This window comes from Shewanella sp. SM23, assembly GCF_025654295.1.
Classification (GTDB): Bacteria; Pseudomonadota; Gammaproteobacteria; order Enterobacterales; family Shewanellaceae; genus Shewanella; species Shewanella oncorhynchi.
This window is the reverse complement of the sequence record NZ_JAKKRM010000016.1, coordinates 57,672-115,005: the sequence shown is the minus strand read 5'-3', so window position 1 is coordinate 115,005 and position 57,334 is coordinate 57,672. Positions and strand designations below refer to the sequence as shown.

The following is a 57,334-nucleotide window of genomic DNA, read 5'->3' as shown; positions in this document are numbered from 1 at the left end:
TCATTGAGATGTAACCAAGCCAGCTGAATAAGCTGGCTTTTTTGCGTCTGTAATCTGAACATTCTTTGCACTAATAATAATGCTGCCGACTGTAAATATTGCTATTAGCTTTGTTGGCGAGTCTTTTCTTCCCCTCAATACACAAGCTTTGCTTCCAGATTATTCACTATTAATCGATAAAAAAAGCAGCCAGAAGGCTGCTTTGAGGTGGTTCCTTAGCATTAGGTTGCTTAAGCTTCCTTAAGCCACTGGGCAGCACGTTTAGCGAAGTAAGTTAAAATACCGTCTGCGCCTGCACGTTTAAAGCAAAGGAGGGATTCCATGACGATGGCTTTTTCGGCTAACCATCCATTCTGGATTGCAGCCATATGCATGGCGTATTCACCACTGACTTGATAGGCGAATGTTGGTACTGCAAGTTCAGTTTTAACGCGATGCACTATATCTAAATACGGCATACCTGGCTTAACCATCACCATATCAGCTCCTTCTTGGATATCGAGTGCGACTTCATGCAAAGCTTCGTCACTGTTCGCTGGATCCATTTGATAGCTATGCTTATTGCCACCTTTGAGGTTACCCGCTGAGCCTACGGCATCACGGAATGGACCGTAGTAGTTTGAAGAGTATTTTGCCGAGTAAGCCATGATTTGGGTGTTGACGTGCCCTGCCGCTTCTAATGCTTGGCGAATCGCGCCAATACGGCCATCCATCATGTCCGATGGTGCAATGATGTCAGCTCCAGCATCGGCGTGTGACAGTGCTTGCTTCACTAAAATCTCGGTGGTGATATCGTTAAGGATATAACCCGTTTCGTCTATGATGCCGTCTTGACCGTGAGTGGTGAAAGGATCTAGTGCCACGTCAGTCATGATGCCGAGCTGTGGAAAGGCTTTTTTTAGCTCACGCACTGCACGTTGCACTAGGGCATCTGCGTTATAGGCTTCTTCTGCCATTAATGTTTTTTTCTCTGCAGGTGTCACAGGGAAAAGTGCGATCAATGGGATACCTAACTCAACCAGTTCTTCAGCTTCTTTCAGTAGCAAGTCTATCGAGTAGCGTTCAACACCGGGCATAGAGGCTATTTTTTCACTGCGATTAGTGCCTTCTAGAATAAACATTGGGTAAATCAAGTCATTGACCGTTAGATGATTTTCGGCCATGAGGCGACGGCTAAAATCATGTTTACGCATGCGGCGCATTCTACGCTGAGGGAAGGCACTGGTAATGATATTCACATTTGACTCCTAATTAGGTACTGGTCTTGCTTGATCCGACAAATACAAGCTGACTTGATTACGTCCACCGTTTTTTGCTTGGTAGAGTGCTTTATCTGCTTGTTCTAGTAATTTAGTACTGTGTTGATCGTGGGTCACTATATCGGCACTGACTCCGATACTGATAGTCAAAGGTATCGCTTCACCTTCCCATTCAAAATGAATAGAGGCAACAGCGTCTCTTATTGTTTCAGCAACTTGGAGAGCACCTTCTGCAGTTGTATTAGGAAGGATGATAGCAAATTCCTCCCCCCCAAAACGTGACACTAGATCCGTTGGCCGTTTTAAATGCTGTTGTAATGTTTGAGCTATTGTACGTAATGCTTGATCGCCTGCAAGATGACCGAATCTGTCGTTGATCAGCTTGAAACGATCAATATCAAGCATTAACAGTGCTATGGGTGTTTCTTGCCTGCGACTGATCCGGCTTTCAGCGATCAAACGTTTATCAAAGGCACTGCGGTTTTTGACCCCAGTTAAACTGTCGATAGTGCTTTGTTCTGTGAGTTTTTGGTTTACTTCATGTAATTCTCTGAGGGTGATCTCCAGTTCTAAAGTACGCTCTTGCACCATTTGTTCGAGTTTCTCATTGCTCTCGGCTTCCGCTTTTAGGGCTTCTTCCCGCGCACTACGAATTTTCTGTGCTTGCTTTAAGGCTTCTTGCTGGATACGAAGTTTAGCTTTGCGCTCATCGTTATAGCGGATGGCGAGCACCAGAGACATAAAGATAATTTCAAAAGTCAGCCCAAGCATCACAGGCGTTTGCGGTTTTAAATTGAGGTCAATCACGCTGAGATATAGCAAGCTACTGATGCAAGCTCCAGTCAGCATACTCACCCAGCCAATAGTGTACATACGTGCCAGTTTATGGCCATTGATGGCCTGAGTAATGGCAAAGACCATGAGGACCAAGCTGAGTACAGCAACTGAAATGATCTCAATATATAACGCTGTACCATATTGGATGAAAGGTGTGGCAAGTCCCACACAGAGGATATACACAGCACTATAGCGACAAGTGAGTAACATACGGCGGTTTAAATATTTGAGCTGTAATATTTTTTCAGTAAACATTAACGCAAATGCCATAACGATTGGCAGTAAAAACGGCACCATAACTTGCTGTAATAGCGGCCAGTCTGGCCAGAGGAATCGGAAGGCAAAACCGTTAATCGTGGCGACGAGTAAGGTCATGCTAAGGACATAGCCAGAGTAATAGCTGTAGCTGAATGAGCCCGATGCTATGGCGATAAAAAGACTAAAAATGCCAATTGCGGCAAGTACACCGAGTTGGAATCCATGCTCAACGGCGGTAGATTCGGCAATTTGAGCTAAGTCATTAGAAGACCATAGGTTTAATGGTACTGCAGCACTACCTTCAGTTTGAATATGCAGATAGAAAGTATGGGAGTCATCTGTGTTGATCTTGAAAGGATATAGGAAAATATTACTCAAGAATGGTCGATCCTCATAGGGGAATATATCACCCATCAGCACAGTATTCATGAGTTTATTATTGACTAAATGGTAGATAGTTACCTTGTCTAACAAAGGGTTATCTAGCGCTAAAATGCGCGAAAGTGTTTCGTCAGGGCTGGTTAAGCTGAAACTGAGCCAAAAATCATGGCCGCTGAGTTTTTGAATGTCTTTATTGGTAAAGTTATGCCAATCAGTTTTTGGCAAAGCTTGTATTTCGGCCAGTTCTTTTGCTGGTGTAGGGTGGCTGACCATTAACCAAGGCGTAAGGTTTAAAGGCGTCGTGGTTGACTCGTCAATGCTCAATAGGGTTGCCAAGGCCTGTGTTGGGCATATCCATAGCCACATCAAGAATATGAGTGGCATGTTTTTGTTAAGCATGGATTCGATCCAAATTAAAAAACGCTAAGCTATTTTGGTAGCAACGTTTTGCAAACTCATCCGCATCCTCTCCGCGTAGGTTTGCAATATAATTTGCGATATAAGGAAGGTATTCGGGCTTGTTTTTGCTCGATTTAGGCTTAGGTCGCATACTACGGGGGAGTAGGTAAGGGCTATCTGTCTCGATTAAAATGCGATTCTGCGGAATAAAGGGGACGAGTTGCGCTAGTTCTTGGCCGCGTCTTTCATCACAGACCCAACCTGTTATGCCTAAGTGTAAATCGAGGTCAATATAGGCTTCCATCTGTGCGTGAGTGCCTGTGAAACAATGTAAAAGCGCACCATTAAGCTGAGGTCGATATTCACGCAGGATTGCGATAAAGTCTTCGTGGGCATCGCGCTCGTGCATCAGTACGGGCATTTGAAGTTCAACGGCTAAGGCGAGTTGGGCAATAAAAGCTTGGCGCTGGATAGGTCTCGGGGAGAAATCACGATTGTAGTCTAAACCACATTCGCCAACGGCAACCACTTGCGGTGCGTGACAGAGTTCAGCTTGTCGAGCGTTTGAGCCATCATGCCAACCACTGGCATGGTGGGGATGCACACCAGCAGTGCAATAAAGTTGGTTAGGATATTGCTCGCATACAGCAATAGCTGCCGCACTTTCAGTTAAATCGCTGCCAATAACAATTAACGGCGAAACCCCTTGGTCCGCCGCCGCTTGTATTATCGATACAGTATCTTGTTCGAGTGCGCTGCCAAGTAAATTGACAGCGATATCTATGTATGAGGGCATTATTTTAGGCGTTTTACCCGAACCTTGGCATTGCGATCATCGGTACCCATTAAAAAAGAACCTAAAGCGGCTTTTTCAATATAGACAGTTTCACCTTGCTTAACATTGTACTTACGGCCATCAGTTTGTTTCCATACCTGACCGTTAGTGAAAGTCACTTTAATGTCTCCGTAGGCATCTTCGGCTATAGATTGAATCTCTAAATAAATCTTATCGACAGTATTTTCTTGAACACGCTTGGCTTCCATCCCAAAGTCATCGGCAATTTTTGCCGCTGGTGCTTGGGGGGCGGTTGCCACTATCGCTGCTGCAGTAGTAGGGACTGCAACTGTTGCTACTGTAGCCGGTATCGCTTGAGTGCTAATGGTGTCAGCTTTTACGCTTTCAGCTAGCTTGTCATAGCAAATCAAGCGGTCGAGTTTATCGGCGGTTGTTGCACATTGGGTTAACTGTTGTTCAATGCTGGCATTTGCTTGGACAGATACAAGCATGATCGCTGCCGTGATAAGAGTTAAGCGCATGAGAATGTTCCTTATTATATTATTCCCCTAACGCCTTCGAGGACGTTAGTCGTTTGTTTGTTCAGTATCTTCGTCTGACTCGTCATCTGGTTTGCTGTAGAAACGAGCCGCTAATAAACCGCCTTCGAACAATAACAGCATTGGTACAGCAAGCATAGTCTGGGAAATCACATCCGGTGGGGTTAATAGCATGCCGACGACAAAGGCGCCCACTATGATATAAGGACGTTTTTGCTTGAGATCTTCAGGTGTAGTGACACCTGACCAGCAGAGTAAAACAACGGCAATGGGGATTTCAAAGGATAGACCGAAGGCAAAGAATAGCTTCAGAATGAAGTTAAGGTAACTGGTAATATCTGTCGCAACTTGAACTCCCTCTGGCGCATTGTTAGCAAAAAAACCAAAAACAACAGGGAATACAAGATAATAAGCAAATGCAATACCGAGATAAAACAATAAGGTACTGCTGAATAGCAGTGGCATCACTAAGCGTTTTTCATGTTTATATAAACCCGGTGCCACAAAGGACCAAATTTGAAATAACACGTAGGGCACTGCCACAAAAAATGATAAAACGAGGGTTAGTTTGAAAGGTGCAAAAAATGGTGCAGCGACATCCGTCGCAATCATGCTGCCACCAAGAGGCAAAGATTGCATTAAAGGTATTGCCATGTAGTGGTAGATATCATTTGCCCAGTACACACTACAAATGAACACTAATAACACACTGGCAATGGATTTTAGCAGCTTGGACCTAAGTTCAAGCAAATGGCTGATAAGTGGCTGCTGTTGCGACATGAATTATCCGTTGGCTTTCGGGTTAGAACGGGTATCCACGCCCTGAGATGGCTCACTTGAAGTAGCGGGAGAAGCCGATGTTTGACTCGCCTCTACAGTGGCTGTTGGATTAGTTTGGCTAGCTTGAACTGGATTCACTTGAGCAGGAGTGTGAATTTGATTCTCAGGCTCAGGGGTGTCTTTTGACGGATCCTGAACTTGATAAGGGCGGTTCACTGACTGTGCCGCTTGCTTTAGTTGCTCAATAGACTCTTTGAGTTCAGGTGAGAGGTTAGATAAACCTTTGCTCTCGGCTTTTTTAAGATCGGCATGCAACTGCTCGATCTTCAGCTCCTGCTCAAGTTCTTCTTTTACCGAGTTCGCCATGCGTTTCATCGCACGGATCCAACTCGTTACCGAACGCACCGCAACCGGTAGACGTTCGGGGCCAAGAACCACTAGCCCCAAAACACCGATCAGCAGCAGCTCCATAAAGCCGATACCGTCAAACATAAAGAGTTACGCCTGTTCTTTGTTAGACTCAGGTTTCTTTTCAGTCGCCTGTTGAGTTGTTTGCGCTGTTTTAGCCGCTTCGGTGTCTTCTAATGCCTTCTTGTCTTCTTCTGAAGACATGGCGTTTTTGAAGCCTTTAACCGCACCACCTAAATCACCACCCAAAGAGCGTAATTTCTTAGTTCCAAACAACAAGACAACGATTAACGCAACGATAAGCAGTTGCCAAATACTAATACCACCCATGAAGGTATCCTCTTAATTGATATCGGTTCTATTATGAACCTCTGATTAATTAGTGCTAGCTAAAATTTGCGATTCTTTGGCCTAGATCGCCATCCTACAAACCACAATATCATGCCTGAAATTAGACAAACATAAGGGGTCCATAGTGTAGCGTCTCTATTAATCAATAACGTGCCACAGATCAATAAAACGGCAGAAGTGATAAGCAAGTAGTTACTCTTGTGTGCCTGCTGCTGATATTTCAAATACTTATCTAGCATTTGTTGCTGAGAACTCAGCAATTTCCTGCCTAACTTAAGGTTATCGTAAATTAGTTCAGGGAATTCAGGTAGTTTATCAGCCCAATATGGCAGTTTTGTGGATACCTTTTTAAACATAGCTTTAGGACCGACTTGGTCGGCCATCCACTGCTCTAAAAAGGGTTTGGCGGTTTGCCATAAATCCAACTGCGGATACAGCTGACGACCTAAGCCTTCGATGTAGAGTAAGGTTTTTTCCAACAATACCAATTGCGGTTGCACCACGATATCGAAGTGGCGCGCAGTGCGGAATAATTCCAGCAACACATGACCAAAGGAGATCTCGTCGAGCGGCTTGTTGAACATAGGTTCACACACCACTTTGATGGCCTGTTCGAAAGCTTGTAGATCGGTTTTTTCCGATACCCAGCCAGACTCAATATAGAGCTGGGCAATTCTGTGATAATCGCGATTAAAGAAGGCGAGGAAATTCTCGGCGAGATAGCGCTTATCGACTTCGCTGAGTGTGCCCATGATGCCGCAGTCGAGCCCAATGTAGTATGGGTTCTCAGGATGATCGCGGGAAATAAAGATATTGCCCGGATGCATGTCGGCGTGGAAAAAGTTATCGCGGAATACTTGGGTAAAAAATAGTTCAACACCTCGCTCGGCCAATAACTTAAAGTTGGTACCTTGCGCTTTAAGGGCGGCAATATCCGAGACAGAAATACCGTAAATACGTTCCATCACCATCAGGCGTGGATAGCAAAACTCTTCATACACATAAGGCACATAGAGCGCATCTGAGTTGAGGAAGTTGTTGCGTAGCTTGACTGCGTTTAAGGCTTCGAGCTTAAGGTTTAACTCGCCTAAAATGGTCACGCGGTAATCTTCGATCACTTCAGCAGGGCGCAGGCGGTTACCTTCACCGAGGAGGTATTCAATCAGTTTGGCAGTTTGCGACATCAACTGCAGATCGGCTTGAATCTTGGCTTCTACATTCGGGCGTAGCACCTTAAGTACGACGTCTTTACCGTTAGATTTGAGAGTCGCGGTATGCACCTGAGAAATAGAGGCTGAGGCCAGTGGCGTTTCATTAAAGTCATCAAATAGGGATTCAATCGGCGCTTTTAGCTCAGCTTCAATCGCTTGGCGGGCAAGTAAACCATCAAAGGGCGGCACTTTGTCCTGTAGCATGGCCAATTCACTGGCCCATTCATCGCTGAGTAAATCGCGGCGGGTTGAGAGCATTTGCCCAAGCTTGATATAAACGGGGCCGAGTTCCTGCATCGCCAGTTTTAAGCGTTCGCCACCGGGCTTATTTTTATGCTTATTGCGGATCCAGAATAGGCTGTTACGGGCGAGCTTAAAGTACCAAGGTGTCATCTTTGGCGGCAATACGTCATCTAACCCGTACTGAAGTAAGGTCTTAATGACGTGGTAACCGCGGCGGATACTGGCAAAGGTCATGGCTTAATTTGGTCTCTTAATTGGGCAATCCGTTGTTCAATCGCGCGAGTGTCGGCAACTAAATCATCCATCTGATCGCGAAAGTGCATTAACTCAATTGGGTGCGGTGCGAGGCGATACTCTTCAACTGCGAGTTGCCCTAAGTGGGAGCGGGTTTTACGCAACACTTCGAGTGCAAAGTCTTTTGCCAGATGGCTAGAACAGATGAGTTTGTGAGTGGGACCATCACCTAAATAACGGGATATTGGCTCGGCAAAGTCAAATTCGATACCGCGTAGATATTGGCTAAAGCTTTGTAATAAATTGAGATCGCCCTCAAGCTTGAGTTTATCTTGCTTGATTAGTTCAGTTAGGTTGGCGCCTTCGGACACGCGGTAAAGCGTCGTCGCATCGGCATGTAGACTGACATCGACATCGCCTTCATAGCGGCTCAGTACTTGGATCTCTTTGGCAAACACTAAATAGAATGGCCAGCTGAGCTGCGATAATTGGATACGAAACACTTTGCCATGCAACTGGCGCTGGCGCGAATAATCGTCGCCCGCTTGGGCCTGAAGTTTTTTCAGACCCGTTTCAATTGCGGCGCAGGCAAGCAGCACAACTTCTTGCGGCATCATTAGAATTTATAACCACGGTGCAATGCGACAATGCCGTCGGTCATGTTGGTGTAGTCGACTTGTTCAAAGCCTGCATCAACCATCATTTGTTTTAATGTGTCTTGATCTGGGTGCATGCGGATCGATTCAGCCAGATACTCGTAGCTGTCGGCATCTTTAGTGATGAGTTCCCCCATCTTAGGTAAGACTTTGAAGCTATATAAATCATACACTTTGCGCATGATTTCATGCTGAGGCTTAGAAAACTCTAGCACTAATAACTTGCCACCAGGCTTAAGCACGCGGTTCATCGAACGCAGCGCCGCATCTTTATCGGTCACGTTACGCAGACCAAAGGCGATGGTAATAATGTCGAAGTGGTTATCGGGAAACGGCAGTGCTTCGGCGTTGGCTTGCACATAACTGACATTGTTGACTATGCCCTTGTCGCGCAACTTAGTGCGCCCGACTTTTAACATGGAATCGTTAATGTCAGCTAAAACCACTTCACCTTTATCGCCCACTAAGTGAGAGAATTTTGCGGTTAAGTCACCTGTACCGCCGGCCAAATCGAGCACTTTCATGCCAGGGCGGGCGCCAGAGACTTCAATGGTGTAACGTTTCCAAAAACGGTGAATGCCGAAGGACATCACATCGTTCATTATGTCGTACTTAGCGGCAACAGAATGAAACACGCCGGCAACGAGTTCAGCCTTTTTATCGGCCTCTACGGTTTTGTAACCAAAGTGGGTACTTTTAGATTCGCCCTCAGACATCAATGTGTTCCTATTGTTTTGCAATGTATTAGTTGCGAGTGTAAGCCATCGCCTGCATTTGCTGAATCTTTGATCTATCACTCTGTGATCGAGCTAGTAAACTAACTGCAATGCCTTAGCTTGAGGCACTCCTGAACAGTCGTAGGATTAAGTGCTTAGCGACCACGTAAAATGAACAGGCATTAGACCACAATATCAGGATTTGGTGAATAGCTTAGCGCCCAGTTGGGTGCAACTGGTTATATTCATTGTGCCAAAAATTGCATGCGAGCCTGCACATAAGCGTAGATAAGCTCGCTTAGGCTTTGGCCTACATCCCTGAATCCGGCTTCAATTCCCGCTTCGTGGCAACTTGGTGCAGCCTCGGCTAAATGCAAATAAGCGCATGGGCAGTGGCGGGCGATATAGCTGACATAATGCGCCGCATCGAGCAATGGCACACCTGCAGCGGTTGAAGCGCTACTGGGCATTTTAGCGATAGCATCTACGTCAAGTTCTAATCCTACGGGTAAACCTGTGTCATTTAGTTTGGCGGCGATTTCAAGTAAAGCTTGGCTAAGGCTGATTTCACGGCGAATCCAAATTTGTTGCAAGCTATGCCAAGTTCCCCCAAATTCGCTGAGTTGGCTTAGGTTTGCTTCGCTGTTTTTTAACTCGTGTAAACCCAGTACATGGTAGCAACCTAAGGCGCCGCGATCGGCTGCATAGCTAAAACCATTGCCGCTGTGACGACCTTCGAGCAGACGAAAATCCGAATGAGGATCGAGATTCACCGCCGCGACTTGGCGTTGGTAGTGGCCGTAGGTTGCCATCAACAAGCCATAGGCATTGTTGTGGCCGCCGCCGATGAGTATGGGTTCTAAACCCGCTTTTAAAATAGCACTGACGATACGGATCACACGCTCATCGAGTTGTTCCACTGCATCGCGTAATTCATCTAAGGTGACGTCACTGTTAGCTGTTGTATTGCTCGTAGTTTGTTGCTGCAGATCGGCGGTGTTCACTTGGCCTAACACTAGGCATTCGGCGCCAGAAAGAAAACGATTCGATTGTAAATTGAGCCATTGGCGCATACTGGTTGTGAACGCATCGGTTGCACCGCCGCGGCCTAAATTGGCACGTGGGCCTATATCTTCGCCAACGCCGATAATGGCAAAGCTTGCCCCGTGGGCTTTTGCAGTGGCGAGTATGGTCTCTAACGTGTGTTCGTGATTGGCCAGATGGACGCATTGGCCTAGCTTAGTTTCGCCCGTTCTTGTGCTGACTAGTGAGGCGATATCGGTATGGGTAAAAGGAATAAATTCAGGCATAGATTGATATTCTTATTCGGCCAGAGTCGAGCTATTGTGGCCAGAGTAGGGCGAGGATTCAATGGGGAAACGCTGAAAATAGTGAATAAAAAAGCCAGCTTAGCTGGCTTTCTTGACTGAACAGTGAGATTACTCAATGTCGAGTGGTTCAGGTGATAAAATTACACCTGTGTTATCAGCATAAATGTGATCGCCGGGTAAGAAAGTCACACCGCCAAAATTGACTGGAATTTCCACTTCACCCACTGAATTGCCATCAGCACCCACTGGAATTGAGGCAAGGGCCTGAATACCAATGTCTAACTCTTCCAATGCATCCACATCGCGTACAGAACCGTAAACGATAATGCCTTCCCAGTTGTTGCTAACCGCAAGTTCTGCGATAGCGCCATCGATCAGCGCACGGCGTAATGAGCCACCGCCATCAATGAGTAAGACTTTACCTTGGCCATCCTCTTGTAGGACTTCGGTAATTAGGCCGTTGTCTTCAAAGCACTTGATGGTGCTAATAGAACCGCCAAAAGAGCTACAACCACCGTAGTTACTGAACATGGGCTCGACTACATCTACGACATCTAAGTACATGTCACATAGTTCTGAGGTGTTGTATTCCATATTTACACTCCTATTGATCCGCGTTGCGTACAGTTTAGCGAGTTTACGCCAGTATAAAAGGGATTATTGAAAAGAAAAGTGTTATCAATCACGGTATTGTTGCCACTTGGCTGTTAACACATCTGTAGTAAATTTTCGTCACACTATAGAATTTATTCGGTAAAACTTGATATTGGTCATTAAATAACGGTTTTTTATTACAACTCTGTTGCGCACTTTGGTATTATATCCCAAGTTTAAATTAACTTACTTAACTTAACTTACTTAACTTAATTTGCTTTAGGGGCATGGACCCCCCGTTACGCTTATGGACGGTAGAGGGCCTTCGAGAGGTGCCTATGGAAGCTGTAAATACGATTGAAATTATTGGTTATTTTGCCTCTATAATGGTGGCGATCTCTCTAATGATGAAGAATATCATTTGGTTGCGATGGTTGAATTTTGTAGGATGCACTCTGTTTGTGGTTTATGGGGTGTTTATTTCTGCTTGGCCTGTGGCCGGCATGAATGCGTTTGTTGCTTGTATTAATATTTACCATTTGACAAAAATTTACCGTGCTAAGGCAAATACTCCCGCCGCAGCCTAAGTTTTATTGGATTGTGTTGCTCTTGAGATTAACGTTTAGAGCAACACAATATCCTGTCTCAGTCCTATCGCTATTTCTAAATAAATCCCTTAGCCCCTGCATAACGTCCCTAGAATCCTTCTAGATCAAAACCTCAGCCATGCTTCTTGTCATAAAACCTTCGAGCAGATGTCACTTAGCCGTCACAGGTCTTTCTTAGTCTCAAGCTATCTAATAGTGCTTTAGCTAATGTGGTTTAGGTTTAACTATTAGCAAACAGTAAATTAGCCGTGAGCAGTCAATAACGAATTCAATCGTGAATAGAGCCTTGGTGAGTCGGTTGGTTTCAGACTAAGCACTCTAAGCGTCGTCGAGAGAATGCACAGATTAACATCGCAGTAAAACTCGCTGGTATGCCAGCAAGGAGCCTGTTTTATGTTGAGTTACGTTGCAGACTTAGATAAGCGAATGTTTTGCCATATCGTGAGCTTCACCCAGCACCATGGTTTATATGCCCATGCAAAGCGGGTGTCAGCGAGTGGCGATGGGCATGTGTATTTATATTTGTCCGTGGGTTTGATGCTGACGCACGCTCAAGGACAGGCTCTATTTAATTTGATGTTAGCGAGTTTTTTGGTTGAGTTACCTCTGTATTTACTATTGAAAAATAGTATTCGTCGCACACGGCCATGCCATGCATTAGTGGGATTTGAGAGTGGTTTTGAACCATCGGATCGCTTCAGCTTACCGTCTGGTCATACAGCTGCGGCCTTTGTGATGGCAACGAGCGTGGCGCAAATCTATCCAGCGGCGGCTCCTGTGGCGTATTTATGGGCTTTTAGCATAGGGGGCTCACGTATTGCACTTGGCGTGCATTATCCCTTAGATATTCTGGCGGGAGCCTCATTGGGGATTGGGTCGGTATTGCTGGTTCATCCAGTGATTTAATTCAAATATGCGCCTGTTAATCATTTCATTAGTGGGAATTCTCCTTCACTCATCAGTTTAAGGATACGTAATGCGAATACTCTACGGAGTTCAAGGCACAGGGAATGGCCACTTAAGTCGTGCACGCGTCATGGCTAAAGCATTGATGAAACAAGATATTGAAGTGGACTTTCTATTTTCGGGGCGCAAGCCTGATCAGTTTTTCGATATGGAGTGCTTTGGCGATTATCGCGTTCAAGCGGGAATGACGTTTGCGACGTGCTCTGGGCGCGTTAATGTGCCACAAACAGTCCGGCAAAATTTGTCCTTGTCGTTATTTAAAGATATTAAAGCATTAGATCTCAGTTGCTACGATTTAGTACTCAACGACTTTGAACCTGTGTCGGCTTGGGCTGCGCGGCGCCAAGGCGTGCCATCCATTGGGATTAGCCATCAGGCGGCGTTAACTCATCCGGTGCCAAAACTCGGTAGCACTTGGTTTAATGAGATGCTGCTCAATTATTTTGCTCCAGTGGATGTGGCGCTGGGGTGTCATTGGCATCATTTTGGCTTCCCTATTTTGCCGCCCTTTGTCGAAGTGGATGCCAGCCCATTCGAACACACGCATCAGATTTTAGTTTATTTGCCTTTTGAAGATGCGGATATGATTGCTCATTTTCTGTCTCATTTTAGTGATTATCAGTTTTTGGTATATCACAGCCAACAACCTAAAGGCCAAGTTGCTGAACATATTAAATGGCACGGTTTTAATCGTGAGGGGTTTAAGCAACATCTTGCCAGCTGCGGCGGTGTGATAGGCAATGCGGGTTTTGAGCTTGCCAGCGAAGCATTAACCTTAGGTAAAAAACTCTTAGTCAAACCACTGATTGGCCAGTTTGAGCAGTTATCGAATGTGGCGGCGTTACAACTTTTAGCGGCTGCAGATAGCATGATGAGTCTCGATGTGAACATAGTTAAGCGCTGGCTTAAAACGGCATCACCTAACCCAATTGCATATCCAAAGGTGGGGGATACCCTCGTTAAATGGATTAACGGTGGCGACTGGCACAATAGTCAGCCGCTGTGCCAAGAGTTATGGAGCCAAGTCACGCTTCCCGATACTTGGCGTTAAACAGCGTTGCTGTTCAGATGAAAAGCAACTTAGGCACTAGCTGGGTTAATGGCGTTAGCGTATAATTTCGTCAATTTTGCTGTTAGTCCCTTTCAGCACGTCTATTTTGGCCTAGCTTGGCCGTTAATTATGTTGTTATAAATGAGCCTGAAAAAGTTTACTCAGTACAAGTTGCTGTTTTTAATGTTGTTATTACTCTGCATCCTACTTCCTTTTATTCCAGATCAGGCTTACCACATCCCCGGCCCTGATATCGCTAAGCAAAATTTTCATGTGATTGAGTTTAATGATAAAGGTCAGCCCCACGACGAAAGGCAATGGCAAGGTTTAGAGACGCGAATCTTACATCCAGAGCCTGCACAGATCCCTGAATTATTGATTTTTGTCCATGGCTGGCATCATAGCGCTGAGCCTAAGGATGAAAACTTTATTGCCTTTGAGCAGTTTTATCAGCAAATGGCCGCGTCCGATACCCAGCGCAACTTGTTGGGGTTGTATATTGGCTGGCGGGGCGATAAATATGATCCTTTTTGGATCGATGGCTCAGATGATGCAAAAAGTTGGATTGAACCCTTAGATTTTCCCACTATTTTACAGCGTAAACGGGTTGCTAAACGTATCGGGCAGTTAGGTCTATCACAGCTGCTGGATAAGCTTGATAGCTTAGTAACACAGCATAAACTGCTGCGTTACACTGTGATTGGCCATAGTCTTGGTGGTGCTGTTGTTTTGCATGCGAGTAAAGATCGCATCAAAGCCGCCATTGATAATCAGCAGGATAATCCTAATTTATTCTTACTGTTAAATCCCGCCGTACCTGCTAAAGAGTATCAGCCATTAGATACGTTGGTGAGCTTAGATAGACAAAAACCGAGTATGGTGGTGTTGCAATCGAAGGGGGATTTTGCAGTGAAAGAAGCCTTCAATTACATCAAGGACGGCGAGCGCGCTGTCGGGAACTCTTGGGCTATTACTCACGATATTGACAAATGCTCTGGTGGCAATTGCACTACACCAATGAAGATGCCTTCGGCCTTGATGGCGCACGATCAAATCCCTGGCTGTATGATGACGCTGCCTCAATCGGGCTGGAAAATTCGTGCTCGCCTGCAGGCTCGTCGTACCGTGCAAACCTGCCCCGATGCCAATATGCAAGCCGTATGGGTACTGGCCGTGTCTGACGAAATCGTCTCTGGGCACAATGGCATTCTCACTCCAGAGCATGGTAAAGCCTTGTCTGAGGTGATGCGTATGATTGATTTATATCGAAATCAATTACCTAAACATGCGGTGGAAAGCCCTGCAAACCAAGATCTCGGCACCTTAGCGCCAGAGTCAGAAGCTGCAACATCTACCGAAGGTGAAACGCCTGTGCCACAAGAGCCAGTGATTATTGTCGAGCCTTTACCTGAAGAGCAGAGTTCACCGACACCTAAGGTTAATGCACCATTGCAGGAGCCAAACGTATCACAGGAACAAGATAAGCCTGCTGCGACTGAGGCGTCACCCGCGCCAATTAAAGCGCCGGAATCAAAGCCTGAGGCTAAGCCAAATGACGGCGCAGAGTCTCAACCTAAGGTTGAAACTGAAGGCATAAAGTGATCGGTAGCTGTACGGAGTAAGTGATAGGGGATACATCTAGTGTTGTATGTCATTGAAAATAGGTAATAAGCTGATGAATAAACTTTATGAGTCAATATGAGAGCTGAGTTAAGAGCAAAAATCATCACTGTTTGTCATAAAAAAATTGAGACTAAAGGCGATAATGTCGGCCTCTCATTTTACGCTTTCTTTGCGAATAAAAATGATAATCCAGAGCTACTTATGGAAGCCGCAACTTGGTGGATTCAAACTCATCGTTTAGACCATTTTGTTAAGGCTCATAAGGTGATAGAGATGATCCAAAAGGAATCGGAAGAATAGACTCTAAAGCTGTTACTGCGGATTTTTGGTTTGCCACCTGCGCCAAGTAAAAGTGATTAGTGCGGCGAGTATCAGACTGACCATGGCCCATGTGGGGTATTTATGCTGGTGGTAAAACGCCAGCATGGGAGCGATTTCATCGCGGATTAACACTGGGCCTAATCCAAAGAGCGTCACCCAAATGCTGGTGGCGAGAGCATTGCCAATCACAAATTGTTTTAGTGGCATTTTAGCGAGACCGCAGCCGATAAACATAAATTGTTTTAATCCCTCAACAAAACGACTCAGCACTAAAGCGGCAATGCCATATTGACCGATAACGCTGTGGATTTTATTTTCCAATGGCGGCTTTATCCACCCTTTTTTGAGTAATACGTCGCCAAAGCGCCAGCCGATAAAATATCCTAAACAGTTACCGCAGAGTGCTCCGCAAGCAGCGACGATTAATACCAATGGCAGTGACATTTGCCCTGTAGCGGCTAATAAACTGGCGACAATTAATAAGGATTGTCCTGGCGCCGGAATGCCAAAACCCTCGACAGCAATCGCGACAAATAGCAGAACATAACCATATTGCTGCAGCCAAGGCGTGAGTTCTGTGATGATATGTTGTAGCGCTTCTGGCATAGATGAAAGTGATCAAATCAATGTGACGATAGGGTCATCATACTCGCCAACTTCTCTGGTTGGATAGATTTATGAGCAAAGTTTCATGCCCGTTTTCATTTGCAGTGATTAGCAGGGCTAAGGCACTGAGGATATCAATTTTGTCTTAAAAATATAAAAGGCCGAACTGAGTTCGGCCTTAATACGCTATTACTGTTGCGATTCGGCGACGATATTATGTCTAGGCGAATGCTGCTTGTAGCTGTGGTACAACTTGTTTCTTACGGCTTAATACGCCGTCTAACCACACTTTGCCATCAACGGTATCTTTACCATAGGCACGTTGGGTCAGCTCCGCATCGTCAGACACAATCAACAACTCTGAACCTTCTTTCATGATGTCAGTCAGCAGCAATAAAACGCTGTGGCGGTTACCTTCCACTTTGAGCGCTTTGATATCGGCTTCTAGCTCGGCCTTGATATCGTCAAATACTGACAGGTCGATCACTTCTAACTGGCCGATACCGACCAAGTTACCGTTCATGTTGAAGTCTTTAAAGTCACGCATTACTAAGTCGCGTGCTGGTGTGCCTTGTACGGCGGATTTCACTTTGAACATTTCCATGCCCAGTTCTTTGAAATCTTCAACGCCGGCGATCTCAGCTAATGCTTCAACGCAGCGAATGTCTGCAGTGGTGCAAGTCGGTGATTTGAAAATCACGGTATCGCTCAGAATGGCGCACATCATGATGCCAGCGATATTTTTAGGGATAGCGACTTGGTAAAAGTCGAACATCATCTTGATCACTGTGTTGCTGCAACCCACTGGGCGGATCCAGCATTCTAGCGGTGTATCTGTGGTGAGATCGCCTAGCTTGTGGTGATCGACAATCCCGATGATAGTCGCTTGGGCGATATCATCCGGTGCTTGAGTCAGTTCTGAATGGTCAACGATATACACTTGCTCGCCAGCGTAGCTGGTTTTGTATTCCGGTGCTTCGAAGCCGAAACGTTCCAAAATAAAAGCAGTTTCGGGTGACAATTCACCTAAACGTGCGGCAATGGCTTCTTCACCGATTTGGTTTTTTAAATAGGCTAACGCGATAGCACCGCAGATTGAATCTGAATCTGGGATCTTGTGACCGACAACGTAAATGGGCATTTCAGGGACTCTCCTTTAAATTTGTGACAATTTTAGCAATATTTGGCTTTAATCGGAAATAGCCAAAGCGCATATCACTGCGCTCTTCAGTTGCTATTTCTCTAAAAATCGAACGCTCAGGTTCGGCAAAGATGGCTTAAGGTTTAGATCTTCACTTTTATCACGACTTTACGCACCGCCGTGGCGATATCGCCTGTGCCGGGCATATGCATGTCACCGGGGAAAAATAACGCAAACATGCCTGCTTTGAGTTTGATATAAGAGGCATTGGCTTGGTTTGCCTCGTAATCAAACTCGACGTAATCGTGTTTTTCAAAATAGGGTTTCGAGGGTGTTTGCTCCGCTAGTGGCAAGTAACCAAACTCTTCTTCACCGCTGAAAACATATTGCACATCGATATATTTTTGATGAACTTCAAAGGGTTCTGTCGACTTATGTTTGGTTTGATAGTCATTCACTATCACAAAAATATTGTCGCCATCGAGGGGATAATTGCCTACGGGTAGCTGACTAAAGTCGGTCGTCGCTAGATGTTCTAATGCAGTCGCAAGCCGAGGGCTTAAGGATTGATAAATATGGCGGTTTTTTAAGGTATCGACGATCATCGGCTACTCGACATGGTGGAAGTGAAATGGGCGAATGGTAAAGATTATAATCCGATCACCACAGTTAGGACATAAGCTTTGTCGATTGGAAGCAGGTCTAAACATGTCGGCATAAAAAACAGGCCATTGAATGACCTGTTTCTACATCAAGTATTATTAAACTTAGCTAAAACGGGTTTAGTAAGTGTATTTGGCTTCTAAAAAGTAGTAACCACCATTAAAGCCAAAGGGGGTATTGGTTAATGGGTATACAAAGATACCATTGAAATTATTGTTATCAGGTCGTTTTTCTGGATACACATCAAACAAATTTTGCACCCCAGCCGTAAAGCTTAGCGCATTGGTGGCAGCGTATCTTACCGACAGATCCATCACCCACTGATCGCTATAGTTCACATCGCCCGTTGAATAACCTTCACTATAGTCACCAAAGTAGTTTAAGCGGATATTGGTTTTAAAATCCCCGAGTTCATGGGTTAGCCCAATACTGCCCGTGTTATGCGGCGTAGCAGACGTCATGCGGGTTCTTTCTATACCATCAAAGAGTTTCTTTTCTAATCCGCCTAAAATAGACGGCAGATTGATGTCTTGGATCTCGGTTTTATTATAGGCATAGGCTAAATTCGCCTGTAAATCGCCCCAAGTGCCAATATCAATATCTTGGCTAACAACGAGATCGACCCCGCGAGTGCGGCTATCGACGGCATTGACGAAAAATCGTGCTGAATCGGCATTGGTGCCCGCAAGTGCCGCTGCAACCGCAGGGCTATCAGTCGCTCTTAGGGAGCCAGATAAGATGATGCGATCATCAATCTCTATTTGGTAAGTGTCGAGTGTTACCGCGAGGCCAGCGTTATTGGTATAAACAAGACCGAGACTAAATGATTGCGATATTTCAGGTTCTAGTTCGTTAATTCCAAGCGCCTTTGTCACTGGTGATAAGGTGTTGAAGGTGCCTGATTCAATAGGAACCAGTTGCCCCGTCACTGGATCGGGATTAAACAACGTCGAGATATTGCTGAAGTACAGTTGTTGTACGCTCGGCGCTCTAAAGCCTGTATTGATAGTGCCACGCAGGGCTAAGTTGTCGGTAAAATCGTAACGACCCGCGAGTTTCCAGCTCGTGTTGCCGCCAAAGTCAGAGTAGTTTTCGTAGCGTAGCGCTGCCGCCCAGTAAAACTCGTTGGTTAATTGGTTTTCAAGTTCGGCATAAATGCCTGTGTTATCGCGCGTTTCATCAACCTCAGACTCAGGGGTAAAACCGGTGAAGCCTTGGCTACCCGCCGCTTTACCATTATAGCCACCATTGATATACGAATCTTCTTCTCCGGCTTCAATTTCATAGCCGTTTTGGCGCCATGAAACACCGGTTGCAAACAGAATTTCAGAATCGTTTATAAAGGCAAAATAACGGGAAATATCCAAATTGATATTGGCTTCACGGGTCGATAACGTTCCTGCGTCGAACTCGGTAGGAGTTTCAGGGCCTAAGGAAGCATTTAAGGTATTGACGATATTATAGTTAAATGAATTTTTACCATATCCTACTGAGGCATCAATGTCCCAGTCACTCAGGTTGAATTCATAGCCTAGGGTAAGAGATGAATCGATAATTTTGGGGTTAATTTGCGGTAAAAAACCGTCGGGATACACTTCGGGTAAGTTACGGGCATCGAGAGCTAAACGGTAAAAAGCACCCGATTTAGTTTCACGTTGGCTAATACCACCAAAGGCATACAGTTTTCCGTCGGTAGATATAGGCTGAACCGCATTGATAAACAAACCGACATTATCATATTCGGCATCACCAACGTGGTGGCTCTTACGGTTAAATGTCGCTTCGCGTGGATCTGCTGAGCCATCTGCGAACTTAGGGTATTGCTGCCGTGGATCTAATCCTGCGCGGTTTGTGCTGTCTTTGTGATGCGCTTCGAGGGCGATATTCACAAAACCATCATTACTTAAACTGATCCCATGGTTAACGCCTACACGCCATTGCTCACCGTCACCCTGGTAGGTTTGTCCGGCTTGCGCCGAGACGCTTCCCCCTTGATCGCTGTCCTTGAGTACCACGTTAATTACGCCAGCAATTGCATCTGAACCGTATTGTGCCGAGGCTCCATCTCGGAGAATTTCAATGCGTTTTATCGCTGTCATTGGAATCGCATTTAAATCGACGTTAGAGGAGCCTTTTCCCATAGTGCCACTTAAATGTACTAGGGCAGAACCATGGCGACGCTTGCCATTTACGAGTACTAAGGTGTGGTCTGGCGACAGGCCACGTAAGCTCGCGGGGCGCACCGCATCTGAACCGTCAGTCACCGAGGAGAATGGGAAGCTATAGCTTGGCGCCGCAAATTGCAGCGCTTTAGCGGTTTCGGTCATACCTGTTGATTCGAGTTGTTCGGCAGTAATGATATCGACCGGCGCAACACTGTCAGTTGCCGTGCGTAGTGCTATGCGTGAGCCTATGATCTCGATTTTTTCGAAGCCGGTTTGTTGCTCTACGGCTTGGACTGCTGGAATAACCAATGTGGATGACACTGCCAATGCGATAACGGCTAGACGCATAAAAACCTCTCAATGATGTTTGTGACCCAATACTCGAACTTAGGTGTGCAGATAAAATAACAATCTGATGCCGAGAAGGTTATCACTGTAACAATTGTTACATTAAGACGTAAATATGCTAACTCAGAGCCTAGTGTTCTAAATAATATTTAAAATGCAGTTGAATATATTGATGAAAACCTCACTATCGACCTGCGTGCTTTTGAGGCTTTGTACGGCACAATACACGTTGTCGCATGCACATTGCGACTGAGTTAAGTCGATGATATGAATTGTTTATTGACGTGCGCCATCGTGGTTTAATGCGTTATTTTGCTTTAATGGCATTGATTTGAAGGAACACAGATTTGTCAGCGTTACGATTTCTCGCGGGAGCAACGGCATTTAAGACCTTGGCAGAACAAGGTCTTAAATCTGAGCATTTTACCCAGCTACTTGCCGCCTCTGGTGGACCTAAATGGCTTGGTATCGCTGGGTTAGATAAGTATCTGTTTTCTGAGTTTTTCAAAGACAGACAAACACCGCTTTATACACTCGGCGCTTCTTCAGGGGCGTGGCGTTTAGCGTGTTTGGCGCAGCAAGATCCCCTCATAGCCTATGGCCGCTTAGAGGATTTTTATATTGGTCAGCGTTACGACAATATGCCAACACCGCAGGAAGTCAGTGCGCAAGTTAAAGGCGTAGTGCAGGGCATTTTAGGGGCAAACGGTGGCAGGGAAATCGTTAATAACGCTCATATTCACAGTCATTTCGTCGTGTGCCGAGCTAAACATTTAAATCGTTTAACGGCAAAGCTTCCGCTTGCGGCGGGGCTGGCGATGGCGGCGGCGACCAACTTAGTGAGCCGTCGGAGTTTAGGCTGGCATTTTGAACGTGTGGTCTTTAGCCAACAAGCTGCAGCATCTCCCTTTTTGCAACTCAACGATTTACCCAGTCAGCAGGTTGAATTAACTGAGGCTAATGTCGATGCTGTGATGTTAGCAACGGGGTCGATTCCTTTGTTGCTGGCCCCAGTATCCCAAATTGAAGGCGTTGCCGATGGGCAGTATTACGATGGCGGCATTACCGACTATCATTTTGATTTGCCTTTATCCCGTGCCAAGGGGCTGACGTTGTATCCGCATTTTTATCCGACCATCAGCCCTGGATGGTTCGATAAATCCTTGAAGTGGCGCCAAGGTCGCGCTAATTATCACAATGCGCTAGTGTTGGCGCCATCGGCCGAATTTGTCGCTTCATTGCCCTTTGGCAAAATCCCCGACCGTGAAGATTTTAAGCAACTGGACACGGCGCAGCGGATGCAATATTGGCGTACGTCTGTGGCTTTGAGTGAACGTCTTGCTGAGGAGTTTGCCTCGGTTGTTGCGAGGGGAAATGTGCTGGATCGGCTAGAACACTTTTAGGTTGAAGTGATTTGGTCTCGAAAGCTGGGTTTGACATGACGTGGTTGAAATGCCCTGATTCAAAATAGCGGGGTCGCAAATTTCTTTGTGCGCTCAGCGGCTTCAGGAAGGAAATTCTTTCACCTGCTACACTCTACAATAATAGGAAATACGAATGCATTGAGTTCGTTTCCTTCTATTTGGGGCAGGAGGTTGCTATGCAAACACGAGAAATGGCGTTACTCATGCGCGATGCCTTGTTACTGCCACAGGGACGGGTGGAGGTTCGTGTGGTTGACCCCGGTCATCTGCGCATGGTGGCCGATGTATTCAAGGGAAAGTATGTGCTCGCCTTTGCCACCATTAGACCCAGTGGTAGTCCGCCCTGTTATCCCACTGCCACCCAATGTGACATTATCGATTTTAATCAGCTAGAAGATGATTCACTCAGCATAGTGCTCGAAGGGCGTCAACGCGTCAGCATCCTCTCGGCGGCGCAGGCCAAAGATAAGCTGTGGATGGCGCGTACTTTACCTTGCCGTAACTGGCAAGAAGAGCCGATTAAAGGTGAATTTGAGTTGATAAGCGCCGCATTAGAGCAATTTTATGAAGTGAATCCCGATCTGTTTGAGCTCTATTCTCAAGTGCATTTGGAAGACGCCGCTTGGGTGAGCCAACGCTGGCTCGAGGTTTTGCCTATGTATAACAAAGATAAATTAGTGTTAGTGAATCAGCCAGATTGCCATAAGACCTTGGACTTCGTGCTGCAACTCATCAAGTCCCATGTGGACTGAAAAACCACAAAAAGGCTAGAATAGCGGCTTTCTATAGCCGCTTTTTTTGTGATATGACTGCATCTGCCCGCGCCGCCCAACCTTCTTACATAGTGCTTCCTGTGAATGTCACAGATAAACCCACAGTGTTTGCCTTTCTCGCACAACATTTTGCCCGTATAGGTGAAGATGTATGGCGTCAGCGGATCCTCGATGGAAAAGTGCATTGGCGGGATGGCAGTTTGATCGCATTGGACACTGAATATCGCCCTGCGGCGCGGGTGTATTACTACCGTGAAGTGCCGGTGGAAGCGAAAATCCCCTTCGAAGAACAGATCCTATTCCAAGATGACAACGTTATTTTGGCCTACAAGCCGCACTTTTTGCCTGTGACGCCAAGCGGCAACTATGTGAACGAATGTCTGGTGCATAGACTAAGATTGCGAACTGGCATTGATACTATCGCGCCCGCTCATAGGCTTGATCGTGAAACCGCTGGAGTGATCCTGATGACTGTCGCGCCTGAAACCCGCGCGCTCTATCATCAACTATTTATCGACGATGCGATTCGTAAAGACTATCAAGCGATTGCCAAGTTGACTCCTGAGATTATTGAACAATATCAACAGGGCTGCTTAACTTTGCCATTGCACTGGACGGTAACAAACCGTATGCAGCCGAGCGACCCGAGTTTTACCATGAAAATCGTGGAAGGCGAGGCAAATACCCATTCCGAAATCAGTTTAGTGGCCATAAAAGGCGATGTCGGTTTATTTCATTTGAGCCCGATTACCGGTAAAACCCACCAACTTCGTGTGCATATGCAAAGCTTAGGTATGCCATTGTTAAACGACAGATTTTATCCAAGCTTATTACCCAAAGGACCGGATAACTTTGCGACGCCTCTTAAGTTGATGGCGCAGCGGTTACGTTTTATTGACCCAGTGAGCGGGATCCATCACGACGTGCAATGCCAAGGTTTTGAGTTTTAGTCAGCGGAAAGCATTATTTCCAGTCTGTTTAAAGGAAATAATCGGGTGCAATTGTGTGCTTGGCCCTGTGATGGTATGAATACAATCTGCAGTATCTGAGTCTCTGCCATAGGGAGCCATATTACGATTGTTTAAAGGAAGTCCATTATGACCAAATCTGCGATCTTCTCTATCTTGCTTTGCGCTGCAGTATTAGTGGGGGCCATGTATTTTGGTGACTGGACTAAGCAGCCTTATCTGAACGACATTGCCGCCGAGATCCGTAAGGCGAGTGCGGTGATTGAACCGAAGAAACCGAGTTCGTCTGGCACATCGACAGCAGAAGTCAATGCCGAGCGGGATCAAAGCCCTAAGAGCATTTGGGATCAAATGGCGCATGAAAAACCGTCGAATAAGTCGCAGCCAGAAGCACTGATTTTCAATCAGGCTCAGCCAAAACCTGCCAAAACCGATGAGGCGTTATCCAAAAATACGCCTTTGATGGATTCTGGCTCTGGTGCCACTCAGCCTGAAACGGTTAAACATAATAAACCCGTTTAATCTGTTATTCCTGTTTGGGTGGTTCGAACAGGGTTTCGCTCATATCGCCATGTAAAACCGCAATTTTTGTTGGTGCACCATCATCAGCTAATTCCAACATACCTATTCCGCTTTTATTCACTAGACGTTTACTTGGCTCACCATTTGGTCGCCTGCCACGCAGCAACATACGTTTACGTTTTGTCAGCAAGTTAAGTGGTGAAAAGTGGCCGTAAAACCAGCCATTGAGTTTATCGAAAATCGGTAACAGCTTCTCAGGGAAGTGATTTTTAATACCGCTGCAGGTGATTTGGTAGATGTTAGGGCTACTGCGTCTAAAACGAATACTGATGTCGTAACTAAAGGAGTAATGCACATCGCCGGAGAGGATCACAAACTCCTCTGGGGTTTTACGGTGCATAAAAATACTCAGCAGTGCATTGGCGGCGCCCGGGTGGGCCATCCAGTTTTCGGCGTCTACTAACAGGGAACCGCCGATCAGAGTGGCTGTACGCTGCACAGCTTCAATCAACTTGACCCCAAACATGGGCGCAGGTGAGACGATAATGACCTTCGACTGGCCGAGTAACTCTTGCTGCAAATCCATTAACGCCTCCCAATCCATCAAGCCGGAAGGTTTTGCGAGATTAGATTCACTGCGCCAGCGGCGGGTACGCGTGTCGAGCACGACCAGTTTGGGCGAGGACTCTAAGGTGTAATGCCACTGCTCAAATTTAAGTAATTCATCGATGAGCAGATCCTGACTTTCGCTTTCTTGTCGCGCAAAAAACGCATCGAGCAGCGGGCGGATATCGGCGGCAAATTTATCAGGCGCGTTGCCAAGTCCTTGGAATAAGGTGTAGCCGATTAAGGCATTACCAATGATGCGTTTCGAAAATGCGTGTTCGTAGGCCGCTTGTTCCCATTTAGCCGTCAGGTTCCAATCATCGGTGACGTCGTGGTCATCAAACATCATATAAACGGGAATGTGCGCCATAAAGCGCCTGACTTGCCCCAGCCCAGTTTTAAAGCCAAGCAAGTGTTGCCACTCATTTTGCCAGCGGGCGGTATTGGCGGGTGATAAGCCGTCGACATCCTTCGAGATATTCACTAATTCCCACAGTTCAGGTGACCAAGTGAGTAAATACAGGGCGATGATTTCATTTAGGCTGACCAAATGATTTACGGCGATGGAGGAGGTAAAAATGGGGTGATTGCGATACCAACGCCACAGCGCGGTTTTGGCCGGATATTGGGTATGAGGCAACAGGTTTTTATGCCGTTGATACAAATATGCGGGTTGATAATGAATGTCTTCACTAGTGGTGATGCTCGCGCCTTCAAATTGCTCATGTTTAAGACCAAGCAAATCGATGACTTGCCCTATGGCGCTTAACATAGGTCCCGCAACATCATCAATGTAGACCTGATCACCACTCATTATGATAAGTGCAGGGCGATCATCCTCCGCACCCCTGTTGATTATCTTGGCTAAATGGGTATCGGCGGCGACCAGAGCATCGTCACTGTGGTGATGCGGATTGCGGCAGGAACCGTGGAAGACTTGGGTTAATTCAGGAGTAAAACGTACACTTGGCGTCGACGCATCGCCGTAGTTTAGCTGGCTTATCGTGGCAAAAATATCACCATGTTGAGCGGTAGACACTTGGTAAGGTGTGACGATATTGGGTGCGAGTAACTCTGGTCGCGACAGTATTATTAGATATTGATGGGCATGTTGCCCGAGTGGCACATAGTGTAAATCTGCATCCTGCAACAGGTACTCTTGTTCACCAAGACGCAGCTTAAGTTCAGTTAATGGCTCACGACTTACAAACCACAGGGTAAAGTGTGAGGCACCGCAGTGGCGCAGCATGGGGCCAGCTAATATCAGAGGAAGTGTCGTACTCAAATTCTGCCTATGGGTATTTGGGTTAATCTTGCATGAGTTAACCCTAAGTAAGTTTGGTTTAGAAGAGTAAACAAGTGCGTTGAATATGAAAAGCTTTTAGAATTGTTAGCCATAAATATGCGTTGAAACTGAATGGGGCGATATGGCTAAGATTGTGGTAACAGGCGCGACAGGGCTACTCGGCCGAGCAGTTGTAAAACAGCTTGAATTAACAGGACATGAGGTTGTGGCCACAGGTTTTAGCCGCGCAAGTGAACGAGTGCATAAACTCGATCTTACCGCCCCTTTGGATGTCGAGGCATTGATCGCCCGCGAGGAACCGCAAGTGATAGTGCACTGCGCCGCCGAGCGTCGCCCCGATGTCTCCGAGCAAAATCCGCAGGCGGCATTGGCACTTAACTTAACCGCCAGCCAAGCCTTAGCTATGGCAGCTAAGGCCAATAACGCTTGGCTTATCTATATTTCCACTGACTATGTGTTCGATGGCACTCAACCTAAGTACGCTGAAGATGCAGTCACTCATCCGGTTAATTTTTATGGTGAATCTAAGCTAAAGGGCGAAGAAATAGTGCTAGACACTAGCGCTGATTTTGCTGTGCTACGCTTGCCAATCCTTTACGGCCAAGTAGAAAAGCTGAGTGAATCTGCTGTGCTAGTGCTGGTTAACCAATTGATTGAGCGTCACGCTCAGGGTGTTGATCATTGGGCGATACGCAGTCCAACCTCGACCGCCGATATTGCCCAAGCCATAGACAAGATGATTGCACAGCATATTGAAGCGCCTATCGTGCAGGGGATTTATCACTTTAGCGCCGCAGAGACTATGACTAAGTATCAGATGCTGTTGACCTTAGGGGATATTCTCCAACTCAGCACGGCACACTTAACGCCTGAGTCGACACCGACGGATAATGCCAAACGGCCAAGGGACTGTAGCTTGAGTTGTGCACGTTTAGCGGCGCTCGGTATTCGCTCCGACATTGATTTCGCCACGGGCGCACGCCAAGCATTAACGCAATCGAGTGGCGCACTGGCCGCACTCGGACTCACACTGTAGGAATGGCTATGGCTAAGATCTTAGGGACCAGTCTACAGGCCGCCGACCAAGTCGCATTACTGCGAAGCTTAGGTTTGCTGCTGCAAATTGGCTTAACCATGTTTGCCGCCGACACCTTTGGTCTTAGCCTGCAAATGGAGCCGTTAGTGCATGTGTTAGTGCTAGAGGTGTTATACCTTTCGCTCACATTGGCGCTACGTAAACCCTTATTTGCTAAGGAGCGCGGCCTTTTTATTGCGCTCAGCTTAGACACATTATTTTGGATATCTTGGTTGCACTTTTCCGGCGGCGCGACCAATGCGTTTATCTCGTTATTACTGTTGCCGATTGCACTTGCTGCTGTGACTTTGCCGATCTGGGCGCCTTGGGCACTGACGGCTATTTCAACCTTTGCCTACAGCCTGATGATCTTTACTGTGCCCGAATCCCCCATGCAGCACCACGGTATGGACATGAGTTCCCACTATTTAGGCATGTGGTTCAACTTTGTGATTTCAGCTTTGGTGATGACAACCAGCGTAGCGTTAATCACTAAGCGTATGCGCCGCCAAGATGCGCAGTTAGCTTATATGCGCGAAGGGCAATTGCGTCAGGAGCAACTCTTAGCCCTAGGTACAGTATCGGCGCAGATGGCGCATCAATTGGCCACGCCGCTCTCGAGTCTGAGGTTATTACTCGATGAAGTAAAAGAAGACATGAGCGATACCTCGATAACGATTGTCGAGATGGAAACTGCGTTAGGTCGCTGTGAACATACGCTTGCCGAGCTGAGATTAGCGACGGAGTCGATCCGCGATCGCCGCCAGCGCCCACTAAAGATCATTGAGCTGGTGGACAGTTTAAAGCAAAAAACCTTGTTGTTAATGCCACAAACTGAACTGAATTGGTTGATCACTTGTATGCCTGAACAACTGGCAGAGCAAAGTATTCTGACTGATATGAGTTTAACGCCAGCCCTCATGGCCTTGATTGAAAATGCTGCCCGCGCCAGCGCCGAAACCCTAGGTGCGCCGCAGGTGGATATCAGTTTAGATATAGCGCCAAACGAAGAGCAGATCTACTTGCAGATCCGCGATTATGGCACTGGTATCGCGCCCGATTTATTGCCACAGTTGGGCACCTTACTCATAGAAAGTCCCAAGGGTTTAGGTGTCGCTTTGCTACTCAGTCATGCCAGTTTAGAGCGTTTGGGCGCAGAGTTGATTTTGGCTAATCATCCCCAAGGTGGCACTGTGGCACAAATTCGTTTCACTATATTAAGGGAGCTGGCGTTGTCTGTATCGCACAAGACTAAGGCTAGTGACGAGGTAAGTTCATGAAACGTTTGTTGATTGTAGAGGATGACCTTTCCCTTGCGAGTATTTTAGGCCGCCGATTAACACGCCATGGCTTTGAATGCCGATTAACCCATGATGCCAGTGATGCGCTGCTGGTGGCGCGGGAGTTTCGTCCTAGCCATATTCTTTTAGATATGAAGCTTGCCGAAGCCAATGGCCTAGGGTTAATTGTGCCGCTGCGTCATCTGCTGCCCAAGGTGACTATGGTGTTACTCACAGGTTATGCCAGTATCGCCACTGCGGTGGAAGCGATTCGTCTCGGCGCCGATAATTATTTAGCTAAACCTGTGGATACCCAAACCTTGCTCGCCGCACTGGAAATGGATGGGCATTCCCATACTCTTCAAGAAGATGAAGTCGACGATTCGCCACTTAATCCTAAGCGTTTGGAGTGGGAGCATATTCAGCAAGTGCTCAATGCTAACCAAGGCAATGTGTCCGCCACGGCTCGCCAATTGGGAATGCATCGTCGGACGTTACAACGTAAATTGCTGAAGAAACCAGTGGGTGAAAGTGGACATTTGAAGTAACGATTCATCCACGTGTGAGCAAGGGGCAACAGCTTAAGGCAAACCTGATTAGGTAATGAGGCAGAGCCGTTTGACCATAAAAAATGCCACTCAAAAGGGCTGAGTGGCATTAACAAGAAAACGAGAAGTGAATCGATGAATTAGCGCTAGGATTTTACGCTAGCGCCATTGCACGATTAGATTATGCGATTAAAAATTAACGGTTTCTTCGTTTGAGCAAGGGCCGTTAGTTTCACACACTTTATAGCTGAAGCTAGTGCCAGCTAGGTCAGTGAAACGGTCAATAAACGATGAACTGCTTGAAGTACCAACCGCAACACCGTTACGGAAGATAGTATATTCATCAGCGTTGTGACCTTCCCATTCGAGTGCAACACGAATGCTGCCGCGACGAGATTTGTTCGCATTTTTTACTGCCATTTCTAATGCGACTTCAGGGACTTCAACTGCAAATTCTGCCGAAGTGCTTGCTGTTGCGCCATCGTTGTCAGTTACAGTCAGTGTGACTGTGTAGCTGCCTGACTGGGCATACTGATGATTGACACTCGCACCTGCGGCATTTGTACCATCACCAAAATCCCAGTTCCATGATGTCAGGTCGCCATCGCTGTCAGTACTGGTGCTTGTGAAGCTGCCGTTACCGTTAGCAAAGCTTGCAGTAAAGCCTGCGGTTGGAGCTTGGTTTGGAGTGTCATCGCCATCATAAGCACCCACTAGGCTCACACCTGTGTAACTGCTATAGCCGCTGATCATCACCCAATAAGTTCCCGTTTGAGCAGGATCAATAGCACAGCTTTCGGCATTACCTGACTTGTATGGACGACAGTCATAGCTGCTAGACGTCGGCGCTTGACCAAATTTAACATACATGTCCGCATCACCTGTGCCGCCTGACATATTGAAGCTCAGGTTAGTTGCACCGCTAGCGACATCGAGTTTGTAGTATTTTTTGCTACCTGATGCACCCGCTAAACCTGTCACAGCAACACCGTTGGCGAGTTCAGTAGCTTCTGGTGGTGGCGGTGGTGGTGGCGTTTCACAAGGTGTGATACCCACAGCGGCAAACGCAGTAACCACATCGTCAGCACTTAAGCCTAAGTCAGTTGCGGCCGATTTAACACCACAAGCGCCTTGCCAGAATAAGCTGTCCGCCGTCCAATATAATTGGTTAGCGACTACGAATGTTTGGAATGCTTTGCGCGTATCCCAACCTGGTAAGTTAGCTAAAGTGTAGAAAGCTTTATTGAATACACCTGAACTGTGGTGCACGTCGATGCCATCATAGTAATCGTCGATATGACCGATTGAGATACCGTCTAAGGTTGGATCTGCCATGTAGCGCAGTGCACCACTGCCTTTAAAGATATCGGCGCCGACTAACCAGTCGTTTGTGCCGTGCATGTAAAATTCAGCAGCTTCACCCGCCATATCTGAGAAGGCTTCGTTCATGCCGCCAGATTGATCTGCGTAAACCAGCCCTGAGTTTTGTTCAGTGAACCCGTGGCTCACTTCGTGTGCCGAGACATCTAAGCTCACTAATGGGTGGAAGGTTGTTGCGCCATCACCGAAGGTCATAGCGCTGCCGTCCCAGAAAGCGTTTTCGTAGTTGTTGCTGTAGTGAACTCGCATCGTTAACTGAAAGGTTAACGGTGCAGTGTTGTACCACTCGCTATACATCTTGTAGATCACGTTGCCGAAGTAGTGCGCATCGTTTAATGGCGAGTAAGCACCGTTGATCTCTTTGACTGTGTTTCGCGGACAAGTATAAGAGAAGGCTGTTGCGCCTGATGTGGCACCGTTTAGGTTAACGGTTTTCACGTTAGGTGAGTTCATGGTGCAAGTGTCACCGCTCACTTCAACGTCTAAGCTAGAAAAATCAGTACCGTATTCGTATTGGCCAGTCTTAATGTTACCGCCTGGACCTGTGCCGGTTGCAGCATGGTTAATCCCTTCCCAACGCTTAATCACTTCACCTGAGTGCGCGTCAACCATAGTGAATGGGCGGCTTGGCTCATCGCCATATACTACAAATGAAGTCACATAAACGAGGCGAGTTTTAGCGGCATCATCGAGGTAAAGCCATAATTTTGCTTGTTTATTTTCAGCTTTTAGGCCTGCAACGGCTTTGTCAGACTTGCCACGGATCGCAATATCTAACGCTTTGTTAGCCGTTAGAGTGGGTTTGACAAACTCAGCCGACTTTTCAATATTTTTTAATACGCGGCCAGACATGTCGCTGTAAAAGCCCATGCTCGATTGTGACGTCGCAACAGAGAAACCATAAACAGGTACGCCATGGAAATATTGTTGTAAACGTTGTTTTTGCTTGCCTTGACCTAGGTTGAGTTTTTTCTCGACTTTGAGTTGGCTACCTGCGTCTAAGCTGAACTGAGACACTAAGTTATTGCTTGAAGACGCGCTTCTAAGAGTGCCGACATCGACAACATCGGCAGCAAATGCGGATGTGCCTAAAGTGGCCGACACAGCAATGAAGAGTAGCGACAGTTTTTTGTTTAGCATCATGCTTGAAATCCTTTTTCCGTTTTGTAAATAACGTTGGAATGCCATACAGCTTAACTGGCTCGGGCGAGCGTTTTTTTATTGTGATTTCTACAGGGGCGTCGGCATCCCTCTGCCATGGCCGCATAGAATGAGCTGTTGCTCAGGCGGGAATTCTCAGATTTTTATTCTGTGCAAAGCGTGAATAACCGCATGACTCTAGATGTTATTTAAATGTAAAAGTGTTAACAATCGTACAAAGGAACTATCTTCAACGTTCATTTAGACGCTTTTAAATCTGAATTAGGACTTTTGGGTAATAGGGATTTAGCCAAGCGGAAGGGTGATGCACTTGAGTGTTTTAAAATAATTTAATGATTTATTTCAATTGTTTATTTTTCAGTGTCCTTGAAAGGCTTGGTTAAGGATGGGTCTGTGCGTTGGTAGGCATCATCCTATCAAGGGGTTGAAACCCTCGGCTTTGATTTATTCACTTAGAAAGACTCCATCGGAGTTGCCGCTGCTTGACTTGCTCTTCAGCTTATTTCACCAAGGTAACTCTGTGCCATCGTAGGCAAAAAAACGCCCTGTTTGTGCGGGTGTAGCATTGGCAATGATGGGCAGTAAGCAGTTGGCGACATACTCAGGTGTAAACAGTTTGCCTTTGGGGACACTCTGTTGAAATGGCTGAGATAATGGCGTGTCTGTCGTGCCCGGATGCAGAGACAACACCACGCCGTGTTTCATGGTGCGTTGCCACTCAATCGACAGTGTTTTGAGAAACATATTCAGCGCGGCTTTTGAGGCGCGATAGCTGTACCAGCCCCCTAATTTATTATCGGTAATACTGCCGACTCTCGCCGATATCACCGCAAATCTTGCCGAGTGGCTTTGTGTTAATGCCTTAGCAAAGTGCTTTGCCAACATGATGCTGGGTAGGGTATTGAGCGTTAAATTGTGCTGGAAAAAGTCGATATCAAGTGACTGTAGGCTTTTTTCTGGCCCTTTATCTTGGGTGTGTAAAATTCCAACACAGTTAATAATCCAGTCTAATTCAGTGAGTTGTTCGCTTAGCTGTTTAATCTCAGCTTCATTGGTCACATCTAATGCATGCCATTGGAGCTTCTCTCGCATGTCTTGGGGAAGATGATGCAAGTAGGTGGCGTGCATAGTGGCGTTGGGATAGCTTTCTTGAATTTGCTTAACCATGGCTCTGCCAATACCCCCACTCCCGCCGACGATAAGTACTTTCATCACAAACTCTCCCTATCCAAATATCTATATCAAATTCTTTATATCAAACTCTTTATATCAATGAGTTACGCTTAGCATTACTTCGCTACAAACGGTTTAGATGAACGAGGTTGTGTTCCGCTGTGGCTAATATGGCGCTTCTTACGGACTCGTCCATTTTGTCCCAAGTCTGGTATAGCATGCCGATCCTAGGATTTTGCGACAATCGCGCGCGGTGTTTGTCCATAAAGCGCCAATAAAAGCTATTGAACGGGCAGGCAAGTGCGCCGCTGCGCTCTTTTATCTTGTAATGACACCCGCTGCAATAGTCACTCATTTTATTAATGTAAGAGCCGCTGGCGGCGTAGGGTTTAGTACCGACAATGCCGCCGTCGGCAAACAATGCCATGCCGCGGGTATTGGGCATTTCAACCCATTCGATGGCGTCAACATACACGCCTAAATACCACTCATCGACTTGATTTGGCTCGATTTCGGTCAATAAACAGAAATTGCCGATCACCATTAAGCGCTGAATATGATGGGCGTAGGCAAAATCTAATGATTGGGATAAGGCTTGTCGCATGCAGCTCATCTTAGTGTCGCCATGCCAAAAATAATCGGGCAGCGTCCCATGGGCATCGAGAGCATTAGTGCTGGCGTACTGCGGCATATTGGCCCAGTAAATGCCGCGAACATATTCTCGCCAACCTAATATCTGTCGTACAAACCCTTCAACTTGGGCGATATCAATCTCAGCATTCGTTTGATAACTGTCGATGGCCGCATTGATGACTTCTAACGGGCTGATTAATTTACTGTTAAGGCTGAATGATAGTCGACTATGGTACAAGCTCCACTTGGCAGGATGTTGCGCTGTCATGGCATCTTGAAAACGGCCAAAGGAAGGCAAGCAAACCTGACAAAAATACGTTAATAATTCGAGGCTTTGCGCACGGTTTATCGGCCACAGCAATTGCGCATCAATGCGACCCATGGTCGGGATTTGGTGACGCTCAAGCCTAGCGAGAATTTCAGTTACATCGAGGCTAAACATTAATGGCTCAGGCAAGACTTTTATATCCTGAGTTTTAAGCTTCTGACGGTTGTTGGCATCAAAGTTCCATTGCCCACCGAGTGGCTTTTCGTCTTGCATCAAGATGTTGTAACGCTTACGCATGCGGCGATAAAAGTGCTCCATCATAATGTGTTTGCCGACGGGGAACTGCGCATCGATTTCGTCAAAGGGTAAGATAAAGTGCTCTGTATCGACACAGTTCACCACGGCAGTATTGAGCTTAAGTTGGCTCAATTGCTCAAGCAGGCGGTATTCATCAGGCCTTTGGTATTCAAACTTGATCGCGCCAACCTGTGTTACCTGATGTTGAATTAGCGTCAGTAGATCGCTATAGCCTTGGGTGCCATCATGAGTGTCATCTAGATTCAAATAAAGCACTTGATGCCCTTGCGCACGCAGCTCTTGGGCAAATTGCGCCATTGCCGCAAAGAAGGCACATATTTTTTGCACATGGTGGGTTACATAAGTGTTTTCTTGGTGCAATTCTGCAATCACATACAGCACTTGATCATCAACACGGTTAAACCAAGAATGCTGGGCATTGAGTTGATCGCCTAAAATTAACCTGACTGTATGGAATTGCTGTAATTGCATTAAGTGGACTCGTTGAATGACTTTCGCGGTTAAGCATTTCGCGATGGGATATTGCCGGACATTACGAATTGGGTTGCAGTGAGGATCACAAAGCAGGGTATTTGTCGTGATTTCGACAAGGAGGTTTATCTAAACTTGGTTTGATAGTTTTTAAAGCGAAGTCAAAGTCGGGGGCTTCACCCCTTGATTCTCAATCAAGAGCCCTTGCCGAACAACGTCCATGTCTAACTGCCAGTTCGTCATCCTTGGCTCTCGTTTGTACCGCTGTTTCGCAGCACTCACCCTAGCGAAGTTACATGCATTAACTCTTTATTTATAAGCAGGGCTTCGTGCTTATTCAAAATCGCTAACGCTTACGGTGGTACATCCCTATTAATTAAATAAAGAATCCGAAAGCTAACTCGGCATCCATGCCTCGCTCATGCGATTTTCTTCAACGCCCTTCAGCAACTTCGCAGGTGAAGGTGAACTTCTGAAGTTTTAGTGTTGTTTGTTAGTATTTAAAAAGAGTACTAACACTCCATTTTTAAAATTTAACAATGGGAGTCTAAATAACACGAGCTAATTCATATAATAAGGCTGGTGGAGCACGTTTTATATTACAAAAATGAGATTGGTATCCTTAGATATAAAAACATCGGCCTAGACCGATGTTTTGGGGTTGTATGATGCAATAAAATTCACATAAACAGTGAGATAGCTAACCACTAATCCCAATATACTGTATAGACATGATAGCCAGCATACGGCTTAGGGGATAGTTGATGTTCGCCATAGGGCCAGCCTGTCTCCATTCCATCTGCCGCGATTCCTTCAATCCATTCTTCCACTTCCGCCAGAAGCGCACAGGTAAGAATATGAATGTTCTCAGCTGCAGGCCATAGCTCATCATCCTCAAGTGCTTCGGACCATTCATCGTGCATCCCAACATAAACACCTTGCACATCTGACCTATGTTCGATTTCTTTAAAGCAACGATAGATTTCTTTGATGGATGGTCGACCATAACCCCAATTATTGGGTGCGATAGACTCTTCATCTTCGTTTTCTAAAAAGTACTCATTTAATGTCACTACCGGACAGTGCTCTGGATCGGCGGTCGATAAGGCGCTTAATTTATTGAGTAATTCCGTTCTCGTTGTCACTGACAATACTCCATTTCTAAGATTTGTTTCCAGCGAAGGTTTAACTGTTTTATCACATATGCAGGGCTAATAATAAATCTGGCCATCCATTTTAGAGCAACAATATAATGCACTTTCAGGTTGCCTACAAAGAAGCTGTTTTCAAGACACCCAGCTTAAATGGCGTGGTAGTTAACCTCCGACTATAAGCATTAAACAAGGAGGTTTATATGCCGCGTCCTCTCAGAACTCAGATAAGCCTTGAAGACACTCCCTGTTACCATTGCTATAGCTGCGTTGTGCGGCGTGCTTTTTTATGTGGCGATGATGCCTATTCTGGGAAAAATTATGGCCATCGCTGTAGTTGGGTTGAGTCACTACTGTTTGAACTTGAAGCCGTTTTTGCTATCGATGTTGCAGCCTTTGCGGTGATGTCGAATCATCTACATGTGGTGCTGCGGGTCGATATCGACAGTGCCAATCGTTGGACTGACTGAGAAGTGCTGGAGCAGTGGCATAAGTTGTTTAAAGGCGATGAATTAACACAAAAATCCGTTTAAGGAGAGTTAGTTGAGGCGCATGAGGTCAACCGATTAAAGCATTCAATTGCAATTTACCGCAGCCGATTATGCGATATTTCATGCCTAAGTTTTCAAAAGAGTGCGATGTTTGAATGAGCTAATAGCAAGACAAGCAAATCAAGAAGATAACTGTACAGGCCGCTTTTAGGAGGGACGGTTTAAATCACTGGCCTTACTTGATGAAGTTGCTGATTTAAAATGGTAGGCCTGATAATTTTCATTCCATTATCCTTGACCATGTGATCGCAGTGTTCGCGCTTCCTTATGCTGCAAATGGCGCCATCAAGCGCTTAGGGATAACTCATTTTTAAATCAAAGTTGGCGAGTCACTGGCGTAATAGTCTTAATCGTTGGGTGCATTGATCAAAAAGTTATTATTTTATAGTATGTTACTCAATTTTAATGCGTCACTTAACGCAGCAGGAGCTTAGTTTGTATGCGGGAATATGATGGGATTGAAAAGCGTTATCAAAGACCTGATGCCGATTTAGCTAAAAGTTTGATGATTATCGAAAATTTATTGGGTTTTACGCCGCTAGAGGATAGGTTGGAATTTGATTTGTCTTTTTGGGCTGGCGGCTCAGGTGTATTCGATAAGTTGGCGGTTTCATGTTCTGTGACTCCCGAGCAAATGGAACTCGCGCAAGATAAGTTGAGACTCTATTCCCCAGAGGCGGCGATAGCGTTGGATGAATGGCGTGATGATTTTATTTGGTTAGTGGAGGATGAAGACGTTTGTACCGATGTGTTGGTTAGGTCGGCGCATTTTATTAATGAAAATAAAGCGCCATTTCAAGATGTTTGTCTTAAAACGCAGTCCATTTATTTCGCTTACATGAGTGATGTGAATGGCTGGACTGCGGTATGGGGTCAGCAAGATAGGCTCAATTATGCTTATTTCTGCCAAGGATAGCCTTTATCTTTAAGTGATTACCGACAATCGCCAGTTAAGTGTTATTTACCAGTCCGTAATCAAGGGCGTAGCTTTTAAGCTTGGCATCGAGATCATCTAGATCTTTATAAAACTCGTCATCGAGCTTATCGAGTACGCTGTACAGGTCTTGGTTATCGGTGGTGGCTAAACGACGATCTCTGTCGATTGGTACTGGCTTTTCGCCAAACACGGCCTGTTTTGCTTGGTGCAATAAGTTTAACGAGTGGCTTGCTCCCATTTGGATAAGTCCACGTTCAGCGAAGGCGTAATGCTCACCTGAAGAGTTGTCGAAATACTGAATAAATCCACCATTATAGACCTCGCCAGATAAGCAGTTTACCGCATAGTAGTTTTGTTCCTCTGGTCTAAGCGTATAAAAACCTTGATCTTTGTTATGTACCCTTAAAACAAGATCTCGCCAAAAGGCTCGAAAGGGACAGGTTTTATCTAGTTCACGCTCTTGTTGGTAGTATTCCTTCGCACGCTCGAGATTTGCACGTATGCCATTTTTGCAGGGCATGCATAAACCCTCATTTTTCTCGGCGGTACTCGGAAGGATTAAGGTGTTACATTCTTGGCAGGGGATTTTTTCCGACATGGTCTTTCCTTTGATACTCAAGTCAGTAAGAGAAGTCACAGCTTCACAAGCTACCCATTGTTAAATTCTCTGTTTCTAGAGTTTACATCTCACAATTAAGCGTCTATGTACCTAACGTACTAGTTATACTTTATATTCATCGCAATCAGCGGTTCGCGTGAGGCTTTTTCTGCGCGTAGGCGGGCGAGGTATTTTTCCCATAGATCCACTTGGTGGGTGGCGAGATCGTAGAGCACTTTCCACGAGAATAGACCTGTGTCGTGGCCGTCATCGAAGACGATTTTCACTGCGTAATTACCGACGGGTTCAATGGCGCTGATGTTGACGTTTTTCTTGTGGGTGACCAGCTTTGGATTACCGTGACCATGCACTTCGGCCGAGGGCGAGTAGACTCTGAGCATCTCGCAGCTGAGCTGATATTGCTCACCATTATCGAAACTGATTTCTAGAATGCGCGATTTACGTTTCAGTTTAAGATCGGTGACATTGGGCGTTGCTGTGGTCATAGGTTGGCTACCAAGAAAATGCTAAGGATAGGATAACGACTCATTAAAATAACACCCGACTAATGTAACCACTCGCGGCCAAGGATACAAAGGGTAAGCGAGAGCCTTGGTCAGGCTTTTTCGTTTAAGTCACACTTTTGCATTTGAGTCGTTTACCGCCAAGTCGTTTGAGCTTGGCGGTGAACGGTTTAGTACTAGAGGATAAAGCGGCTGAGATCTTCGTCTTGGACTAAGTTGTCTAAGTGGGCGCTGACATAGTCGGCGTCGATAACAAAGGCGGAGCCCGATTTTTCCGATGCCTCGTAGGAGATATCTTCCATCAGCCTTTCCATCACAGTGTGTAAACGACGGGCGCCGATGTTTTCGGTGCGCTCGTTCACTTGCCATGCGGCTTTCGCAATGCTGTCGATACCCGATTCGCTGAATTCAACTTTCACGCCTTCTGTGCCCATCAGCGCGATATATTGCTCGGTGAGCGAGGCGTGTGGCTCGGTTAGAATGCGTTTAAAATCATTGGCTGATAATGCATCTAGCTCGACACGGATCGGTAAACGACCCTGTAATTCAGGAATTAAATCCGATGGTTTAGACATCTGGAATGCACCAGAGGCGATAAACAGTATGTGGTCGGTTTTTACCATGCCGTGTTTTGTGGTGACAGTGCAGCCTTCGATCAGGGGTAGTAAGTCACGTTGTACGCCTTCACGGGAAACGTCTGGGCCTGAGGTTTCGCCGCGCTTACAGATTTTGTCGATTTCGTCGAGGAACACTATGCCGTGTTGCTCAACCATTTCAATGGCTTGTTCTTTTAAATCTTCTTGATTGACCAGTTTTGCCGCTTCTTCTTCGATCAATAGCTTAAAGGCTTCTTTGATCTTCATCTTGCGACGTTTTGCTGGTGCTTGGCCCATGTTTTTAAACAGACTTTGCAGCTGGTTGGTCATTTCTTCCATGCCTGGAGGCGACATGATTTCAACACCAATTTGCGGTTGGGCCACATCGATATCGATTTCTTTATCGTCTAATTGGCCTTCGCGTAGTTTTTTGCGGAAGACTTGACGGGTATTTGAGTTGGAATCGGTTTCAGTGCTTTCCCAGTCGTTTTTCGGCTTAGGCAACAGGGCATCGAGAATACGCTCTTCGGCATTTTCTTCGGCGCGTTGGCGACACTTGCCCATTTGCTGTTCACGGGTCAGCTTGATGGCGATATCGGTCAAGTCGCGGATGATTTGCTCGACTTCTTTACCGACATAACCCACTTCTGTGTATTTAGTCGCTTCGACCTTGATAAAAGGCGCGTTCGCCAGCTTGGCTAAACGGCGGGCAATTTCAGTTTTACCAACGCCTGTTGGGCCAATCATCAGAATATTTTTTGGGGTGACTTCTTGACGGAAATCCGCGTCAAGTTGCATCCGGCGCCAGCGGTTGCGCAGGGCGACAGCAACAGAACGTTTGGCCTTTTGTTGGCCAATAATGTGTGCATCCAGCTCGTGGACAATCTCACGGGGGGTCATTTCAGACATAATATTCCTCACGGGCTGTTTAGTAATTGAGTTCTTCAATCGTTTTGAATTGATTGGTGAATACGCAGATATCCGCAGCAATAGTCAGGGATTTTTCGGCGATTTCTAAGGCTGACAGCTCAGTATTTTGCAATAGTGCAAGGGCCGCCGCTTGGGCATAGTTGCCGCCTGAACCAATGGCAACTAAGTCGTGTTCTGGCTGAACGACATCACCATTACCTGTGATGATCAGCGAAGTTTCCGCATCGGCCACGACTAACAGGGCTTCGAGTTTACGCAGCATACGGTCGGTACGCCAATCTTTGGCTAGCTCAACGGCTGAGCGCAATAAGTGGCCTTGGTGCATTTCAAGTTTGGCTTCGAAACGCTCGAATAGGGTGAAAGCATCGGCGGTGCCGCCTGCAAAACCTGCCAGTACCTTGTTGTGATATAAGCGACGCACTTTTTTGGCGTTACCTTTCATGACGGTATTGCCTAGGGAGACTTGGCCATCGCCGGCGATGACAACTTGATTATTACGGCGTACTGATACGATAGTGGTCACAATGAATCCTCTTCTGGCCCGCAGCAAAAGTTGCGGTGGATGATGGGATATATATGGGGATGGATGACAATAATTCAAGTAATCGCGGCAAATGCCAAAGGAGTTTGCGATCTTTCGCGCTCCTTTAGCAATAAAAATAAGGGCTTATTGGGAAAGGGTGGATCGACCTACAATAGTGCGGCCATCGAAGGGATAGTATTTAAGATCCCAGTTTTCACTGCCGAAGCTGCGATCGTCAGAGACATAGTTGAAAATGCAGTAAGCATTGGGATCGGTAATGTCGACGGCACCATACCAGTAAACAATGTCGACATTGGGAACTGTGCGCCAAGAGTATTGATCGGCAATGACAAATTCATTATTAGCCAAAAGACCTTGCCATAACTGACCACAATAATCGCCCTGCAATTTAGCACCGGCATCAGCGGTTGCAGTCTCTATTCCCAGTGGAAATCCTGTGGTGGTCGAGTCGAGTTTTCCGTCACCATAACAGGCGAGATCTTGGGTATAACCTGAGTGACCGCCCGCAAGCCAGCAACTGTGATAAAGCTTAACACCAGAGGCAAAGGCCGCAAATGTGGTTTTGGCTCTGGCATCGTGGGCATCTTGGCCTAGGTTTAAAAACCGTGGTGCTGCGACGACGGCCAAGATCCCAAGGATGATAATGACCACAACCAGCTCAATTAATGTAAAGCCCTTCGATGACTGCAAACGACTCATATTGCTCACCTATCTGTTAGAGGACAATATTCTAACGGAACTTTGATTTGCAATCAGTAAGTCATTGATAATATTTAGTTGTTTAACATTGTTGTTACATGGCTCTACAGTAAGATGGCAAGCCGCAAAATGGCAGGGTTCACCTTCGGCATATATGTCATCGCCTATCTCAACGACTTATAGAGTGCTTTTGTCTATGACGCGGTAGCGGGTTTGTACATAGCCATTGTCGTATTGCTGTGTGTGGATGGGCATTAATTGAATCGCTTGAGCTAAGTCGCCAAAGAGTGGAATACCTTTACCCAGTAAAGTGGGGATGCGAGTGAGCGTGAGTTCCTGAATTAGCCCTGCCGCTAAAAAGCCTTGGATTGTTTGGCCGCCATCGATATAGAGATGCTTAAAGCCACGGGTTTTGAGTTGCTCGCTAATGCTTGCTGCATCGCCATTTAGCACTTGCACGTGCTCACTTAACGCCGACGGTACTGTTACACCGCTGCGACTTAATACAAACACTGGGATATTTACATAGGGCCAATCGCAATCGAAGGAGAGGACTTTTTCAAAGCTTTTTCGTCCCATTACAATCGCATCGATAGTGTCGATAAAGGCATTATAACCAAAGTCTTCATCGGGATTAGTACTGGGGTGCTGATTTAAAAAGTCGATATCCCCATCGGGCGTTGCGATATAACCGTCGAGGGTCGCGGCAATAAAAACGGAGGCTTTCATTCATCTTCCTTAATGCTATTTTCGAGCGTGTTTCTCTAATGATTCTTTCAGTGCTTGTTGTTGAGCTAGGCAGTCTTGTTTTGCTTTGCCCGACATATCGTTACACGTTTGACCTTTATCTGGGCCTTCCAATATGGCCGCCGCAACATAAACTGCGGCATCGGCTGCATTGCATTCTTGTTTGCTGTAGGGGGAATTTGTATCACATTTTGAATTAAGTGGCCCAACGCAGCCACTCATACAGGTTAAGACTAAGGTGCTAAAGCTGAGTAATATTAAAGGTTTGAACATTCGCTCTTCCATGATTCATATTATTTGAGGCGGTTGGAAAGTATATAACTGCTTTGCAGACGGAACTTGAACTGGATCGTTCTATTTCTACTTTAGTTGTTATTTTGGAGGAAGGCATTCGCGGATGGAAGCAAAAAAATCCCCGAGGGTATAGTTACCCTCGGGTGGAGGTTCAAAAAGCAGTGGATTTCTTGAGCGCCTGCGGGGCACAAAGGAAGGAACCTATGGCTTGATTGTGCGGGCTGATACGACATTTCACAAAGCCAAATGCGCAAACTGCGACAGCTTGTCGCAGGTTGGATGAAAACTGTGTAGTTACGGTATCTTGAATGGTCGGGGTAAAAAGGGTTTAACGGTTAAATCCTTATGCGTGGCGAGAAGGCTTAACGATTGTTTAGTGACCACGGGTGATTGACTTATAAGACAGAATTCAGATTGCCTAAGTGTTGCACTAGCTCCGCCATATTGTTCACTTCGAGTTTCTTCATGATTTTGGCGCGGTGTACTTCAATCGTGCGCAGGGATAAAAACATCGCCTCCGATATTTGCTTGTTAGTCATGCCTTGGATCACATGGGCTAACACTTGCTGTTCGCGCTCTGTCAGTTGGTCAAACTTATGCTGCAGACTTTGCTGCTCGAAGGCCGCTTGGCTTTCACGCAGTGCCTTTTCAATCGCTTGTACTAATGCTTTACCCGATACTGGTTTTTGAAAAAAATCGCAGGCCCCCTTACGAAAGGCGCTTAACGCCATAGGTAAATCACCGTGGCCAGTGAGAAATATCACGCCTAGCGGGCTGTGGGTTTCCAGTAATTTTTGCTGCACTTCTTGGCCGGTGATTTCCGGCATTCGGCTATCTAAAATCACGCAGCCCGCCTGTGATAATGCACAGTGCTCAAGGAAGTCGCGGCCGCTGTTGAAGGTTTGCACTTGATAGCCAAATTGTCCGAGCATAAAGCCCAGTGAATCCAGAATCGCTTCATCGTCATCGACTAGATAGAGTGGCAATTTTATCGACATGGTGTTCCTTGAAGGGCGGTAAGCATGCTATCAGCTTAAGCTGGGTGCGGAGTGGGCTCAATTTTAAGCCTAGGTCTTGGGAGATACATCACTAAATTAGCCAATTCCCTCTGGGCATAAATCAGAGTTTGGCGACATTTCACAGCTTGATTTTTATCTGCGAGCTAAAGTCGTTCCATGACAATGGCATATAAGAGTGGGTAATAGAGGCGATGACGATTGACTCTTGGTGTAAAGCGATATTGATGGGATTCTTGCTGAGTATCATTGGGCTTAATCCGTCCTATGCCAACGAAGCGACAGAAGTGAACCATTTTAGAGTCGGAGTGCTGGCAAATCATGGTGTGTTACAGGCCAAGCAGCGTTGGCAACCTATGATGGATTACCTCAGTGAGCAAGTGCCTAATAGTCATTTTGAAGTCGTGCCAGTGGATTTTAATGGCATGCGTAGCCAGTTACTTGAGCATGATTTGCAGTTTATCGTCACTAATCCTGGGCAATATCTGCATCTAAGCAATAACTTCCCGCTGTCTTGGCTCGCGACAATGAAAAGCCGCAAGCATCAAGGCAGCACTTTTACCATAGGCGCGACCATTATTGTCCGCGCCGACAGCCCTATCCGTACCTTGCAGGATTTGCGCGGGCGCAATGTGGTCGCCAGTGATCCGCAGGCTTTGGGGGGATATCAAGCGGCCATGGGGTTACTGCATAAAATGGGTTTTTTACCCGAACAGTTTTTTGGGCAAGTGCGCTTCCTCGGGTTCCCGTTAGAACCGCTTATCTATCAAGTCAGAGATGGCAGTGCCGACGCCGCAATAGCGCCTTTTTGTACCTTAGAGGAAATGATCGCAACGGGTCTTGTTAATCAGGGCGATTATCGGGTTATCCATCCTGCAACGCCTGCAGGATATGATTGCGAGGTGAGCACTCAGTTATACCCAAACTGGTCATTCGCTGCGGCGGATACGGTTTCTCCTAAGCTGACGATGGCGATTACCCGCGCCTTATTCGATTTACCCGCCGATCATATTGCAGCCATTACCGCCGATACTTTGGGCTGGACTGCGCCCGTGAGCCAGTTAAAAGTGATTGAGTTATTTAAAGAATTACAACTACAGGGAGCATCACCACCACTTTATCAAACCGTATACAAATGGATGGCAAAAAATAAAGAATGGGGTGGCGCACTGCTGTTAATTTTCATTATTTCCACCATTTATCACCTGTGGCTTGAATATAAGTTTCGCCAGAAAAGTGAGTTTTTAGTTAGCACTGAGCGTCAATTAAAGGACAAGGCACTGCAGCTTGAGCGACTGCAAAGTGCGGCGATTCTTGGGGAAATAGGTGCCGGACTTGCCCATGAACTCAATCAACCCATAGCCGCCATTACCCAATACAGCGAAGGCGCCATGCTACAACTGGAAAGGCTTGGGCAAGATAATCCGGAACTCTATGATGTACTCGGTAAAATTAATGCGCAGTCGATTCGCGCCGGAGCGGTTGTGCATCGTATTCGCGGTTTACTCAAGCGGCGTCAGGCCAAGACCGAACCTTTAGATATAGTGCCAGTGGTGAAAGAAGCTTTAGCTCTGTTGCGGCGCGAGCTAGACCGAGCGAATGTGCAAGTGAATGTGCGAGTGCAGGGTGAGCCCTTTGAACTGATGGGCGATAGCGTTGGTTTAAGTCAAATGTGGGTCAATTTAGTAAAAAATAGCTTAGATGCGTTAGAAACCTGCGGCGATAATCGTGTGCGTCAATTATGGATCGATATCTATTATCATCCAAATGAAATCAAAGTGTTGGTTATTGATAATGGCGAAGGGCTACAGGGGCAGGCGAGTGAGTTGATGGCATCTTTTGCCTCAACCAAAGATGCGGGATTAGGCCTAGGTTTAGCCATCTGTAAGGATGTGGTCACCCGTCATCACGGCAGCATTCAAATCGAAAACTGTCAGCAATCCACGCAAGCTTTACTGCCTTGGCAACAGGGCTGTGTGGTGACAGTCGTGCTTCCCAAGGAATAAATTACCATTAGGGCAGTGGATAGTTTTGGGAGAACTGGCTGAGCTTTTCTACTAAAAACTCTATGGTGCGACGGATCTTATGGCTGGGATAATCGGTTTGTAGGTATACCAATTGCAGTGGGATCGGCGGGGCTATTTTATCGGCTAGCACTAAGTGGAGTCTGCCTTCGGTCACATCTTGCGCCACATCGAGCCAACTCTTATAGGCAATTCCACGACCTGAGAGTGCCCAGTCGCGGATCACTGCGCCATCGTTACAGAAACGTTGGCCCCTGACTTCGATTTCAACGGGCGCGCCGTTATGACTTAACTTCCATTTTTGCCACGGCTCACCGCCGCGATTTAAGATCAGTACTGCGTGTTGGCTCAGTTCATTTAGCGTGCTTGGTGTGCCGTGTTGTGCCAGATAAGCGGGTGAGGCGACCAGTACCCTTGGGGTCATGGCGAGCTGACGCCTTTTAAGGTTTGAGTCGTCAAGTTGGCCATAGCGCAAAGCCAAATGGATATTTTGGTCGATTAAGTCTGTCATATGATCGCCAAAATACAGCTGCACTGTCAGTTCTGGGGCGCTGTCCATTAATTCATCGAGCCAAGCACGGATCTGGCTGCGACCAATATCCGAAGGTAAGGCGAGGCGTACTTCGCCCTTAAGCTCACCCCTGTGTTCGGCTAAATTGGCGCTGGCGGTTTCGAGAATCGCCAGTGCAGGTTTCGCCGAATCGAGAAAAATCCGCCCTTCTTCTGTGAGCTGTAAGCGCCGCGTCGAGCGAGCAAATAGCTGACATCCTAGCTTTTTCTCTAATCTTTGCAGCGCGGCACTTGCCGCTGCCGGCGTCATGCCTATTTCTTTACTGGCTGCCGAGAGACTTTCTAAGGCTGCGATACGCAGCGCTAATTGCAGATCGTTTAAATGATACATATCAAATTATTTTTGAAAATGATTTTAATAATAGCCTGATTATCAATATAGATTAACTAATGCACAATTGCACCACTGATGTTTCATCTTAATTTCTGGTTCGGAGTGTGTATGAGTCTATTCATGTCTTACAAATTAGCGTCACTGGCATTAAACAATCGCATTGTGATGGCCCCTATGACTCGGGCGCGTACTACGCAGCCAGGCAATATTCCTAATGATCTGATGGCGCAATATTATGCCCAGCGCGCCTCGGCGGGGTTAATCATCACAGAAGCGACACAAATCTCCGATGACAGTCAAGGCTATTCATTTACGCCGGGCGTGTATACCGCGGAGCAAATTGAGGGCTGGAAAAAAGTCACCGCGGCAGTGCATCAGGCTGGTGGTAAAATCTTCAATCAAATTTGGCATGTTGGCCGTGTATCGCACCCGATTTTTCAGCAGGGTAATGCCCCGATTGCGCCATCAGCTATTGCGCCCGTTGGCACTAAAGTATGGATTGTGGATGAAGCGCATCCTGAAGGGCAAATGGTGGATTGCCCAGAACCTAAGGCTATGGTGCAAGCGGATATCGACCGCGTTGTGGCCGATTTTGCACAGGCGGGAGTGAATGCGGTTGCGGCGGGTTTTGATGGCATCGAAATTCACGGTGGCAATGGTTATCTAATTGACCAGTTTTTACGCACCAATTCAAACCACAGAACTGATGCCTACGGCGGTACTCAGGAAAATCGCATTCGTTTTTTACTCGAAATTGTCCAAGCCGTGAGTGCGAAAATTGGTGCCAATAAAGTCGGGGTTCGCCTCGCCCCTTACGTGACGTTTAAAGATATGGCGTGTCCTGAAATTGTAGACACTATTCTGTTAGCGGCTAAGCATTTATCGGCATTGGGCGTGGCATATTTACATCTTTCAGAGGCTGATTGGGATGATGCGCCGCAGGTGCCAGAGTCCTTTAGAGTCGAGCTGCGTAAAGTCTTTAAGGGCAGCATTATTGTTGCGGGTCGCTATGATGTGGCGCGTGCCAATGAAGTGATTGATAACGGTTATGCGGACTTAGTTGCTTTCGGTCGACCTTTTATTGCAAATCCTGATTTGCCTTACCGTTTAATGCATCAATTGCCTTTATCTGCATTCGACAAAGGGCCCTTGTTTGGCGGTAGTGCGGCGGGTTATACCGATTATCCTACACACAACGAAGCATTGAGAGCCGTTATCCGATCCGCTGACGATGAGGTGGCATAATGGATCGGGTTAACACTTTGTATGTTCAACGCTTACCCGCTTGGCTCAGTTTAAGTCTATGGTTTTCAGGCTTTATAGGTATCGCTATTGTGGGTTTTAGCTTAGCAAGTCTGAGCATGGATGCGTTAGCCGCTCAAGGGGCAACAACACAGGATAGTGCTAAAGTGCGAGCGGCGTTAGTGCCAAAAGTAGCGGCAATGGAAACGATTTCTGATCAATCACCGCAGGCACAAGCTATCGCCCGCGCCGCTTTGTTATATGCCAGTTTTTGGCACACGGGCGATGCAAGTTTTGCCCACGGCGCATTGGCGACTGGTTTTATCGACCGTACTCTGCCCGCTGGCCGCGCACAGGGAATCACGGGTCCACTCGAAGCCTCAAAGGCATTTAGGGCAGCGGTCCCCGATCTCTCTGTTTCAGTTGAGCATTTGCTAGTCGTTGGCGATCGTGCAGTGGTGCGTCTGCGTTTTAATGGCCGCTTCACTGGTGTCTTTGGTGAGCAAAAAGGCCAAGGGCAGAAAATCGATTTTCGTGCTGTTGACATGTATCGAGTACGGGATGGTTTCATCACAGATAACTGGCACCTCGAAGATTATCAAACGCTATTTTCTCAATTAGCAGCAGGGACTCAATCATGAATCAACGTCGACGATTTTTAATGGCAGGTGGCGCCATCGCTGCTGGGTTCGGCCTAAGCCAAACGGTGCTTGCTATTGGTTTACCATCATTAGATACCTTAGAAAATGACTCCAAAAGTTCAGGTGGCAGTGGTATGAACAAAATATTTTGGCCAAGTGGTGAGCAGTTAGTGATTTCAATCTCAATGCAGTTTGAAGCAGGTGCTCAAGATAAAAATGCCGAAGGGCCGTTTCCGCCGATGGAAAAGGGCTATCCAGATACCATCACCCCGACTTGGTACGACTACGGTATGAACGAAGGCATTCCAAGGCTGCTGCGCTTGTGGCGTAAGCACAATATCAAGGTGACTTCTCACATGGTTGGGCGCGCCGCTGAGCTACATCCTCAACTTGCCAAACAAGTTGCAGATGAGGGGCATGAGATTTCGGGCCACGGACAAACGTGGACGCCACAGTACAGCATGTCGCCAGCAGAGGAACGCGCCTCCTATGTGGCGAGTATTGAGACGCTGCAAAGGATCACAGGTCAGCGCCCCTTAGGTTTTAATGCCTTTTGGATGCGCCATAGTACTCAAACCCTCAATATTTTGCAGGACTTAGGTTTTATTTATCACATCGATGACCTATCGCGGGACGAACCTTCAATTATCCCAGTAGGAAATAAGCCTTTTGCGGTTGTGCCTTACACTTTACGTAACAATGATATCGGACGTTTTGGTGGCAACACTGCCATGACGGCTGCAGCCTTTTTGCAGGAACTAAAGGATGAGTTCGATATGCTCTATCAAGAAGGTTCGACGCAGCGACGGATGATGTCGATCAGTGTGCACGACCGTATTGGTGGTGCTCCTGGACTTGTAACCGCTTTAGATAAGTTTATTCAGTACGCTAAAGGTCACACTAACGTAGGCTTTATGCGTAAAGATGCCATTGCTAAATGGGCGCTGGCGCAAAAGGACACACCGACCAATCCTGCAAGAACATTTTAGCCTGCTGTAGCTTTGTTAGAAGAGGTTTGAATGGTTAACAAAAAGCGCGTTGTATAACGCGCTTTTTGTTTTTGGGACCCCTTATTACAGCGAGTCGGAAGTGATTAACGCATGGCCAACATGGCCCAAGTGCGGCGACCTTGCTCCAGAATTATCCCCACGGCAAGTCCCGCAGCGGCGTTGATGGCGAGGCAAGTCACAGCGGTTGATAAAATCACAAAGATACAGAAGGGCTTACCATCGATTAAGCGTTTCGACCATGCTAATTGCAGCCCCGCAGTGGTCAGTAAACTGCCGAGGATTGCCATAGGAATAAGGCTTAATAGCCAAGCGATATTAGTACCCCAGCACAGGGCTATCATTAAGCACGTACTGCCAAAAATTAACGGCGCCAGATAAGTGCGAGCACCAAAATGGTATTGCACCGCAAGTCCGCCCGCACCGTGGCACATGGCCGAGGCACCAAAGGGCGCGAGCAATAAGTTGGCAAGACCTGAGCTAATGGCGAAGTTTTTGGGTGTGAGTTTGGCGGCATCTTCAGGGAATTTCTCCTGCGCCATTACTGATGTAGCAATCACTGCATTGGTTAAGGTGAGAGCCAGTTGTGGCAAAACCAACAAAAGGGCGGCAGAGGTCCATTCAACTGATGTCGGCCACGCTAATTGAAATGGCGCTGTCATTGCTTGAATATCAAAGTTAGTGGCTAAACTAGTTTGTGTACTTGCTTGCCAAATCATCCCCGCTGCTATGACTAAGGGCATGGCAAGGTAACGCAGCGGCAAAAATTTACTGATAAATAACAGTACAAATGCCCCCACGCCAACCAGCCAAAATTCACTCATCATCTTAGTGCCCATCCACATCAGTTGCAGACCTATGGCGAGTTGAATGCCAACACTCACAGCTTGGGATAACTGTTTGGCTAACCAAGTGATGGCGCCGCTAAAGGCGAGAATTAACAGGATAATGCCCATTAACATGGCGCTTGCCTGCAACATGCCTGGGGTTAAGCCCTGAGCGATCACCAGTGCAGCGATGACTTTCATCGGTTGTACCGGAATCGGGCGACGGTAAAACAGCGCGCTGAGAATAGCGAATAGACCAAACCCCAAAAATATCCCTTGGGGCGAAAATTGATTGAGGGCAATTAGCCCTAGCACTAAAGGTAAAAAAGTGCCTAAGTCGGCAAAAGCGCCACTGGTTTCACCGAGTAAACGGTTGAATGAAGGATTGGATACTGTTTGGGAAATTTTGCCCGAGGTCATACTGATTGCCGTAATTGAACACGCTATGACTACGCAAAATAAATGCCATAAAAATCAGATGATTTGGGGGGTAAACAGAGTCAAACTACCGTATTGAGTCACTCAATGAGACAAACTGGGGCAAGATCGAAGAATGGCTGAGTCTAATTGTCTTTTTGAGTGAGAGTAACAAGATAATAAAAAGAGAGATCTTAGTGAACACTAAGATCTCAAAGGGTATTACTGGGAACTCGATTTGGTTCATCAGTTGTGTTCACTTCGATGCCTTACTAAAAGTAAGATATCTGTGATGCTCAAATCAGTGAACGATTCAATCAAGGCTGTTTGTGTTTTGGCCCTTGTTTACTTTTCATCGGGTCACCTTGATAACCTAGGGCTTGCCAATCGAGTCTTGTGCCTTTGTTATGGCAGTCGTTACAATTTAATGCTTGCTCCTTTGGTGACACCATATGGTTTATCCGCCACCACATTTCAGTGGCTGCAAAGTCATATTCCCCACTGTATTTGATACCTTTCTCAAGCATAGTCGTGTTCGCTTCCATTCCTAGTTTTGCCGCTAAGTTCCAATCAAACTCGCTCCAGAATCCCCCTTTGCCATAGGTTTTCGGTGTGATAAAAATATTGAGTTTTTTATCGTAAATTTGTTTACCCGTGTGCACCTTGAAAGGATAGATTTTTGCTTTGACATCATTTATATCGCCAATGGGATAGGTCAATTTAGTGACTGTACTTGGATCCATTTTATCACCTGCCATATAAGCATTGGCTGTGCCGTTGTACCAAGCGTATTGGGGTTTGACCATTTTTTCCCAAACAAAATCTCCTTTTTTCTTTTGGTAGGTATGCTTACCGTATTGGTCGAGTGTTTCTTTTTTATCATCTCCAGCTGTTGACCAGTCCCAGCGCATTTTTGTCGGTTCGTTTTTAGCAAAATACGGAATATGACAGGTTTGACAGGCAACTGCCGCTGTATGAGTATTGAGTTTTTTGTTCGCGTGCGGCGCTGATTCGTGGCAGTTTTCACAGCCAATATGGTCGACACCACCGGGTGAAACCCCCATAGCATTACCTGAGATCATGTGTTTCTCAGTGGTGTGGCAGTTCTGACATTGAAAGTCATTACCGTCGCTATCCATATGCACATCCGTCGCTTTGTCTGGATAAGACATGGATGAGTCTAAGTCCCCATGTTTTACCGCGTCACCACCGCCACCATAGAAGTGGCAACTACCGCAGTTATCCCGTACAGGTTCGCCAACGTTTTGAGCTATTTTAGTCAGATCGAGCTTTGCCATAGGTTCACCTGCGCCAGCGGGATCTTTAACATAAGTTCCTGTAGTGTCGTGACAAACTAGGCAGTCGACTTTGGTTTTATCTTTAAAGTCAAAGTTACTGTCTTTCCAACCATAACCCGCGTGACAACTGGTACAGCGGGGTTCATTGCTGGAAATGGCAACGCAGAAGTTATTAATGCTGTTTTTCTTACCTCTTACGACTGTCCTATCGGGAAGTTTTTGTTCTAACTCCCAAGTCCAATGGGAGGTTTTCATCACGTCAGTCGCTTGATTTTCATGGCAGACTAAACATTGTGTGGTCACCTGTGAGCCTGTGGTAAACGGGCCTTTAAGTGCCTCTTTATGGGGATTAGCGGCGTAGGCATTTAATGTCATGCCCGCTAAGGCAATGAGGATGAGCTTATTCATTTTGTACTCCCACCCTCGATGTAACCGAGGGCTGATCGTTGTTATCAATGACGGATTAGAAGTTGATGGTGAGTGAGGCGTTGACATCAAACGCGGTATCAACCACTGGCAACATGGAATAAGCAGAGCCAGCTAGTACATCGTCGATTTTTTGTGGAGCACCCACAGGTGTACCGCTGCCTGTGTACTCGTAGTCGTAATAAAGGCCAGCAAGTTTGATAAACATTTTGGGGTTAATATCAAAGATGTAATAGGCTTCTGCTACATGTCCTCGGGTAGCTAACTTACTACCAATAGGGTCATCCTGTGCCTGGGTAAAAGGCGTCCAATATTCGGAGCCATAGTTATATTCCAGACCCAATTTGCCGTAGGGAGCAGGAATTTGTACGCCGACATAAATACCATAACCGTCTTTGGCTTCGGTATCGTCACTGGTTTTTGGCACCATAATAATCTCAGTACCAGTGCTGTTTAGCTCGGCTTCAAATATGGCATCGGATAACATGCCGCCAAACATGCCTGCGTTACCGTTAGGCTCGGCGCGAGTCCAGCCGAATGATGCAAACCATTTGATATCGTTTGCTTCTTCGCGCGCAAAACCAATTCCTCCTAGATACATGTCGCCGATAACCCCGCTGGGTTGTACTCGGGTAACAAAGTTAAAGTTGTCGAACTTTTGCATATCTTGATACATGGTGGGGGCGAAAATGCCTGCAAGCTGGGTAGGGAAGGCCATGGTGCCTTTAAAGCCGTCATTAACATCTTTGGCGCCAAACAGGGTGAACTGGAGGAAGTTGGTGCCATCGTTGATCGCATCGATATTAAAGCCACCAAGGTGAGTATCCTTGGTGACAATATCACCAAACATTTCGCCATTTCCCCATTGTGATTCAAAGCCTTGGCCGTAACAGAAACGGACGACTTGGCCTTCGATACCTGTGATTTCGCCTAGGTTGTAGCCTAACGTGGCGCCATCGAAGTTGAAGTTGACTAAATGTCCTGAAGGTGTGCCGCCACGCATTTCATTCTCGCGGTAGTGACTGGGTGGACCATAGGTGGAAGGGCGACGACCTATGGAAAGATAAAACTCTGATCCATTAATGTTTTTCCAATCGAAATAGGCGCGTTCAACCCGCAGCCAGTCACCACTGGTATTGCCGCTACTGGTACCATCCATAGTGAAAGACCGCCAAGAATCAAATACTTGAACTCCGGTAGAATCACCCCAGTTTTTATACATACTGAGGCGGCCAGCAAAACTGACGTTATCCCATACCTTAGCTTTCAGATTTAACCGCAGGCGAGTGGTGTAAAAAATATCGTTATCTATATCCTGTACACTTTTGGGCGCGAGCACATAGGGCATAACACCTTGTAACATGCCATTTTGGAAGGCTGCAGCAAGGTCTGGATTAGCTTGCATCATTTTCCCTAGTGGGGAGTTGAGATCGTTGGGCATACCGAAAGCGCCGGACATGGCTTTGGCACCAAAGTCGTTGAAATTGACTTTGATGGCAGGGTTCCAGACAACATCGCGGTAATGTAGTGAATGAGCTTTAGTGCGGAAATCACCTGTAATTTCAAGGCGGTCTAACGATGTGTGCCGCTCGGTTTTGTCGACGCGATTATTGAGATCATCCAATTGCTCGGTAATATCGGCAAGTTTATGTTTTAACTCGGTAATTTTTTGATTTTCCTGTTGCACATCATTAGGTGTAGCAAAAGATTGGCCTGACATAAACAAGGCATTGGCAACGAGGATTGAGATAAGAGTACGCATAAGGTTTCTCCCAGAGTTGTTCTGTTGGCATTATTGCGCTAAGTGCATTTCGCCAAATTTACCCAATAGGAGTCCCTGAGGTGTGTTCCCCATTTTTCTCGAATTGGTTTTTTAATTTTTAATTCAATGTGTTAGTGAGCATTTGCAGGGGAGCTCTCTACCATTGTCTTAGGCCATAACGTTGGCAGAGATCAACCGCAGGTTTGGGGTTGGTCCGAGTCGGCGGCGTGGTCATACAAAAATTGCTGTATATCCTTGAGGTCTTGCTCCGAGAGGCTATTGAATACCTCTGGTTTGAATTTGTGCTTATCTTTATCAAAGAAGCGATCCCACTGGCTCATCGTTTTGGCCATTGGCGTGAGTTCACCACCTTCACCGCCTTGGCTATGGCAGACTTTGCATTCTTTTTTGTACAAATGTTTACCTTTCTTTGGATTACCTCCCTCTGCGGCATACGCATTAATACTTAAGCTGCCGATCACTGCCATGGCAATTGCTATCTTAGTTGACGTTTTCATCATCTCATTCCTTACTTTTTGTGATCATTTACATTTATTTGTTGGTTAAGTGTTTTTATTGATTCCACTTTGTAAATTAATTTATCAAATCCTACGGTGTGTAAATTTGAGGTATATCACTTTCATTAAAAAAATCTAATTGATAAAAAGTTCATTGATAAAAATCTAATTGATGATGTTATAGAGCGGTATGATTATTTTTTTCTTATTTAAAAACAATCAACTAGTCTACGTGCTAAATTAGCTCTGATAACTTTGAGTTTCGGGTTTTGCGCCTAAAGCACAAAAAATGGACTGTGATTAAGCTAACACTTTGTAAAATATGCACTCACTAAAGTAGTGATGTTGAAACTTAGCAGCTGTTTGGCAGGCTTTATTGGGAAGTAAATAATGCCAGAGTTGACTCTGGCATTATTGATTTTGGGGATAGGTTTGGTTGTCTTTCGAAGCAAGATAACTTAGATAAAAGTAGACTCAGAACGGATTAAGGTTGCTGGCGCGTTGGTGCTAGAACGATTTCGCGTACGCACACATTTTGCGGTTGTTGCCATGCAAACAGTGCAGCAGCGGCGACGTTTTCAGGGGCGATAACGCCGCCCATTTCTTCTTTCCAGTCATGGTAACCCGCTTTAATGTCATCGCTGGTGGTATGGCTCAACAACTCGGTTTCTACTGCGCCGGGGGCGATAGTGATAAGGCGTACGTCATCCATGGCGACTTCTTCACGAATGTTTTCTGTTAAGGCGTGCACGGCAAATTTAGTAGCGCAGTAAGCGGCGTGGTTTGGAAAGGTTTTACGCCCCGCCACTGAGCTGACATTAATGATAGTGCCAGTTTTGCGAGCTTTCATGTCGGCTAATACCGCATGAATACCATTAAGCACGCCCATCACATTGATATTGAGCATGCGGCTCCATTCATTGGGATCTTGCACATCGATTTGGCCTAGTAGCATGATTCCCGCGTTATTGATAAGACAGCCGACCGGGCCAAATTGTGCTTCTGCTTGGGTTATGGCTGTTTTAATAGCTGCACCGTCGGTGACATCGACGCTGATAGAAAGGCTGTTTGGTAATTCAAGCGCTTGCATTGCTTCAACTCGGCGTGCCAGTAATAGCAGCGGGTGGCCTGCAGCGCTAAAGCTTTTGGCCATAGCGGCGCCAATACCCGATGAAGCGCCCGTGATGACAACCAGTGATTTAGTAACTTGATTCATTAGTATTTCCTATTAATTGGAGCCAATGTAAGCCGTAAACAAACTGTTGTTCGGCGTCTTGAACTTGTTAACCAGTATAGACTGGGGATTTTCAGTCGAAAAATACTTATTCCAGCTGGATATGATAGGCTCAGCCTATGGCACTATTGTTGAAATTTGTGCTGAACTCGTCGGTTGTCGGAGAAGATTAAATGGTCGATTTGCGTTTGCTGCGTTTCTTTATCGCAATTTTTGAAGAGAACAATATTACCTCGGCGGCTAACCGTTGCTTTGTGAGCCAGCCTTCACTGTCTGCTGGGTTAAAGCAACTCGAAGAAGAGCTTGGTGGTCAGTTATTTGAGCGCAGCAAAAAAGGCGTTAAACCTTTGGACAGCGCGCACTATCTATACCCTTTGGCGGTTAAATTAGTCGAGGAGGCGAGTAAGTTACCAAGCTTGTTTATGGCGAAGGCAAGCCGGCAAAAGCTACGTTTGGCTGTGATGCCAGATTTAAGCCAGCGGCGTTTGGCAGGATTTTTACAACAGGTGAATCAAGCCATTGATAAGCTAGATCTTGAACTGGTGGACTATCAAAGCCCCGCAGATTGCCGTTTAAGCATCGACAGCTTGCGCCATGAAGATGAGGTATTTTTTCCGCTGTGGGAGGAGGATTATGTGCTCTGCGTCCCCAAGGATCATACCCTCGCCCAAGTAGATAACCTACGCCCCGAGCAGCTCAATGGCTTTGACTTTATTGAGTGCCCACCCTGTGAAGCCCATCAGCAAACGATAGGTTTATTGGCGTGCAGCAATATGTCGCTTAATTTGGTCGCTAAGGCTGAGTCAAAATCTCTAGTGATGTCGCTAGTGTTAGCCGGATTTGGCGTGAGTTTTTTACCCGATGGTTTGATTGAAGATGAGCCTAGGCTCAAGCAAGTGAAATTTGATGGTCCGAGAATGTTCCGTCGTATTGGTTTGTGTTATCCCTCCCATCAGGCAGTTGCGCCAACATTGGCGACCTTGTTACGGCATTTAGCCGCTCGATCGAATTAATTCCAAGTTAGTTTTGGGTTATCAGCATTCAGATTAGTGAGTCGCTAAGGGCGATTCAGTGAGATTAAGTGGAGGCTCGACGCCGTAGGATTTAAATAGTTGAGTAATTTCACCTGAGGTGCGCATGTCGTCGACTATCTGGTGAACTTGCTTGGCATATTGATGCTGCGGCGACATGAGCGGAATACTGAAATAGCGGCCATTTTTGCTGATATCTACGTATGCCATCTGTTTGAGTTGGGGATCTTTGGCAAAAAATTGCATCTCATGCTGTTCGGAGGTGATGGCTAAATCGATACGCTCAGCCTTCAACATATTGATTAACTGACCGTTATCATTAACAAAAGACACTTTTAGTTGGTTTTGATTGTCATTGAACTGCGGACAGTAAAAAGCGCCTCTAAGTGCGCCAATGATATGAGGTTTTAGTTCATCGAAATGTTTGACTTCAAGTTGTCTATTCGCAAGGGCAAAGTAATAGACGTAGCGCTTGTCGTATCCTAGAAGCATAGGGTCTAGAAAATCGTTGCGCTCTGGCGTCATCGAATGGACAGGGATTAGGTCGACTTGTCCCATTTCTGCCACTTTAATTGTGCGTGCCCAAGGCACATTACTCCAATTTATCTTGTGACCTAGGCGGGCGATGACTTCATTGATGACAGCTGCACCTGGGCCTTTGCACTCACCATTTTCGACATAAATAACAGGATGCCTATCGCGGCAGTGTGCTTGCCAGACAACAGCAGAGGTTTCTGCCCTTGCTTGGGACAGAAATAAGCATGAAATGACAATGATCAGTATCAGCCTCATTCATCTTGCCTATTAAAATGCTCAGTTTTAATTTAGGGCTGGACAGTTAATTCGACTAGGTTTTATTTTTGAGTCGTTTAGCTGCGCAGGTTTGGTCAATAATTGATTGTAGTGCTTATACATCCACTGTGCTTTTTAAGTAATTATAAATTCACTCTATTTTGTAACCAAACGGTTTGGCCTGTTAAATCTGACCAAACCTTTTCAGGGGCTCATTCGCTGCTAGGAAACTT

General features: G+C 46.3%; 55 protein-coding genes and 1 pseudogene (1 of these 56 running past the window's edge). 19 read left to right on the top strand and 37 right to left on the bottom strand.

Translation table 11 applies throughout. The features are described 5' to 3' along the window. Positions 1 to 230: 230 nt before the first annotated feature. From hemB to rraA, 12 genes are all read right to left on the bottom strand, one after another. Positions 231 to 1,238 carry a porphobilinogen synthase gene (hemB, locus tag L5L98_RS17625; protein ID WP_105251204.1) on the bottom strand — a complete coding sequence of 336 codons (1,008 nt, stop codon included), beginning with the start codon at positions 1,236 to 1,238 and terminating at the stop codon, positions 231 to 233. Between the two features lie 9 nt (positions 1,239 to 1,247). Next, the gene (locus L5L98_RS17620) at positions 1,248 to 3,134 is read right to left on the bottom strand and encodes a diguanylate cyclase (protein WP_263142613.1); all 1,887 of its coding nucleotides are present in this window, start codon (positions 3,132 to 3,134) and stop codon (positions 1,248 to 1,250) included. Next, the gene (locus tag L5L98_RS17615) at positions 3,127 to 3,930 is read right to left on the bottom strand and encodes a TatD family hydrolase (RefSeq protein WP_263142611.1); all 804 of its coding nucleotides are present in this window, start codon (positions 3,928 to 3,930) and stop codon (positions 3,127 to 3,129) included. Before L5L98_RS17615 ends, L5L98_RS17620 begins: the two co-directional genes overlap by 8 nt. Further along, a complete protein-coding gene (locus tag L5L98_RS17610; protein ID WP_263142610.1) occupies positions 3,930 to 4,451 on the bottom strand; it encodes a hypothetical protein in 522 nt (173 codons plus the stop codon). The genes L5L98_RS17615 and L5L98_RS17610 overlap by 1 nt, the downstream gene beginning before the upstream one ends. A 45-nt stretch (positions 4,452 to 4,496) precedes the next feature. After that, the gene (tatC, locus tag L5L98_RS17605) at positions 4,497 to 5,249 is read right to left on the bottom strand and encodes a twin-arginine translocase subunit TatC (RefSeq protein WP_113940134.1); all 753 of its coding nucleotides are present in this window, start codon (positions 5,247 to 5,249) and stop codon (positions 4,497 to 4,499) included. Positions 5,250 to 5,252: 3 nt separating this feature from the next. Continuing rightward, positions 5,253 to 5,741 (bottom strand): Sec-independent protein translocase protein TatB, encoded by a 489-nt coding sequence (gene tatB, locus L5L98_RS17600; protein ID WP_263142608.1) that lies wholly within the window; start codon positions 5,739 to 5,741, stop codon positions 5,253 to 5,255. Between the two features lie 6 nt (positions 5,742 to 5,747). Further along, positions 5,748 to 5,987, bottom strand: coding sequence for a Sec-independent protein translocase subunit TatA (gene tatA, locus L5L98_RS17595; protein ID WP_006083329.1), 240 nt, complete (start codon positions 5,985 to 5,987; stop codon positions 5,748 to 5,750). 59 nt (positions 5,988 to 6,046) lie between these two features. After that, positions 6,047 to 7,696, bottom strand: coding sequence for a ubiquinone biosynthesis regulatory protein kinase UbiB (gene ubiB / locus L5L98_RS17590; RefSeq protein ID WP_263142605.1), 1,650 nt, complete (start codon positions 7,694 to 7,696; stop codon positions 6,047 to 6,049). Next, positions 7,693 to 8,313 carry an SCP2 domain-containing protein gene (locus L5L98_RS17585; RefSeq protein WP_105251212.1) on the bottom strand — a complete coding sequence of 207 codons (621 nt, stop codon included), beginning with the start codon at positions 8,311 to 8,313 and terminating at the stop codon, positions 7,693 to 7,695. Before L5L98_RS17585 ends, ubiB begins: the two co-directional genes overlap by 4 nt. Further along, the gene (gene ubiE / locus L5L98_RS17580; RefSeq protein ID WP_006083326.1) at positions 8,313 to 9,068 is read right to left on the bottom strand and encodes a bifunctional demethylmenaquinone methyltransferase/2-methoxy-6-polyprenyl-1,4-benzoquinol methylase UbiE; all 756 of its coding nucleotides are present in this window, start codon (positions 9,066 to 9,068) and stop codon (positions 8,313 to 8,315) included. The genes L5L98_RS17585 and ubiE overlap by 1 nt, the downstream gene beginning before the upstream one ends. Before the next feature lie 245 nt (positions 9,069 to 9,313). Continuing rightward, on the bottom strand, positions 9,314 to 10,378 hold the full coding sequence (locus tag L5L98_RS17575) for a formimidoylglutamase (RefSeq protein ID WP_263142600.1): 1,065 nt from the start codon (positions 10,376 to 10,378) through the stop codon (positions 9,314 to 9,316). Positions 10,379 to 10,507: 129 nt separating this feature from the next. Next, complete coding sequence (gene rraA / locus L5L98_RS17570; RefSeq protein ID WP_105251214.1) at positions 10,508 to 10,993, bottom strand: ribonuclease E activity regulator RraA; 486 nt, start codon at positions 10,991 to 10,993, stop codon at positions 10,508 to 10,510. Between the two features lie 338 nt (positions 10,994 to 11,331). Here rraA and L5L98_RS17565 point away from each other — a divergent pair, with 338 nt between their 5' ends. From L5L98_RS17565 to L5L98_RS17545, 5 genes are all read left to right on the top strand, one after another. Further along, on the top strand, positions 11,332 to 11,580 hold the full coding sequence (locus L5L98_RS17565) for a YgjV family protein (protein WP_113940145.1): 249 nt from the start codon (positions 11,332 to 11,334) through the stop codon (positions 11,578 to 11,580). 414 nt (positions 11,581 to 11,994) lie between these two features. Next, entirely contained in the window at positions 11,995 to 12,507 is a 513-nt protein-coding gene (locus L5L98_RS17560; protein WP_105251216.1) for a phosphatase PAP2 family protein, read from the top strand. Positions 12,508 to 12,577: 70 nt separating this feature from the next. Continuing rightward, positions 12,578 to 13,618: an MJ1255/VC2487 family glycosyltransferase gene (locus tag L5L98_RS17555; protein ID WP_173496417.1), complete on the top strand. Its 1,041-nt coding sequence runs from the start codon at positions 12,578 to 12,580 to the stop codon at positions 13,616 to 13,618. A 141-nt stretch (positions 13,619 to 13,759) separates the two neighbouring features. After that, positions 13,760 to 15,220, top strand: a complete 1,461-nt coding sequence (locus L5L98_RS17550) for a thioesterase (RefSeq protein WP_263142599.1) — start codon at positions 13,760 to 13,762, stop codon at positions 15,218 to 15,220. Positions 15,221 to 15,316: 96 nt separating this feature from the next. Further along, a complete protein-coding gene (locus L5L98_RS17545) occupies positions 15,317 to 15,541 on the top strand; it encodes a DUF6500 family protein (protein WP_173247302.1) in 225 nt (74 codons plus the stop codon). Positions 15,542 to 15,553: 12 nt separating this feature from the next. Here the strand turns inward: L5L98_RS17545 and L5L98_RS17540 are convergent, their stop codons facing one another. From L5L98_RS17540 to L5L98_RS17525, 4 genes are all read right to left on the bottom strand, one after another. Next, positions 15,554 to 16,168, bottom strand: coding sequence for a DedA family protein (locus L5L98_RS17540; protein ID WP_173247299.1), 615 nt, complete (start codon positions 16,166 to 16,168; stop codon positions 15,554 to 15,556). A 220-nt stretch (positions 16,169 to 16,388) separates the two neighbouring features. Then, positions 16,389 to 17,309 carry a manganese-dependent inorganic pyrophosphatase gene (locus L5L98_RS17535; protein WP_263142598.1) on the bottom strand — a complete coding sequence of 307 codons (921 nt, stop codon included), beginning with the start codon at positions 17,307 to 17,309 and terminating at the stop codon, positions 16,389 to 16,391. 143 nt (positions 17,310 to 17,452) lie between these two features. Then, positions 17,453 to 17,914: a YhcH/YjgK/YiaL family protein gene (locus tag L5L98_RS17530; protein ID WP_263142597.1), complete on the bottom strand. Its 462-nt coding sequence runs from the start codon at positions 17,912 to 17,914 to the stop codon at positions 17,453 to 17,455. Positions 17,915 to 18,091: 177 nt separating this feature from the next. Then, positions 18,092 to 20,485, bottom strand: coding sequence for a TonB-dependent receptor plug domain-containing protein (locus tag L5L98_RS17525; RefSeq protein ID WP_263142595.1), 2,394 nt, complete (start codon positions 20,483 to 20,485; stop codon positions 18,092 to 18,094). Between the two features lie 347 nt (positions 20,486 to 20,832). Here L5L98_RS17525 and L5L98_RS17520 point away from each other — a divergent pair, with 347 nt between their 5' ends. The 4 genes from L5L98_RS17520 to L5L98_RS17505 all read left to right on the top strand — a co-directional run bounded on the left by L5L98_RS17520 (position 20,833) and on the right by L5L98_RS17505 (position 24,172). Further along, positions 20,833 to 21,888 (top strand): alpha/beta hydrolase, encoded by a 1,056-nt coding sequence (locus tag L5L98_RS17520; protein ID WP_105251224.1) that lies wholly within the window; start codon positions 20,833 to 20,835, stop codon positions 21,886 to 21,888. A gap of 197 nt (positions 21,889 to 22,085) precedes the next feature. Continuing rightward, positions 22,086 to 22,661, top strand: coding sequence for an LON peptidase substrate-binding domain-containing protein (locus L5L98_RS17515; protein WP_105251225.1), 576 nt, complete (start codon positions 22,086 to 22,088; stop codon positions 22,659 to 22,661). A gap of 53 nt (positions 22,662 to 22,714) precedes the next feature. Beyond that, entirely contained in the window at positions 22,715 to 23,632 is a 918-nt protein-coding gene (locus tag L5L98_RS17510; RefSeq protein ID WP_263142594.1) for a pseudouridine synthase, read from the top strand. Positions 23,633 to 23,779: 147 nt separating this feature from the next. Then, positions 23,780 to 24,172, top strand: a complete 393-nt coding sequence (locus L5L98_RS17505; RefSeq protein ID WP_263142593.1) for a hypothetical protein — start codon at positions 23,780 to 23,782, stop codon at positions 24,170 to 24,172. 4 nt (positions 24,173 to 24,176) lie between these two features. Here L5L98_RS17505 and L5L98_RS17500 read toward each other — a convergent pair whose 3' ends face one another. After that, entirely contained in the window at positions 24,177 to 26,027 is a 1,851-nt protein-coding gene (locus L5L98_RS17500) for an alkaline phosphatase D family protein (RefSeq protein WP_263142618.1), read from the bottom strand. 178 nt (positions 26,028 to 26,205) lie between these two features. Here L5L98_RS17500 and L5L98_RS17495 point away from each other — a divergent pair, with 178 nt between their 5' ends. From L5L98_RS17495 to L5L98_RS17485, 3 genes are read left to right on the top strand one after another with little or no spacing between them, the layout of a single operon-like run. Continuing rightward, positions 26,206 to 27,120: a dTDP-4-dehydrorhamnose reductase family protein gene (locus L5L98_RS17495; RefSeq protein WP_263142592.1), complete on the top strand. Its 915-nt coding sequence runs from the start codon at positions 26,206 to 26,208 to the stop codon at positions 27,118 to 27,120. An 8-nt stretch (positions 27,121 to 27,128) separates the two neighbouring features. Beyond that, positions 27,129 to 28,439, top strand: a complete 1,311-nt coding sequence (locus L5L98_RS17490; RefSeq protein WP_263142591.1) for a sensor histidine kinase — start codon at positions 27,129 to 27,131, stop codon at positions 28,437 to 28,439. Then, positions 28,436 to 28,987 (top strand): response regulator transcription factor, encoded by a 552-nt coding sequence (locus L5L98_RS17485; protein ID WP_105251231.1) that lies wholly within the window; start codon positions 28,436 to 28,438, stop codon positions 28,985 to 28,987. The genes L5L98_RS17490 and L5L98_RS17485 overlap by 4 nt, the downstream gene beginning before the upstream one ends. Positions 28,988 to 29,176: 189 nt before the next feature. Here the strand turns inward: L5L98_RS17485 and L5L98_RS17480 are convergent, their stop codons facing one another. The 4 genes from L5L98_RS17480 to L5L98_RS17465 form a co-directional block, all read right to left on the bottom strand. Next, positions 29,177 to 31,510, bottom strand: a complete 2,334-nt coding sequence (locus tag L5L98_RS17480) for a M4 family metallopeptidase (RefSeq protein ID WP_263142590.1) — start codon at positions 31,508 to 31,510, stop codon at positions 29,177 to 29,179. A gap of 522 nt (positions 31,511 to 32,032) precedes the next feature. Then, positions 32,033 to 32,740, bottom strand: coding sequence for an SDR family oxidoreductase (locus L5L98_RS17475; RefSeq protein WP_263142617.1), 708 nt, complete (start codon positions 32,738 to 32,740; stop codon positions 32,033 to 32,035). An 85-nt stretch (positions 32,741 to 32,825) separates the two neighbouring features. Next, entirely contained in the window at positions 32,826 to 34,391 is a 1,566-nt protein-coding gene (locus L5L98_RS17470) for a cryptochrome/photolyase family protein (RefSeq protein ID WP_263142589.1), read from the bottom strand. A 707-nt stretch (positions 34,392 to 35,098) separates the two neighbouring features. Continuing rightward, positions 35,099 to 35,536 (bottom strand): hypothetical protein, encoded by a 438-nt coding sequence (locus L5L98_RS17465; protein WP_263142588.1) that lies wholly within the window; start codon positions 35,534 to 35,536, stop codon positions 35,099 to 35,101. 209 nt (positions 35,537 to 35,745) lie between these two features. Between L5L98_RS17465 and L5L98_RS17460 the strand changes: the two are divergent. Then, positions 35,746 to 36,241: pseudogene (locus tag L5L98_RS17460) on the top strand (transposase); the annotation flags it as partial. Between the two features lie 291 nt (positions 36,242 to 36,532). Continuing rightward, entirely contained in the window at positions 36,533 to 37,009 is a 477-nt protein-coding gene (locus L5L98_RS17455; RefSeq protein WP_263142587.1) for a hypothetical protein, read from the top strand. A gap of 34 nt (positions 37,010 to 37,043) precedes the next feature. Here the strand turns inward: L5L98_RS17455 and L5L98_RS17450 are convergent, their stop codons facing one another. From L5L98_RS17450 to L5L98_RS17415, 8 genes are all read right to left on the bottom strand, one after another. After that, the gene (locus L5L98_RS17450; RefSeq protein WP_263142586.1) at positions 37,044 to 37,628 is read right to left on the bottom strand and encodes a DMP19 family protein; all 585 of its coding nucleotides are present in this window, start codon (positions 37,626 to 37,628) and stop codon (positions 37,044 to 37,046) included. Positions 37,629 to 37,747: 119 nt separating this feature from the next. After that, positions 37,748 to 38,134, bottom strand: coding sequence for a gamma-butyrobetaine hydroxylase-like domain-containing protein (locus L5L98_RS17445; RefSeq protein WP_063883307.1), 387 nt, complete (start codon positions 38,132 to 38,134; stop codon positions 37,748 to 37,750). Positions 38,135 to 38,328: 194 nt separating this feature from the next. Beyond that, positions 38,329 to 39,657, bottom strand: a complete 1,329-nt coding sequence (gene hslU, locus L5L98_RS17440) for an HslU--HslV peptidase ATPase subunit (protein ID WP_105251238.1) — start codon at positions 39,655 to 39,657, stop codon at positions 38,329 to 38,331. Between the two features lie 19 nt (positions 39,658 to 39,676). Next, complete coding sequence (gene hslV, locus L5L98_RS17435; protein WP_006083300.1) at positions 39,677 to 40,201, bottom strand: ATP-dependent protease subunit HslV; 525 nt, start codon at positions 40,199 to 40,201, stop codon at positions 39,677 to 39,679. Positions 40,202 to 40,345: 144 nt separating this feature from the next. Beyond that, positions 40,346 to 40,921, bottom strand: a complete 576-nt coding sequence (locus tag L5L98_RS17430) for a type II secretion system protein (RefSeq protein WP_263142584.1) — start codon at positions 40,919 to 40,921, stop codon at positions 40,346 to 40,348. A gap of 177 nt (positions 40,922 to 41,098) precedes the next feature. Next, positions 41,099 to 41,650 (bottom strand): dihydrofolate reductase family protein, encoded by a 552-nt coding sequence (locus L5L98_RS17425; RefSeq protein WP_263142583.1) that lies wholly within the window; start codon positions 41,648 to 41,650, stop codon positions 41,099 to 41,101. Between the two features lie 15 nt (positions 41,651 to 41,665). Further along, positions 41,666 to 41,941, bottom strand: coding sequence for a hypothetical protein (locus L5L98_RS17420; RefSeq protein WP_173247249.1), 276 nt, complete (start codon positions 41,939 to 41,941; stop codon positions 41,666 to 41,668). Positions 41,942 to 42,357: 416 nt separating this feature from the next. Continuing rightward, a complete protein-coding gene (locus L5L98_RS17415; RefSeq protein WP_131523470.1) occupies positions 42,358 to 42,960 on the bottom strand; it encodes a response regulator transcription factor in 603 nt (200 codons plus the stop codon). 212 nt (positions 42,961 to 43,172) lie between these two features. Here L5L98_RS17415 and L5L98_RS17410 point away from each other — a divergent pair, with 212 nt between their 5' ends. Next, entirely contained in the window at positions 43,173 to 44,984 is a 1,812-nt protein-coding gene (locus L5L98_RS17410) for a PhnD/SsuA/transferrin family substrate-binding protein (RefSeq protein ID WP_219255852.1), read from the top strand. Between the two features lie 7 nt (positions 44,985 to 44,991). On the opposite strand, the gene L5L98_RS17405 is transcribed toward L5L98_RS17410, so the two are convergent. Next, positions 44,992 to 45,903, bottom strand: coding sequence for a LysR family transcriptional regulator (locus L5L98_RS17405; protein WP_071938732.1), 912 nt, complete (start codon positions 45,901 to 45,903; stop codon positions 44,992 to 44,994). A gap of 111 nt (positions 45,904 to 46,014) precedes the next feature. On the opposite strand from L5L98_RS17405, the gene L5L98_RS17400 reads away from it, so the two are divergent. From L5L98_RS17400 to L5L98_RS17390, 3 genes are read left to right on the top strand one after another with little or no spacing between them, the layout of a single operon-like run. Next, positions 46,015 to 47,151 (top strand): alkene reductase, encoded by a 1,137-nt coding sequence (locus L5L98_RS17400; RefSeq protein ID WP_263142580.1) that lies wholly within the window; start codon positions 46,015 to 46,017, stop codon positions 47,149 to 47,151. Beyond that, on the top strand, positions 47,151 to 47,789 hold the full coding sequence (locus L5L98_RS17395) for an ester cyclase (RefSeq protein WP_198573044.1): 639 nt from the start codon (positions 47,151 to 47,153) through the stop codon (positions 47,787 to 47,789). The genes L5L98_RS17400 and L5L98_RS17395 overlap by 1 nt, the downstream gene beginning before the upstream one ends. Then, positions 47,786 to 48,778 carry a polysaccharide deacetylase family protein gene (locus L5L98_RS17390; RefSeq protein WP_263142578.1) on the top strand — a complete coding sequence of 331 codons (993 nt, stop codon included), beginning with the start codon at positions 47,786 to 47,788 and terminating at the stop codon, positions 48,776 to 48,778. Before L5L98_RS17395 ends, L5L98_RS17390 begins: the two co-directional genes overlap by 4 nt. A gap of 104 nt (positions 48,779 to 48,882) precedes the next feature. On the opposite strand, the gene L5L98_RS17385 is transcribed toward L5L98_RS17390, so the two are convergent. The 5 genes from L5L98_RS17385 to L5L98_RS17365 all read right to left on the bottom strand — a co-directional run bounded on the left by L5L98_RS17385 (position 48,883) and on the right by L5L98_RS17365 (position 55,260). Then, the gene (locus L5L98_RS17385) at positions 48,883 to 50,043 is read right to left on the bottom strand and encodes a putative sulfate/molybdate transporter (RefSeq protein ID WP_106649267.1); all 1,161 of its coding nucleotides are present in this window, start codon (positions 50,041 to 50,043) and stop codon (positions 48,883 to 48,885) included. A gap of 314 nt (positions 50,044 to 50,357) precedes the next feature. After that, positions 50,358 to 51,746, bottom strand: a complete 1,389-nt coding sequence (locus L5L98_RS17380; RefSeq protein ID WP_263142575.1) for a tetrathionate reductase family octaheme c-type cytochrome — start codon at positions 51,744 to 51,746, stop codon at positions 50,358 to 50,360. Positions 51,747 to 51,801: 55 nt separating this feature from the next. Then, positions 51,802 to 53,526 carry a DUF3373 domain-containing protein gene (locus L5L98_RS17375; protein WP_263142573.1) on the bottom strand — a complete coding sequence of 575 codons (1,725 nt, stop codon included), beginning with the start codon at positions 53,524 to 53,526 and terminating at the stop codon, positions 51,802 to 51,804. 191 nt (positions 53,527 to 53,717) lie between these two features. Continuing rightward, positions 53,718 to 54,047, bottom strand: coding sequence for a cytochrome c (locus tag L5L98_RS17370; protein WP_263142571.1), 330 nt, complete (start codon positions 54,045 to 54,047; stop codon positions 53,718 to 53,720). A gap of 481 nt (positions 54,048 to 54,528) precedes the next feature. Beyond that, complete coding sequence (locus tag L5L98_RS17365; RefSeq protein WP_105251250.1) at positions 54,529 to 55,260, bottom strand: SDR family oxidoreductase; 732 nt, start codon at positions 55,258 to 55,260, stop codon at positions 54,529 to 54,531. Positions 55,261 to 55,451: 191 nt separating this feature from the next. On the opposite strand from L5L98_RS17365, the gene L5L98_RS17360 reads away from it, so the two are divergent. Continuing rightward, positions 55,452 to 56,291 (top strand): LysR family transcriptional regulator, encoded by an 840-nt coding sequence (locus L5L98_RS17360; protein WP_263142569.1) that lies wholly within the window; start codon positions 55,452 to 55,454, stop codon positions 56,289 to 56,291. Between the two features lie 33 nt (positions 56,292 to 56,324). Here L5L98_RS17360 and L5L98_RS17355 read toward each other — a convergent pair whose 3' ends face one another. Together L5L98_RS17355 and L5L98_RS17350 are read right to left on the bottom strand one after the other, a co-directional pair. Then, positions 56,325 to 57,101, bottom strand: a complete 777-nt coding sequence (locus L5L98_RS17355; RefSeq protein WP_263142567.1) for a substrate-binding periplasmic protein — start codon at positions 57,099 to 57,101, stop codon at positions 56,325 to 56,327. 231 nt (positions 57,102 to 57,332) lie between these two features. Next, positions 57,333 to 57,334, bottom strand: a 2-nt sliver of a protein-coding gene (locus L5L98_RS17350; RefSeq protein WP_263142565.1) for a tetratricopeptide repeat protein. It continues 1,537 nt past the right edge of the window; only 2 of the gene's 1,539 nt are visible here; the start codon falls outside the window, past its right edge; only part of the stop codon is in view: it crosses the right edge, with 2 bases visible at positions 57,333 to 57,334.

Excerpts from the sequence above, each read along its gene's own strand:
- L5L98_RS17480 (WP_263142590.1), bottom strand. The coding sequence starts at position 31,510 with ATGATGCTAAACAAAAAACTGTCGCTACTCTTCATTGCTGTGTCGGCC.
- L5L98_RS17395 (WP_198573044.1), top strand. The coding sequence starts at position 47,151 with ATGGATCGGGTTAACACTTTGTATGTTCAACGCTTACCCGCTTGGCTC.
- L5L98_RS17620 (WP_263142613.1), bottom strand. The coding sequence starts at position 3,134 with ATGCTTAACAAAAACATGCCACTCATATTCTTGATGTGGCTATGGATA.
- L5L98_RS17360 (WP_263142569.1), top strand. The coding sequence starts at position 55,452 with ATGGTCGATTTGCGTTTGCTGCGTTTCTTTATCGCAATTTTTGAAGAG.
- L5L98_RS17575 (WP_263142600.1), bottom strand. The coding sequence starts at position 10,378 with ATGCCTGAATTTATTCCTTTTACCCATACCGATATCGCCTCACTAGTC.
- L5L98_RS17525 (WP_263142595.1), bottom strand. The coding sequence starts at position 20,485 with ATGCGTCTAGCCGTTATCGCATTGGCAGTGTCATCCACATTGGTTATT.
- L5L98_RS17610 (WP_263142610.1), bottom strand. The coding sequence starts at position 4,451 with ATGCGCTTAACTCTTATCACGGCAGCGATCATGCTTGTATCTGTCCAA.
- L5L98_RS17405 (WP_071938732.1), bottom strand. The coding sequence starts at position 45,903 with ATGTATCATTTAAACGATCTGCAATTAGCGCTGCGTATCGCAGCCTTA.
- L5L98_RS17385 (WP_106649267.1), bottom strand. The coding sequence starts at position 50,043 with ATGACCTCGGGCAAAATTTCCCAAACAGTATCCAATCCTTCATTCAAC.
- tatA (WP_006083329.1), bottom strand. The coding sequence starts at position 5,987 with ATGGGTGGTATTAGTATTTGGCAACTGCTTATCGTTGCGTTAATCGTT.
- L5L98_RS17415 (WP_131523470.1), bottom strand. The coding sequence starts at position 42,960 with ATGTCGATAAAATTGCCACTCTATCTAGTCGATGACGATGAAGCGATT.
- L5L98_RS17505 (WP_263142593.1), top strand. The coding sequence starts at position 23,780 with ATGACCAAATCTGCGATCTTCTCTATCTTGCTTTGCGCTGCAGTATTA.
- L5L98_RS17455 (WP_263142587.1), top strand. The coding sequence starts at position 36,533 with ATGCGGGAATATGATGGGATTGAAAAGCGTTATCAAAGACCTGATGCC.
- hslU (WP_105251238.1), bottom strand. The coding sequence starts at position 39,657 with ATGTCTGAAATGACCCCCCGTGAGATTGTCCACGAGCTGGATGCACAC.
- L5L98_RS17495 (WP_263142592.1), top strand. The coding sequence starts at position 26,206 with ATGGCTAAGATTGTGGTAACAGGCGCGACAGGGCTACTCGGCCGAGCA.
- tatC (WP_113940134.1), bottom strand. The coding sequence starts at position 5,249 with ATGTCGCAACAGCAGCCACTTATCAGCCATTTGCTTGAACTTAGGTCC.
- L5L98_RS17540 (WP_173247299.1), bottom strand. The coding sequence starts at position 16,168 with ATGCCAGAAGCGCTACAACATATCATCACAGAACTCACGCCTTGGCTG.
- L5L98_RS17450 (WP_263142586.1), bottom strand. The coding sequence starts at position 37,628 with ATGTCGGAAAAAATCCCCTGCCAAGAATGTAACACCTTAATCCTTCCG.
- L5L98_RS17365 (WP_105251250.1), bottom strand. The coding sequence starts at position 55,260 with ATGAATCAAGTTACTAAATCACTGGTTGTCATCACGGGCGCTTCATCG.
- L5L98_RS17410 (WP_219255852.1), top strand. The coding sequence starts at position 43,173 with ATGACGATTGACTCTTGGTGTAAAGCGATATTGATGGGATTCTTGCTG.
- ubiB (WP_263142605.1), bottom strand. The coding sequence starts at position 7,696 with ATGACCTTTGCCAGTATCCGCCGCGGTTACCACGTCATTAAGACCTTA.
- tatB (WP_263142608.1), bottom strand. The coding sequence starts at position 5,741 with ATGTTTGACGGTATCGGCTTTATGGAGCTGCTGCTGATCGGTGTTTTG.
- L5L98_RS17515 (WP_105251225.1), top strand. The coding sequence starts at position 22,086 with ATGCAAACACGAGAAATGGCGTTACTCATGCGCGATGCCTTGTTACTG.
- L5L98_RS17560 (WP_105251216.1), top strand. The coding sequence starts at position 11,995 with ATGTTGAGTTACGTTGCAGACTTAGATAAGCGAATGTTTTGCCATATC.
- L5L98_RS17510 (WP_263142594.1), top strand. The coding sequence starts at position 22,715 with ATGACTGCATCTGCCCGCGCCGCCCAACCTTCTTACATAGTGCTTCCT.
- L5L98_RS17380 (WP_263142575.1), bottom strand. The coding sequence starts at position 51,746 with ATGAATAAGCTCATCCTCATTGCCTTAGCGGGCATGACATTAAATGCC.
- L5L98_RS17445 (WP_063883307.1), bottom strand. The coding sequence starts at position 38,134 with ATGACCACAGCAACGCCCAATGTCACCGATCTTAAACTGAAACGTAAA.
- L5L98_RS17475 (WP_263142617.1), bottom strand. The coding sequence starts at position 32,740 with ATGAAAGTACTTATCGTCGGCGGGAGTGGGGGTATTGGCAGAGCCATG.
- L5L98_RS17420 (WP_173247249.1), bottom strand. The coding sequence starts at position 41,941 with ATGTTCAAACCTTTAATATTACTCAGCTTTAGCACCTTAGTCTTAACC.
- L5L98_RS17535 (WP_263142598.1), bottom strand. The coding sequence starts at position 17,309 with ATGCCCATTTACGTTGTCGGTCACAAGATCCCAGATTCAGATTCAATC.
- L5L98_RS17500 (WP_263142618.1), bottom strand. The coding sequence starts at position 26,027 with ATGCTGCGCCACTGCGGTGCCTCACACTTTACCCTGTGGTTTGTAAGT.
- L5L98_RS17545 (WP_173247302.1), top strand. The coding sequence starts at position 15,317 with ATGAGAGCTGAGTTAAGAGCAAAAATCATCACTGTTTGTCATAAAAAA.
- ubiE (WP_006083326.1), bottom strand. The coding sequence starts at position 9,068 with ATGTCTGAGGGCGAATCTAAAAGTACCCACTTTGGTTACAAAACCGTA.
- L5L98_RS17375 (WP_263142573.1), bottom strand. The coding sequence starts at position 53,526 with ATGCGTACTCTTATCTCAATCCTCGTTGCCAATGCCTTGTTTATGTCA.
- L5L98_RS17470 (WP_263142589.1), bottom strand. The coding sequence starts at position 34,391 with ATGCAATTACAGCAATTCCATACAGTCAGGTTAATTTTAGGCGATCAA.
- L5L98_RS17370 (WP_263142571.1), bottom strand. The coding sequence starts at position 54,047 with ATGATGAAAACGTCAACTAAGATAGCAATTGCCATGGCAGTGATCGGC.
- L5L98_RS17490 (WP_263142591.1), top strand. The coding sequence starts at position 27,129 with ATGGCTAAGATCTTAGGGACCAGTCTACAGGCCGCCGACCAAGTCGCA.
- L5L98_RS17585 (WP_105251212.1), bottom strand. The coding sequence starts at position 8,313 with ATGATGCCGCAAGAAGTTGTGCTGCTTGCCTGCGCCGCAATTGAAACG.
- L5L98_RS17615 (WP_263142611.1), bottom strand. The coding sequence starts at position 3,930 with ATGCCCTCATACATAGATATCGCTGTCAATTTACTTGGCAGCGCACTC.
- L5L98_RS17430 (WP_263142584.1), bottom strand. The coding sequence starts at position 40,921 with ATGAGTCGTTTGCAGTCATCGAAGGGCTTTACATTAATTGAGCTGGTT.
- L5L98_RS17400 (WP_263142580.1), top strand. The coding sequence starts at position 46,015 with ATGAGTCTATTCATGTCTTACAAATTAGCGTCACTGGCATTAAACAAT.
- L5L98_RS17555 (WP_173496417.1), top strand. The coding sequence starts at position 12,578 with ATGCGAATACTCTACGGAGTTCAAGGCACAGGGAATGGCCACTTAAGT.
- L5L98_RS17355 (WP_263142567.1), bottom strand. The coding sequence starts at position 57,101 with ATGAGGCTGATACTGATCATTGTCATTTCATGCTTATTTCTGTCCCAA.
- L5L98_RS17550 (WP_263142599.1), top strand. The coding sequence starts at position 13,760 with ATGAGCCTGAAAAAGTTTACTCAGTACAAGTTGCTGTTTTTAATGTTG.
- L5L98_RS17390 (WP_263142578.1), top strand. The coding sequence starts at position 47,786 with ATGAATCAACGTCGACGATTTTTAATGGCAGGTGGCGCCATCGCTGCT.
- rraA (WP_105251214.1), bottom strand. The coding sequence starts at position 10,993 with ATGGAATACAACACCTCAGAACTATGTGACATGTACTTAGATGTCGTA.
- L5L98_RS17425 (WP_263142583.1), bottom strand. The coding sequence starts at position 41,650 with ATGAAAGCCTCCGTTTTTATTGCCGCGACCCTCGACGGTTATATCGCA.
- L5L98_RS17530 (WP_263142597.1), bottom strand. The coding sequence starts at position 17,914 with ATGATCGTCGATACCTTAAAAAACCGCCATATTTATCAATCCTTAAGC.
- L5L98_RS17565 (WP_113940145.1), top strand. The coding sequence starts at position 11,332 with ATGGAAGCTGTAAATACGATTGAAATTATTGGTTATTTTGCCTCTATA.
- L5L98_RS17485 (WP_105251231.1), top strand. The coding sequence starts at position 28,436 with ATGAAACGTTTGTTGATTGTAGAGGATGACCTTTCCCTTGCGAGTATT.